Genomic DNA, 57671 nt, shown 5'->3' with positions numbered 1-57671 from the left:
ATTAACAAGGTAGGAAAATTAAATTTAGAGTAACTTTCATTCCAAATGGACATAATCATATTGTTGGGGCTAATTTTTTTGAATGGCCTTTTTGTGATGTCGGAGATTGCGCTAGTGTCCGCTCGTAAAGCCAGACTAGAAAGCATGGCCGAAAAAGGCGATAAAAAGGCAGAAACGGCACTGAACCTGTCCTACTCCCCTGAAATCTTCCTTTCAGCAGCACAAATAGGCATCACCCTGATCGCCATTATTACGGGTGTTTATTCAGGCGAGCGCTTTAGTATCTACCTGCAACCCTTAGTAGAAAAAGTAGATGCATTTAAGCCTTATGCGGAAACCATCGCCACAACATTGGTTGTCATGGTGGTTACTTTCTTGTCTATTGTTTTTGGCGAATTGATCCCAAAGCGAATTGGGCTGACCAGCGCTGAAAAAATTGCGCGTATTATGGCCACGCCCATGCTTGTCTTTTCAAAAATTACACACCCGATTGTTTGGTTGCTGAATATCACAAGCAATTCATTTTTTAAGCTTTTCAATATTAAAAGCTCTAAAGATGATACCGTGACTGAAGATGAAATTAAAGCCATTATCTCAGAAGGTACAGAAGCAGGCACTATTGAAGAAGAAGAAAAAGAAATGATTGAACGGATCTTTCACCTGGGTGATCGCAATATCACATCCCTTATGACACACCGGAGCGATATCGTGTGGTTTGACATTAATGATAATGAAGAGAAGATCAAGGAAAAGATTATGTCAGAGCCTCATTCAGTCTATCCCATTTGTGATGGTGAAATTGATAACATCAAAGGAGTGGTTTCTATAAAGGACTTGTATGTGGCCGACGATATGACCCTGTTCAAAAACTTAATGCATCAAGCCTTGTTTGTGCCAGAAAACAATACAGCCTACCAGGTGATGGAAAAATTCAAGGAATCAAAAATCCATTCTTGTTTTATTGTAGATGAGTATGGCAGCTTGCAGGGAATGATCACATTGAACGATATCCTTGAAGCTATCGTGGGCAACATTCCGCAGACCGAATCTTTAGATTACGAAATTGTAGAACGGGAAGACGGCAGTTTTCTCGTTGATGCGCAAATTCCTTTTTACGACTTTCTTAGCCGCTTTGAAAAACAGGAATGGGTAAATGAAAGTGTTCATGAATACGACACCCTGGCAGGATGCATTTTATATGAACTGGAACGTATACCTCAGCCGGGAGATAAAATGCAATGGAAAGGCTTCACATTTGAGATCATGGACATGGATGGACACCGCATCGATAAGGTGCTGGTAACGGCAAGCCCGGAAATACTTGATGAAATGGAGGAAGAATAAGCATTAATGCACTCCGTCAAGGCACCTACTTTATCAGTGCCTTAAACGGGGTGCAGACAAAATACATTCTTGTTCAATTATCTTATAATAACCAATCGTTTACTGTCTACCTGTTTTCCTTCTACCCATAAAGAATAGATATAAGTACCCGAAGGCAAAGTGCCTGCATCTAATGCTATTTGGCTGGAGTTCTTGCCGTCTAAATCGAACACCATATTCACCATTCCGATCATATTAGTAATGACTATTTTAACAGAGTTAGTATTGGCTGGGACAAAATAACGAATGAGCGTATGATCACTAAAAGGATTTGGAGCATTCTGTTCCAGGTATGCTGAATGCTGCTCAATATCTGTTACACTGTTTTCCGGATCGTTATTTGTATTCATTGTGATCAACCCGGCAGCAGAAGCGGTTGTATTTGGTTTGAGCAATGTTATCTTTCCATTACCTCCATATTCTGATACATAAATATTTCCGTTTCTTACGTCTTCTACCAGGTCCAGCGGGTCAACAAAACCTGTAAAGCCCTGGATCAAAGCTCCTTCATAGAAATTGACAATATTGTTGTTAGTACCGCCAGGAGTCAATACGATAATATCATCATTCTGGCTGTATCGAACTACCAGTAGTTTTCCTTTCAGGGCCCCATTGAATACATTGCTCTTATATTCAATCACACCATTCGGTGATTTATTGGCTTTGAAGTCAAAAGCAAATCCCCTCCAGTTTATATCAGGATTCGTACCCACCGGATACTCATCAATCTGGGCTGGTTCTATGTTGGAAGTGGGGTTCCCACCATTTATCACATACTCGCCCCGCCTGAGATTGGGGTGTCCATAATAACCGCCTTTCTTCACCTTAAAGAGAAAATCTTTCATTGTTTGCGGCACATTTGTTAAGGCTGGTATAGATGGCCCATTGTAGGTAGTACCATCAGGCCGCAGTGTACCATTAACCGATGCAGGCGTATTGCCACCGGCCGCTGAACCATTGGTAGGTACATATAGCTCTCCATTGCTATGCCATACCAAATCATAAGCATTTCTAACGCCTGATGCGTAAATAGTTAAAGGAGCATTGGCTGCATAGGGATTATAAGTACCGCCTCCTTCTGCTGTCTTAACATTCAATGGCAATGTACCCAACTTGGTTTTATCAAGACGCAGTACTGCCGCTGAAAGCAAGTGCTCTTCTCTATTCCCCCAGGTTTGATCAGCTTTACCCATCGCACTGTTAGAGCCTTGGGTGAAATACAAAGCACCATCCGGGCCAAAAGCAATGCTGTTGGTCAGGTGGTCTTTGGTGGAGCGGGGTAGATTAATTAATACATCCTGAACATTCTGTAAGTTACTACCGCTTAGTCTTGTCAATTTATCATCCCAATCAGGAGCGTTTAAAAACACGTATGAACCATGAGTGACCCAAGCGATAAGGTTAGTAGCAGTAGATGCAGGATCAAAGGCTAAACCAATGGCCAATCTGGATTTCCTGGTGCCATATGCATCCTGTAAAGAGTAGATCAGTTGAGGAGTGCCCAACGTACCATTAGCGTTGATGGGGAAGCGCTTAATCACACCATCATCCCTTAATGCATATAACTTTCCATCCGGCCCGATGGTGAGACTGGTATGTCTCCCGGTCGTATTGGTTAGTTGCACCTTATCGAATTTGATACTGAGTTGAGGAGTAGGTGTTGCAGTAGTTGTAAATGTACTTGAGAAAGGTAAAAAAGCAGCACCAGATAAATCCTTAACACCACTGGTCACATTGAATACATAGGCCGTACTTAGTTTTAATGCTGCGGAAGGCACGAGGGTAATGGCATCACCGCCTCCTGTACCATTTACATTTGCCGGCACCGGGTTACCGGTTGCCTTTTCTACCAGGTAAACGTTAGCTGTAGTAATAGTAACATTATTGATGCCGCTATTGGGCAGGTTCAATATATCGGTAGATATTGATGTATAATCACTGATATCTTCTGCTCCATGTACAGGGTTGACTCTTGCCACTGAAGGCCTTAGCGCAGAGGTTTGCTGAATGATTATATAATTGATCTTTGTATTAACACCTCCAATGGCATCAACTGTTAAAAGCCCATCTGTCACTTTTACCGAGACAGTGGCTAAACTAAATCGTGTATTGGTAGTACCCTCAAAACTTAATATTGCCGGCACCCCTTCAACATTGATCGTATGCTTGCCACCTGTATAAGCACCATCACCCACTGAAACAGTAACTTCATAAATGCCATTGACTACCTTGGCCTCCCACCTTCCTTCAATTGGAGTACCGCTAAAACCAATAATATCATCTGCTTGCATATGCATCAATGTAGCCTGCAGAAGATCAGAAGGACTGCTTCTTTTACGTCCATTTTTAGTTAAATCCAGAGGCGTATTATTATCCCTGTTGATCCATCCATAGTAATTGCCTACACCCTGATAAGCTGAAGTGCGTAATCCATAAGCCTGCCCATAATCCCTTAGCCAACCGGCCGGGGGTATGGTGGCAGCATCCTGAAAGTTTATCTTTAAATTCACCAGGTAGTTGGTTTCATTTTCCTCAGCAATTGCAGCATAGGAACTGGCAGAGAGCATGAGCAATAAAGTAACCATTACAACACAAGCGGTCAGGCGCAGCAAATCGTTTCTCATAACAAGAATTTTTAGAAATGATAAAGAGCATTTCTCTTCACAAGGGGATCTTTGTTTGGTTGTAATGAAAGATGTACAATAGATCTCCGCTTCATTGTCATTTCATTTCTTTCCGGAAGGAAAGCGTTGGATCGTTTGTATAAGGGGCTTGTAAATGCAGGTAAACAAAATGCTTTCGCATACGACTTAAGTTGTTACGACAGCTTTCTTAAGGGAAGTGACTGCAACGAAAATCAAAAGGCAGGATGCTGAAAATTATTTCATTCAGCCGTTAGTGTAATATACAGGATTGCAATTACCCGCAGGAAATAAATGATGCAGCAAATACAATGATAAAGGTAATCAAATATCAAAACAAAATATATAAAACGAGAAATATAACTAACTTTCTTACAGGAAAGTAATATACTGTTTGAATGTATCATTACAGTACTTAGATCATCCTGGCAGACTTTCAGTAATTTTAACAGGCTCATTCATTTTACTAAATCCTTGTTTATGAATGGCGTAATTCCTTGCCTCCTGTTTTTATTTTTTGTTTCCTTTTTCCAGGAAGACTATAAGGAAAAAAGAGAAGGTATGGTGAAGTTGCAGATTGAAAAACGAGGCGTGAAAGATGCAGCAGTATTGAATGCCATGCGACAAGTAAAGCGGCATTTGTTTGTTCCTTCCAGCAGCATTCCTGATGCTTACAATGACGGGCCATTACCAATAGGCTACGGGCAAACGATATCACAGCCTTATATCGTTGCTTACATGACCGAAGCCATCAAACCAAAGCCAGAATATAAAGTCCTGGAAATTGGTACAGGTTCCGGGTACCAGGCTGCTGTGCTCTCTCCTATTGTCAAAGAAGTTTACACCATCGAAATTGTTCCCCAACTGGGCACTGCTGCAGCTAACCGGTTGAAAAAGTTAGGATACAAGAACGTTCAGGCAAAAATTGGTGATGGCTATTATGGATGGAAAGAGCATGGCCCCTATGATGCTATTGTTGTTACGGCAGCAACAGAATATGTTCCCCCTCCTTTACTGGAACAATTGAAAGATGGCGGCAGGATGATCATTCCTATTGGTTCTCCTTTTATGACCCAAACGCTGATGCTGGTAGAAAAGAAGGGGAAGAAAGCAACAACCAAGAGCTTGTTGCCGGTTATGTTTGTGCCGTTTACCAGGGAAAAGAAATAGTGACAAGTACAATAAAATATAAATTACTACTATCCATAGGACTGCTTTCGGCAGCTATCATTGCATTCCAACTGGTCTTAATGCAGATCCTGTCCATTGTTCAATGGCATCATTTCGCCTATATGATCATTTCGGTGGCTATGCTCGGATTTGGTGCTGCAGGAACGGTATTATCCCTTTCCAGGACATGGCTATTGAAGCATAGCGAAATCATGGTTCCTGTTCTTATGATGGTATCCGGCCTTTCCATGTCGTTCGTTGTTGGCTGGTCGCAATCATCCTTTACACGCTTCGATTCCTATCTTGTGTTTGCTGATTATCGTCAAGCAGGAAAACTGCTCCTTACCTACCTTCTATTCTTTACACCATTTTTCTTTGGTGCCTTAGCGATCGGGATCCTATTCGTGCAATATGTTGCATCCATTAGTAAAATATATTTCGCAGACCTGTTTGGATCAGGGATGGGAGGTCTCTTTGCCCTTGTACTTACCTGGATATACCTCCCCCAGCAACTCCCAGCCATCATCTCTATATTACCCATCATAGCCGGTATCATTATTTTACCTGGCAGATCCAAATCAAGAGCTCTGATCATAATCCTTTCTTTTCTGGTCATCCTCTGGCAACTAGCGCATCCTCCGCAACTGATCCCTTCGCAGTACAAAGACATTAGTAAAACCCTGCTTCTTCCTGAAGCAAAGGTTACCATACAAAAGTCCAGTCCCTATGGATTCGTACAAACCGTCACTTCTCCTGTACTGCGTTATGCACCGGGATTAAGTCTTACTGCACAAAATACAGCCCGGGTAAAAGCAGCCGCCTTTGTTAATGGTGACTGGTTTGGGCCTATTACAAGCTGGAAAAAAGAAGATAGTTCTTTCATTCTCGACTATACGACCAGTGCACTGCCTTATGTCATGAGGAAAAGAAATAAAGTACTGGTACTGCGCACCAGTACAGGTATCGACGTTGCACATGCTGTTAGCCATGACGTGGAAAGCATCACTACAACAGAGCCCAACTCTGTTGTGCTTTCTTTATTAAAAAAGGAACTGGCACTTGCATCAGATTCCCTCTTGTATCAGCCTAAGGTAATGAGCCAAAGAATGGAGCCGAGAACTTTCCTGATGATGGATACAGCCAGGTATGATCTCATTGTGCTCCCAATGACAGGAACATTTGGAGGTTCATCCGGGTTATATGCATTGCAGGAGCAAGCCATTATGACCCGGGAAGCTTTTCAGGAAATGTGGCTTCGATTAAATGAAAATGGTGTGATCAGCATCACCTCCTGGATGGACTACCCGTTACGAAACCCTTTGAAAGTTTTAGCGACCATGGTGGAAGTACTTTACAACTCAGGAATAAAAAACCCCAGGGCACATCTTGCTGCCATCAGGAGTTGGGGTACCATAACCTTCGTCCTGACCAAATCACCTGTAACGGTAACTGAAGTGGCCAACATCCGGAAGTTTTGCGATGATATGATGTTTGATCCTGCCATACTTCCCGGACTGAAAGCGGAAGAGCGCAGTAGCTACAACCAGTTGCAGGATGAACGTTTCTTTCGATATATAGACCAAATCCTTTCGGAGAACAGAAAAGCATTTTATGATGAATATGATTTCAATATAAAGCCCGCAACTGACAACAAACCCTTCTTTTCACAGTTTCTACGATGGGAAAACCTCAACCGCCTGTCACATTTCTTCGGCACCCGGTCCATACCTTTTTTTGAAGTAGGCTATTTCCTGGTACTGGTTACGCTCGTACAAATTGCAATTGTCTCTTTTGTACTGATCCTGCTTCCCCTTTTCAAGCTGGGGTGGAGTGGAAAGAACAAGTTTAGTATCCTGCTTTACTTCAGTGGCATCGGATTGGGTTATATGTTCGTAGAAATCGTGCTCATCCAGCACTTCATTCTATATTTCGGGAACCCTGTTTATGCTGCTTCAGCAGTCCTTACCTCCTTACTTATTTTTTCAGGCCTAGGCAGCAATGTATCGGCCAGGTTCATTGGCAGTAAAAAGGATTCGTATTTACTCTTTGTGTTGATTGCTCTATTGTTACTGATTGATGCTTTTGTATTGATGCCTCTTTTACAAAACACAATACATGTAAGCCTGCCTATTAAACTGGTCATTGTTTTATTACTGATGGGTCCTTTAGCCTTTTTGATGGGGATGCCTTTTCCCTCCGGTTTGTCGCTTGTTTCAAAATCTAATCCTGAGGCCATACCATGGGCATGGGGCGTGAATGGTTGCATTTCAGTGATCAGCACTGCATTAGCAACCATTCTTTCTATTGAACTGGGATTTAATTGGGTGTTGTTCCTGGCAGCCCTGGCTTATTGTCTTCCTGTTATAGGCTTGTCCTGGTTTTAATATTCTTCATTTTACATTCCTATTCTTTTTATACTGATTGGTAATGATGGTATTACCAATTGCATCTGATTGAATATGCAACCAGTGATCTTCATCTTCCAGGACAATGTAGTAAGTAACTCCGTCCTCTGAGGTATCTTCAGTAACACCATATACTTTTTTGCCAGCAAATTTTCTTTTGATCTTGGACAAGATAAACGGAGGCAAGTGTTCTTCAGTATAATAACGAATGGTTCTATCAATTGTACCGTTGAGCAAAAACCTCATTCTACAGCTCACCTGGTCATTTATAAAAACGACCTCGTACATCAAATCAGTCTTATACCATTTTACCTGCTCGGCTTTGGGAAAAGCATTCCTGAAGTCTTTTTCAATAGTATCACTCATGTCCGGAGTTGCACAATAAAGCACTTCTGTTATCAGCAATGCGAAGGTTAAAAGAATCAGTTTCATAAATAAGATTTTGAGGTTAAAGGCTTTTCGCTGAACCAAAATTAACCATTAGTATGTATGAGCAAATTGAATTATTTTTGTAATAACCATTAGCAATATTCATACATATGGAACTTCGACATCTTAAAATGATCCAGGAAGTTGCCCGCACAAAAAGCCTTACAAAGGCTGCTGAAAACCTTTATCTCTCGCAATCAGCATTAAGTCATCAGTTAAGAGAAATTGAAGATCATTTCCAGGCACAACTATTTATCCGTCAAAACAAGCAAATGCTGCTTACGAAGGAAGGTGAGGTTGTATTGTTATCGAGCCAACGTATACTGGATGAAGTGGAAAGAACCACAAGGCAGATCCGTTTGATGACGGAAAAGGATTGTGGTGATATCCGGCTCAGCACGGAATGTTATACTTCCTATCCCTGGTTATCAGGATTTCTAAGAGCATTTCAAGCTCTTTATCCAAAAGTAGATATACACATAAAGGCAGAAGCGACAAGGCATGCCTTAGCAAATCTTTTAGAAAACAAAATAGATGTTGGCATTTTTGAAGACAACAAAAACAAAAACCTTGTATATACGCCTTTGTTCTCAGATGAACTTTTTGCCATTGTGTCACCAGGACATCCGTGGACAAAGCGTAAATGGATAGAGATAGAAGCTTTTCAACAGGAATCATACATCATGTATAATATTCCCCTTGAGGAAAGTAGAATGTACAACCTTATTTTTCAGAATGGAAAACCTGTCAAGTTATACCAGGTGATGCTGACAGAGGCTATCCTTGAAATGGTGAAAGCAGGAATAGGAGTAACGGTACAACCGCAATGGGTGGCGGCCCGTTATTTAAAGTCTAAAGAGTTGAATGCAGTTAAAATAACCAGGAGGGGCCTTAAGAGAACCTGGTATGCAGGTGTGTTAAAAAATAAAACAATTCCATCCTATATGGCAAGCTTCATCAATCAGCTGTCAAAACATATGAAGCTATCGGAAGAAAATAAAGTGCAGGTTTATCTTGCCAACTAATAAAATCATTAGCATTCCGGGTGCAGCATACTTCTTCAGGTATACTGCACCGGGATGCTGAGTCACATCATTTCTTCACTCCGGAATTTACAATCCTATCTGCCAATTCAAGTTTCAGGTCTTTTATATCAGCCAATACGATCTGCGCCATTTTACGCGCTCCCAATTCATTGAAGTGTGTATTGTCTTCAACACCTTTGGGATAATTGGGATGTTCACCGGGTTTCAATTGGTTGAATAAAAGTCTTGAGCCTTCTACACCAAATGACTGCAATAAGTCCTGGCTTTGCTTGTCCAAATCAATTAAAGGTGTTTTGTATGCTACAGCAACAGAACGTACAAGAGCTGAATATATATCGTGAGTACCCTTGATCTTGCCTGTGGTAGAATCAAATGATCTGCGTGCTGCAGGCGTGATCAAAACAGGAGTTGCTTTTTTGGCTCTTGTTTCATTTATAAACTTCGCCAGGTTGGCCTTGAAAGCATCTTCAGTAGTATAACTTTTCTTTGTAGGCACTTCATCATTATGACCAAACTGGATGAAGACATAATCACCTGCTTGAAGGTTCTCAGTCACAGGCTGCCAGCGGCCTTCCTCAATAAACGTCCTGGTACTGCGGCCGTTTTGCGCACGGTTGTCCACTTCAACAGTTGAATCGAAGAAGTAAACAAACGGCATACCCCAGCCAGTTTCGGGATAGGCTTTCGATTGCTTGATCGACATGGTAGAATCACCAATGAGATATACTTTGATCTTCCTGGGAGCCATTGTGAAAGACAAGAGGAAGAGGACACTGAACAGTCCGAATACTTTAAAAAAACGATGTGACATGATGATTAAATTACTGATTTTGTGATTTCGATATTTAGGAATATCGTCAATTGCTTATTTCTTTTTGAACACCTTATCCAAAAACTGAACAGTATAATTGACTGTAGGTTCAAACCATGGATGAAAGAACCAGAAAGGATGCGGTGTGTCGGGTAAGGTATGCTCTTCATGATAGATCCCATACTTGTCAAGAATCCTGATCATGTCATCCCTACCAGCATGAAAGCGGGGAATGGAGCTGTTGATAAAAATAATGGGCGGCGTATGCTTACCTGTATGATTCAGGGGAGCAGCTTCTTCCCATACCTCCGGCTTTTCCTGGTAAGTGCCACCTAAGAACTCTGAAGCAGCTTTTCCTTCTACCGATTCCGGGTGATGGAAAGCAAGCGTGCCATCAATATTTACAATCGCCTCCACATCACTCGACTGCTTTGCATTGCCACCTGGGCCTTCAAACTTTGCTATGCCATTAGTTGTACCTGCCAAAGCAGCCAACTGTCCGCCTGCGGACATGCCTAAGGTTGCAATTTTACTTTTATCAATATTGTATTGTTTCGCATTCGCCCGGAGCCACCTGATGGCCGCCTTTACATCCTGTACGGCAGCAGGATATTGAGCCTCCTGTGAAAGCCGGTATTCAATGGTCATGGCCACATAACCCTTTGCTGCCAATTGTTGCGCTATGGGAACATTCTGAGATTTATCTCCGGACCTCCATCCTCCTCCAAAGATCATGACCACTGCCGGATACCCTTTCTTTGATTTCTTTGCAGGATAAAACACATCTGCAGACAACTCCCTGTTACCCATAGTACTGTAAATAATGTTCTCTTTGCTCTTTACGCCTTCAGGCATTGCCGGTTGTGCTACCCGGATATAAGGCCGGCCCTTACTTTCTTTGATATAAGTGCCATAAACCGTAAAGGAGGTATCTCTTGGAATACTTTGTGCGGTAACAAGAACAGGTATCATCAATACCCAGGCAACCAGGAATTTCATTTGTTATTTTATTTATTCAAGGTTTGAGGAATAATGCCCATTTCAATCATCCAGGCTTCACATAAGGACGTCCATTGTTCTGTAGAACCAGGATTATTGCGCAATGCAATAGCATGACCACCCTGCGGGAAAATATGCAGGCTGGCTGATACGCCTTTCTCCAGCAAAGCCCCATAGAACAGTAAGCTATTCCGTGCACTCACTGTTTTATCGTTAAAGGCATGTACCAGGAAGGCAGGCGGCGTTGTACTGGTCACTTGTGTTTCCTGGGAGAATTTCTCTATGAGCTCACTGGATGCATCTTCTCCCAACAGGTTCTTGCGGCTGCCTGCATGTGCATAAGGCCCCAGGTTAATCACCGGGGACACCAGGATCATGAAATCAGGTCGAAAAGAAATAGCATTCAATGAATCACCAATAGCAGAAACATCGTTTGTTTGCGTACCCGCCATGGCAGCCAGGTGACCTCCGGCAGAAGAGCCCTGTACGCCAATTTTATCGCCTTTGATGCCCCATTTGGATGCATTGGCACGTACAACACGAATAGCTCTCTGTACATCCTGTAAAGGGCCTAATTCTCTTTGTTTCAGATCCGGGGAGTTGGGCAAACGGTAATTCAGAACAAAAGCACTCATGCCCATGGTATTGAACCATTTGGCCAACTGGGTACCACTGATGACATAAGCCAATCGTTCATAACCACCACCAGGGCAAATGATCACTGCCCCGCCTTTATTTTCCTGGGCGGATGGCAAGAAGGCATACATGCCGGGTGTACCCACACGGTAGACCCTTTCATTGGCAATGCTATCTTTCAGGTTCATGCCCTTTGAGTTCGGCATTTTTCCTTTTGGCCAAAGTGGAATGAACTCCTGTGCCATTGCTTGCAAAAAAGTAAAGCCAACCAATAGTATCAAAAACGTAAAGCGCAACATATTGAAAGGGGTTGAAAAATTAATAGCAAGAATGAGCTACCTACACTCTTGGAATCCATGAAACTTCTAAATTAAAGATCTTTTCCAGGGTATATTTTTTTACCTCCCTGCGGGACAATTGTTTAGACCACTTCGCTCTTTCCTTGATTTTTGCCCCCTCTCCCCTGCTCTTGTATTCTGCATAAAGAACAGTCCTTTCATTTTCCGGGTTGCGCCAGTTGTCCCAGGCAACAGGATGAATATGGCTGCCCATTTCCGTATTGATAAAAACAGTCTTTGCATTCGGTCTCCAGGGCCTTCCGAGTAAAACTTTAGTTGCAGAGGAATCTGCAACCAGCCTACAATCAAAAAAGACATAGCCAAACTTCTGCATCGGAGTAGTAGATGCAGCCGTGATGTAGGAATTGGTCAGGCTTTTGATGGTGCAGTTCCGGAACACAACAGTGGCTTCACCGAAGATAAAGTCTGTCGTACCTTCTATATAACAGTCTTTATAATACTGGCGACTATTGTTGGTTGCCGTATATAAGGTATCCTGGTTGCCGGTGAGTATGCAGTTGACAGCTACGAACCTGTCGCCTTCCACGTGCAGGGCTACAGCCTGTCCTACTCTGCCCGCAGTGTTTTTGATGGACAGGTTTTCTATGCTGCAGTCATCACCCTGTACCAACACTGTGTATGAAGTGTAAGTAGTGAATTTATCTTTTCCAAAAGCATCCTTTCCTCCAGGGTAAGCTTTGCCGGAATAATCGTCATTGCAGATCACCGTACTGTCTTTACTCTGTCCAACCAGTGATATTCTTTTTTTCCAGGAAGGAATCACCAGCTTTTCATTATAGACGCCATTCTTGATATAAATAGTTACCTGCTGTTGGGAAAGATCACGCACTGCATTCACAGCTTCCTGGATGGTCTTGAAGTCGCCGCTCCCATCTTTAGCTACGGTGAACCTGGATGGGTAGTTAACAGTCTGGGCAAAAGTGCAAACAACAAAAAAGGAAAATAAGGTAAGGAACAATAGTTTATACATGAATTGCTTCATTTGAAGGTGAATGGTGAATGGACGATGGTCAATGGTGAATTGGCAATTGGTAATTTATTTGGTTGGTTCCCAATCGCCGAAAATGTTCTTCAGGGTATACAGGTTTGCTTCTGAATCGGTTAACTGGTGCGACCAGGTAGCCCTGTCACCTGCAGCGGCGCCATCGCCAAATGTTTTGTATTCAGCGTAAAAGGCCGTCTTTTCATTAGCAGCATTACTCCAGTTGCTCCAGCCTTCAGCACGCACTATTTTATCCAGCCTGCAATTAATGAAAACGGTTTTAGCATAAGGTCTCCAAGGCCTTCCCAGGAGGAATGAAGCTTCAGGAGCATTGCCTGTCAGATGACAGTTCAGGAACACATACCCAAACTTTTTATTTTCAGGAGTTGAAGCCGCAGTGAAGTAGCCGGATGTTTTACCAAATAAAGTACAACTATCAAAAACGGCAGTAGAAGACCCGAAAATAAAATCTACAGTGCCTTCTATATAACAATTCTTGTAGTATTGCCTGCTCTCGCGGCCGTAGGTATACAAAGTATCCTGGAAACCAAGAAACCTGCAGTTTTTGAACTGCACCCTGTCGCCGGATACAAAAACGGCAACGGCCTGTCCTACTGGCCCGGCTGTATTCTGGAAAGTAATATTTTCCGCCGTGAAATTGTGGCCATAAATGTAAAACCCTGAGGAGCCGGAAGTGCCCTTTTCTTCACCAAAGATGTTTTTCTTCTGAGCGTAATCATCGTAGGTGATGATGGTCTTGTCCAGGCTTTCACCAATAAAGGTGACAAACTGCTTGCTTTCAGCTAATACCAGCTTTTCTTTATAGACACCATTTTTGATCAGGATCCTTGTTTCTTTTTTGCGGAAGTCGGGAACAGCGTTGATGGCTTCCTGGACTGTTTTGAAGTTGCCACTGCCATCTTGTGCTACTATAAAATCATAGACTGCATTAGCGAAAACTGAAGAAGAGACCAACAGCAAGCACAGGATCAACTGGAGACAATATTTCATCATATGGAAGAATGTATTAAGGCTTTTAGATGAACTGTAAAGGCAAGTGTATTTAATTTACCAGAAACAGAAGCTGATAGGCCCATAATTTTTTACGCAAACGTTATCGGGAACGATGCCTTGGAAAAATTTTGGGTTTATTGTGGAAGAGGTAACCAGAAGTAGATTGGAATGCTGATTGTTTTGGTCAAAGGTTGATCTGGCTATGGGGATATTATTATTAGATAACCCCGCGGAGCGGAACAGGTTTTGACAATTTGAAAATGGGGTGAGGGGAATGATATTAGGAGATTGGTGGGGTAAAAGTGGTTTTCTAGGCTTTTCCTAGGCTTAGCTATGGATTCAGTAGGGCTCAGGTAGGGCTGAGGAACGAAAGATGAACCGCGGATTTGCCCGATTAGAAAGGGATGAATAGGATTTTTTAATGGAGGAGTCGGGGTTTTATTGGAGATTGAGAAAGGGAAGAAAAGATGCTTTTTTGAGGTTTAGGAACGAAGGAGGCATACTGTTGTCCTACTCTAGGTATACTGATGGTATGCTTCAGGTATACTTGAGGTACGAAGGATCCCTACTGGAAACCTGAAGGGGAAGCGGACAAAAGCGGTCATTTCCTGCCATTTTATGCCAAATCGGCCAAGAGGTTTTTGGTTGTGGATGGGTAGGAGTAGCTTTAGGGGATAAATGGATGAGCTATATGAATCAGGTCTATATCAATAGTAAAGAAAGGGTGGTGATCAAGGATGGCAAAAAGGTACCTAGACTGCTGTTGGGCATGATCCGGGGCTCGATTGGGAAGTGTTTTGTGGTGAAGCATTACAGGGGCAACAAGAAAAAGAAGTGGAAGAAAAGGATTGTGATCACCAAGTACCCGGACATGAGTGGCATAGTGGCCAGTGAAAAGCAGCGGGTAAGGAGGGATTTGTTTAAGGAGGCAGTGGTCTATGCCCAGTGGATCCTTGCTGATGCTGAAAGGAAGGAGGCATTCAGGAAGACATTACCGAGGAAGAAGCGGAAGCATGTCTACCAGGCAGCCATCCGGTTGTATATGAGGATGCAGGGGGATAAGCAGTGGCTGAGGAAGCAGCTGGCGGTGAGGGGGATGATGAGCACAGGCAGAAGGGAGATGGTGGAGTTTGTGAATGGGCAATTGTCAATGGGGAATGCTGGTGGAGGGAATAGTTGGGAGCAGTTGGGAGGCTGGAAGGTGGTGTGGCAGAAAGAAGAGGCAGTTGAGCTTGAAGTGGAAGAAGGTTGTATGATGAAGGATGGTTGTTTAGCAGTATTGCGGATTTAGCAGCGGGTTTGGAATCAACATTTAATCAGTATTCCCCAAGTATTTAACTTGATCCGAATAAAATTAAAAATTTTTCATGCGGAGGGGGGTATGAGACAGTGAAACATTAAATAGAGAAAACATTGGTTTTAGGAGTATCCCTGAAGTAAGAAAAGTGATAGGGAAGAGATTAAGGATAATTACTTCCTGATAAAGTATGACGTGAAGTGTATTGTAGGTCGTGTAAAAAAAGTTTCAATCCCAAACCTAATTATAAAATTCAACTATCAATTATGGAATAGAATCCTATTGATTATGCTTATTAGATTAATCATAAGTGAAAATTGATAGTAATAAAATCTATCAATAAGTCTCTTTAAAAGGGTACTCCATTTAATATTTATTAATAGCCAAAGGGAAATTTTCCTATTCAGGCAATTCATTAAATTAGACTTTTGACATACCTTAGTGAACAACCACTCCTATGTGGTAGTCACCTAGAGCCAGGTAATGCTGAAAAGACTATTCAGAAAGAGCGAGAAAGAATTCGTGCTGATCTCTGATAACGAGGACTATTACCCGCAGTTTATTCTTCTGACTGAAGATATTAAAGAGATATGGCTGGTAAAGAGAAAACTGGACTGGGAGATGTCACCGCCAAAGCGGTTTGAAATAAAAGTTTGACATATTATATTATATACCAAAACAACACACTATGAGACTATTACTCATTTTATTTTTCTCTCTTGCTGTTTTCGCATCATGTGCTGATTCCCTTTCAAAAGAAGCAGAGCCTTCCAGTTCACCTCTTCCAGAGAAACCAGTTGACAAGGATTATAAGTGCATTACGTATATTGATAGCTTCATTAACGTTAATAGAGAGGCAATCAATAAAAATAAAGCACTAAGGGAACACTATGAAGGATTGGTTACACAAAAGCTACTCCCTTTAATTGATAAAAAAGGCCTTTATGATAGTATCCCATTCAAATTAGTTGCAACAACACTCCACAATGGTGTTGCGTACGGTAATTTTATTTTTGATGATGATGTCCACTATATCAAAGTTCAATGTATTATAAAAAAAGAACAACTTGACAACCTGAAAGAAGACAGCCAGTATTTAATTAAGTTTAAAACTATCAGGTTTGAAGATGGCGTTTCATTTGATAATTCATTTTCAGAAATAGAACTTCCTACAGTCAATGCTTACCTAAAATCGTTTACTCCATATTAAGGTGCAATAGATTCTAATAATATAAACCCAAAACAATACTTATGTATTTGCTTGAAATTGAACCAAATATTTTGGCTGTTATAATCTTTCTTTCGATTATAGTATCACTAGTAATAGGAAAACTCATATTTGGATGGTATGCAGAAATAAGTAAACGCAATGCTTACATGGAAGAAACAAACAATCTGCTGAAAGGTATTCTGGAAATATTACAGAAAAAAGATCAATCCAATAATAAGCTAACAGATTTGAATGATCCAAGAGTGATGGAAATGATAGAGAAGTCTTTCAAAGAAAACAAATAACATCCAAAACAATAATTATGAGAAAGCCAATCTTTACCTTGATTTTATTGGTCCCCTTATTAGCATTTTCACAAAAAAAAGGAAAAGCAAAAGAAGTAGAATCTGACACAACAGTTCAAATTCCCTTTGTCAATGATGCTATTATTTACTCTGAAGTAGTACAAGTTGATAGTACATCTGCGACAGATTTATATCAAAGGGCTAAACGATTTTTCGTGGATGCATATAAAAGCGCCAATGATGTAATTCAAATGGATGACGAGAAAAACGGCGAAGTAACAGGAAAAGGAAACTTTAAAGTATTTTTTGATAGAGGGGCATTAATTAGTGGTGTATCAACTAGTGTTAAGCACACAATTTCCATATATGTAAAGGATGGGAGATATAAATACGAGATCAAAGATTTATCAGTGAATTATTATGAAAGTGGTTCAAGAATTGGCACATCGTACATTTCAGGCCACGAAGTGAATTCTCCTCTGGAAGGATTTGCCAAATCTAAAATGAAGATGCACAAACGGTACATTGAAGCTGTTGACGCAGAAATAAGAGCAACAATCAATCTGTTAAAAGCTGCGATGCTTAAAAAGCCAGAAACAAAAAAATCAGATTGGTAAGCTTAGTACAAACCCAAACTACACTTTTAATACACCAAACCAAAACTAACAAAATGGCCTACAAAAAACCTCCAAACCTAAATACCAAATACGGAAGAAGAAGAGCCAGGCAGGAAGCTTGGGAGAATTATCAGAAAATGACACCGGAACAAAAGGCTGAACATGACCAAATGGGGTGCTTTATAACGTTGGTTATTTTAATAGTTGTAGGCGGCCTTATTTACCTAGTAGCTGGTCCAAAGGCTTTATTAAAATGGCTGTCACATTGATAAAAATCCGAATTCGACTTTTAATAACTAATCCCAAAACTAACCATATGCCTTTATTTATTCCAGAGGAGAGTTTCGAGAAAAAAGTAACCAAAGAAGATATATACAGGGAAGTAGATAAATTTCTTACCCGTCTTTTTAATGGAGATACTGGTGGGCTTTTTGAAATCGAAATTGCAGCTGCCATACCTATCCTTGAAAATAACAGACTCATATCCTATCGTAATCCAGCTAATAGACGAACCTCCATTATTGACATTACCCCTACAGGTATAGATATTGTTGAAGCAGGAGGTATTCAAAAATACTTGGAGACAATTGAGCAGGCAGAAAGAGAGCGGCAGGAATCAGAACGGTTACTGGCACTGTCCACCATGGAGGCTAATGAAGCTCAGAAGAAAGCAGCCAAGGACAATAAAACCTTTGCAGTCATCAACATGATCATGGGGGTTATAAACATTGCATTACTAATATGGCAGTTAATAAAAGCTGCAAAATAAAAATGATCTTATTATAGGCTAATAGCTCTTTTTGGTTCATAAAGCAAAAATAAACCAAAACGTACATCATGTTTTTTAATAAGGAAAAATTTGAGTTCAAGGGTATCAAATACACACCTGAATTTAGTATGCCAAAAGATGATTTTGATTTCTGCATAGAGTTTTATGCTAAAATGAGATCCTTGAATAAAGTCTACACTAAGAAGGACATTAAAACGATCTCAAAAGGGATTGGATTTGATGTTACTGAATATTTTCATTTCCCAGAGCTTAATAATAAATCTATTAAAGATGGGGAGAAAATAAAGCTACCAGAAACAAGTATTGTATATAGGTTTATTTCTCCTATTGAAAATCAGGATGATGAGGCAAAATCAATTGTTTCCAAATACCTGGATGAAGAAAAAGTCTATACTAGGACAGAACTCGAAAAATTATCATTAAAAGCAGGAGTTTCCCTTTTTGCTCGCTGCAAGTGGGCTCAATATATTCTTGTTTCCGAAAATGACATTCAATATATCATGCCTTCAATGCAGAAAACATAAGAAATACAACTATATGGATTTACTGAAATACGAATTCATGAAATCGGCCCAAGGATCCATCAATGACTTGATTGGCCAACTAGTAAGGGGAATGCGCCATATATATTATAATGTCACTATTGACCAATATTCAGCAAGTTTACCTGAACTTCAAGAAATTGAGCAAATACTTCAAAGAGAAGACCAGGAGTTAGGTCGTGAACCGCGTAATTATTTAAAAGAGATTTTGGAAGAGTTAGAAGCTGAATCAAAACTAGAAAGTAAATTATTGGAAGAAATAGAAAGATCCGCAAAAACAATTGTTTCGGCTTTATATGAACCAGATTTTTCACTGGAAGATTTTGGCTATGACTTTAAAAAGAGTGAAGCTACATATTGGCTGGAGTTTTACGGGTATAAAAAGAATAAAGGAGTTGATAGTTCCTTACTAATCGTAAGGGATGTTTTCAAGTCTATTTGCTACAAACACGGGATTATTTTTATTGATAGTACACTGGATGAGGAATAAACAATTTTTGTGGTCCCCACAAGATCAAGAAAGATAGCCTGCAGCCTGGTAAAGATTGCACTGATCGTTGATGCTGAGTGTGGGGAGCTGGTGAAGTGGCATTTTTTAATCTATTCATTAATTATATAACACTAAAACTAAAATTAACAAATGGCAGAACAAACACTTCAACTAGGGGATGTAGTAATCCTAAAATCAGGAAGTCCAAAAATGACAATAGCATCTTCAGTTTTCGCAAACGGAAACGTTCGAGTTTATTTTTACGATACCAATAAACATGAACTTTTAATGAAAGAATTACCATCTGCAATTCTAAAAAAAGATGATACACAGAACATTACTTAACCTGATGCATTATTAGTCTGAATTCATTGAAATAAGTTCTTTCAACTAACTGGGCTGGCACCCTGTTCAATGTGGCTCATTGGACTATATAGGAGGTCGGATCTGGAGTTTGCTATCTCATATCAACTGCTAGCAGAATAACCAAAGACGTTATAAGCTAAGCTTTAAAACTCCTTGTAGTGACAAAACACTACAATTCCGACTCTATGAATCAAAAAAGAAAAACCTCAAGGTTTTCAGACATCCTTGAGGTTCTTACTAAAGCGGTAAGTTTAGCTACTAAACTGAAGTCTCTGATAGATCTGTTTTTATAAAGACAGGCCACCTGATGAGACCGCTATCCGGCGATGCCAGTCGCCGATAGCTTTTGTAAAGATAGTCACAGAATCCTAAACCTAAAAACTAACAGCAGAGCAGCGAGTTTTATAGACCACATTACAGAGTATTTAACTGATGAAAATAGAAGATTATCTACCAAAGCTGCATTCGTCATCTTGGCGTTGTTCATGATTGTTCTTGTAGATAATATTCTAGGATTTTCCTTTCATTACAGAACTGATAAAAAATTAGAAGAATTGCAAAAAGTAGCTGGAATCATAAATGATACATCTGCCGATCGCACAACAAAAGCATATGCAGCTGCTCTTCGATCTGAAATTATGGACCGGCAGAACATTATAGATTATTCACTCTCCTTTTTGCGGAATATCAAATGGGCTAGCTCTAAAAGTGACCATACAAGTAAAACGATAGCGGCTGATAAAACAAAAGATGTTCCTATAAAAAATGATATATTATTTAAGTTTACGGTTTCTGGTCTTTATATAATAGCTGGCCTCATATTCATACCAATAGTGCTTATTTTAGACAAAAAGTCGCCATTGCATGTAAGAATTGCCTCAGGTTTGGCAGCCGGTTTCATTATTGTTATGTTTTCATCACTGTTCAACTGGCTTTTTGGCTTCATTCCTATATTGTCAAAAACCACCTGGGCATGGAACTATGGGTTAAATTTTGTAGTTCAGGCTATTATACTTTTTTCATTTGTAATGCACTCTATGAATGCCAACAAATCTTAAGCAGTTATAAAGCTAAATTAATTAGTAACTCAACAATAAGCAAATTCAAGCTCATCAATAATCCTGCCCAAATTCACCGGTAACAAAACCGGTAATAATGTACTCGTGCTTTCCATGAATACCGAGTTCTTAAAATAATAAAACCTGCTATGGGCCTGCGTTTCAGAAGAGCAAGGAAAGGCCGCATCATTCTCAAAATCTGCTGCTTTTACGGGTGCTCTGGTTCGATTCCTGTCCTGAGCACTTACGGTGTAGATTGGAAGAAACAAACAAATAAATAAACTTTCCAAGTGAGCTTTTGGTGATAGAAATTACGCCTTTCAATACTCACAAATGTTTTATTTTGTGGCCATGAAAACAACCATAACTGCTTTAGCCCTACTACTTTCACTTTCATCCATTGCTCAGAAAATTGAAAAATATTTTGATTATGCTTGGAGACCCACCGACGCCACAACTGCCCGATATTATGCCTTGATTGAAAAGAAAAATTCTCTTTGGCTCAGAAAGGATTACTTTATTCATGAAGGCAGACTGCAAATGGAAGGTCATTACAAGGACAGTGCTTGTAAAAAAGAAGAAGGTAAATTTTCTTATTACCATGCCAATGGAGCATTAGAATCCACAGGAGCTTATACAGATGGAAAGCGTCAGGGCCTTTGGCTGCGTTTTCATGAAAATGGTATGACAAAAGACTCCGTAACCTACGTAAATGATAATGTTATAGGTACAAGACTGTGTTGGCATTCTAATGGATTTCTTTCAGATTCCTCTGTCATGATTGAAGACGGTAGCGGTGTATCAGTAAGTTGGTTTGATAACGGCAATCCGTCTGCTGCAGGTAAGTATGCAGCAGGAAATAAAATGCATGGTAAATGGCAGTTTTTTCATAAAAATGGAAAAACTAGTGCAGTTGAAGTTTATGACAACGGTAGACTTCTGTCCAAACAATACATTGATGAGGAGGGAAACACCCTTTCAGATACGACCAACAGGGATCGGGAAGCTAGCTTTCCCGGTGGGCTAAAAGCCTGGCAGAAATATCTAGTCAAAAACCTTTATTTTCCTTCTCAATGGAAGCTGGCTAATGCAGATATGGCAATTGTGGTCGTGGACGCAGCGATTGATGAAGAAGGAAATGTCACTGATATTAGGCTTACTGCTCCCCTACATCCTGACTTTGATCAAATTGCTTTAAATGTGCTGCGCAAGGCTCCTAAATGGAACGCAGCCGTTTCCCACAATAGAAAAGTAAAATTCTATTTTCGTCAGCCGGTGGTATTTCAGCAATAGCATTTAGAACTTCGGGGCTGCAAACAGAACGCTTATATGAATTAATGCCAATACGCAAACATTGAAATTAGAAATGCTCAGGGACGATGGCAGTTTGACCGGAGCATTTATCCGCCCTACTAAAAGGTAAGTGGCTGAGATGAATTCCGTTGCAAGGAGCTTATGCTTAAAGAGGGTGCCCGCTGGGGCACCCTCTTTAAAACAACTCTATTTATCCTGGATCCTTTCTGTAAAGGACCAATAAACAATTCTTACCACTTTACCTATGTGTGGCATTTAGCAATTTCAAATTGATCAAATAAGCACCCGGTACCTGGACCCGCATCGGTATCCTGACCGCATAATCATAAAGATCATCCTTAAAATACCCGCGGAAATGGCTGTCGGTTGTACCCTTGTAATAATTCCCGGCTGTATTCGAACTCCACGTGGTGGTGCTGTCCATATGTACAAATGCGGTTGGAATACGGTAGTACATATTAAATCCATTTCCCAGCGTGACAATGGGAAATGGCACCAAAGGATATTTAAGAGTTAAAGCCGTGTCCGTTGGCGTAAAAGTGTCCGGTGCATAATCCTGCAAATTCTGCAAAAAGGGAGGATTGGGATTTAAGCCCGAGTTCGGCCGTTTCATGATCTCATTTTTTTTAGGGTTAAACACCACCCCATCCTTGTCGGTTATCTTAATGATCACAGTATTAGGCGTATCGGCAAAACGGGTAATGGTTTCCACTACAAAGGGATTATTATTGCCATTAAACATAACCCCATTGTTAGCTCCTGCCGCCGTATTGGCAATTAACCTGCTGAGGCTATAGGCGCCAGTTTCCGGTGTGGTTTCAATTTGTTTACCATCTTTCAGAATTAAGGTCATCGCTTTTTCGAAAACCTTGGTTCCAACCGAGTTTGACACTTCGATATCAAACGTATAAGAACCTAGGGGAAGGTAAATGGTTCCGGGGTTGACTTCAAAGCTGCCGTTGCTCTCATTAATGGAGACCGCCTGCATATTGACGATTTTTCTTTTGGCCATGATCGCGGAATAAGTCACATCGATCTTGTTATCGTATGCAGCTGTCCATACGGATACAGGATAGGTTTTTGAAAAAAGACTATCAACAATCTTTCCGGAAGCATCATAGGCATGCAGCATTTTCACTTTGATGGGCATGGTGGAACCATCCCCCACCAGGCTGTAAGAATTGGCCACTCTGCCCCGTATTGCCGTAAATTCATTGATACTATAATGCATGGTAGGACTAATAAATCCCTTATCAACTTTGGTGCAGCTACCCACCAGGGCAATAACTGCGGCCATGCATAAACCATATAATATTTTCATCTTGATAATTTTTGTTTGTTTTTAATAAAATGAATGAAGGTTTTCATCCCCGGCAATTTTCTGTTTGCTACTGTCTGAAAAACAGGGAATGTCCCGAAGAGAGTACATGCACCACGCCGTTTTTGGTAAGAATGCCTGAAGTGGTGCAAAGGATATCAGTTGTATTTGGGGTATTGCCCACTTTATAGGGATGTGAATAATAAACCACCCGTATAGGCGACGAGAAATTATTATTATAGCCAAGACCGGACGTAACGGTTTTGTAGGAAACCACCGCTGTATCATTTGCCAGGCCGGTGGGGTATTTCACGCCAGCTTCCGTAAGCTTATCAAAGGTCAATGGTTGTGCAATCAAATACATTTGCAGGGAATCCCTGGTCCCCTTGATATTGTTGGATAGGTAATACAACATGGAATCCAGTCCCCATTTGGAATTTTGATTAATCGTGTTTTGAACGATCAGTGTACGGGCCGACAAATAATTGTAAATCGTCCAGTCGGTTGGCGGGAAAAAGCTGGCTCCCTGTGCATTGATTTTGTCTTTCAATCCTGCCGCATCGATCATTTGTACCAGTGTATCAAAGGAAGAATGGGATTTCAAGAATTCATAGGTTGTTTTGTCCTTATAAATATTTACATCCTGCACATCCCCTGTAATATCATCTTTTTTACAAGCAGTGAATGCCAGTGTAAGCAGTAAACAACCAGAAAATAATTTTAAAAGCATATTGTTCATAAAGTGAATTGTATTGTTAAAAGAATTCCAGGTCTTTATTTATGTTTCATCCACCATGGATTTTGAGTCAATAAATTATCATATGGAAAGAGCGTGTTCATATCCAGTGGCCAGTAATAGCCTTTATTGGCAGGCGTCACGCGGTCGGTCGGGTAGCCAACGGCAGGAAGCCATCCCTGCGCCTCGTTTGTTCTGACCAGATCATAAAACCAGCATCCTTCGCCCATCAATTCCCTTCCCCTTTCTACTATGATCTCGTCCAACATGTCGTACGCTGTAGCAGGATTGGCATAGCTGTTAATACCAGCACGTATTTGTGTCTGTTTAAGCAAGTTGCGGGCTCCCTCCACATTACCGGTTGAGGCTAATGCCTCAGCATCCAATAACAAAATATCGGATAAGCGAAGCAACACCAGGTTATTGTTAGCATAAAGACCAGTTTTATCCTGCGGATTCTTGTATTGGATATTACTGTACTTTAATAACATATACCCAGCTTCATCTCCGTTAGTAGCCGCAACGGGTTGCAAGAGTTTGGTAAACCTGGCGTCATTGTGATCGGAAAACAAATAATTCGTGGTTCCACCATTGGGAATCACCCAGCAATTTTGCTTTGTATTATTGAGAACTTCGCCTTTCAGAAAGACACTAAAAAAGCCCCCATCTGTTTCTGATGTAAGCGAGCTATTGGTTGCGACCATCGGCAATTCGAAAATACTTTCTGCCGATTTCTGGCCTGCCCAGATATTGCTATATGTATTCATGGGTTCAAGGCTGTACCCACCTTCGTTAATTACTTTCGAGCAATATACATGAGCGCTGTCGTATTGGTGCTTCCAGGCAAAGATGTGCCCCATCAATGCATAGGCCGATCCTTTGTTGGCTCGTATGGATTTGGAGCGATCTCCATTAGCATAGTTCAGGTAGCCCGAGGCAACCCTTAAATCTTTCAGGCAACTATCCAACACCTGGTTTTCCGGACTGCGCGGTACCGGTGGAATATTACCGTAATCCACGTCGTTGTAGGTTTTAGTGACATGCACAGGATCGCCCCAAACCCTTATCATATAAAAATAGGCGTAGGCCCTTATAAACAAAGCCTCACTCACGTAACTGTCTTTAACCGCCTTCGAAGAAAAAAGGCCATCTGCCATTGCAGGCACATTTTGCAACACCAGGTTGCATTGAGCAATCAACCTGTAAAAACGACTCCAGTCTTGTAAGTCGCCCTCTCTGTATGGAACGTAGGAATAATTGAACGCTGGACTATTACTGGATTTTACCGCATTCAGTGTCCAGTTAGCGTTATAGGAGCAATGAAATAAGTCGGTTGTCAAGTCCCCGAAAACAAAATGGGATGAACCGGTTCTCAAGCAGCTTCGCAGCTGAACATACATGGCCAGTGAGGCCTGCTCCACCGATTGCTCAGAGGTCCAGAATTTAGCGCCGTAAGTAGACGTGATAGGTGCCTCGTAAATATATTTTTTACAGGAGCTGCCTGCAAGGATCAGAACCGATAAGAACAAAAAAATCACAGGGTTCAAACCAGTTTTTTTGTATGTATACTTTATCATAATCTTTTTTTTAGAAGGTAATATCAAGCCCAATGGTTAGTTTTTTAGAAACGGGATATAGTCCACCGGTATAGACGCCCAGTTGATCCACCAGCTCCGGATTCGGCATGCTTGAATTTTTAAGTGTGAGCACATTGTCGAGCATTGAATACACCCTTGCTTTTTTCAGTTTTATCTTTTTTAGAAGAGTTGGAGGCATCTCGTATCCCAATGAAATGGTCTTTACTTTAAAATAGCTGCCATCGGTAACAAACATGTCCGAAATAGCAATATATTGGTAATAGCTGCCGAGCGCAGGATTAATTGTCGGGAAGCTGGCCTGGTAACCTCCCTTGGCTGCAGCTTTGGCCGGTGTCCAATAATCAATGCCTGTTAAATCAGGTAACCTGTTTTCCGCAAATTTGCTCATGCTCGAAGAATATCCCCCGGTAATATTGGCTATTTGAGACTGGAAATAGGTGTTGTACACATCTCTTTTCAAGGTAAACACGCTGACAATACTCAGCGACAGATTTTTATACGAAAAATCGTTTACCCAGCCGCCTGTAAATTTGGGATTAGGGTTTCCTGTCGGCATTCTGTCTCCATATTGATCGCCGTTGTCTTCGCCACTCCATACATCAAAATCCTTATTCAGGTCGAGCCATTTGGGATCACCCGGCACCACTACGTGATTGCCTTTGAAATACGTAACTTTTTTACCCGTCAGAGGATTGAAGGGAATTTCACTTTCATAGTTGTACACGCCCAGGTATTTTATCTGGAACATTTCATAAACCGGTTGTCCTACGGAATAGATCCTGCTGATGTCGCCCGCATCGGTAATAACGAACGTACGGTTGTTATTGGGAAGTTTGGCAATCAGGTTTTGATTATGCGATAAAGTCAATTGCGTGCCCCAATGAAGCTTTCTATTTTCGGGAAGTATATTGGCGCCGAGGGTGATATCTACACCCCGGTTGCTCACCCAAAGATCATGGGCATTAAACTGTACATCGCTATAACCGGTAAAAAACGGGAGGGCAAATTGGTAATAATCATCTTTCGATAACTTATCATACACATCTACCATAATATTCAGCCGGCTTTTCAGCAGGAAAAGATCCATACCCAGGTTTTTCTGAATGGTTTTTGTCCAGGTCAGATCATTCTTGGTTAAACCGTTGCTATAACTTGGCTGGACGGACTGCACGCCATTATAATAACCGCCGAGCTCATAGGAATTATAAGGGGCATAAAAATCACCGGAATTGGTACCGGCCACCCCATAGCTGGCACGCAATTTCAGGTAGTCGATCACCCCGGAGAACCTGCTCATGAACTTTTCATCCGACACGACCCAGCCCAAACCGGTGGCCGGGAAATATCCCCATTTGGAATTCGCGCCAAAACGGGAAGAAGCGTCACCACGGTATGAAAGATAGAGCATGTACTTTTTATCCAAATCATATTGTACCTGCCCCAGCACTGAAAGCAATCCCGAAGCGGCATACGAAGAACCTCCAGCCATATCGGCCTGTGCCACACCACTCACCACCTGGATATCGTTGGAGGGAATATTATACCCGGATACCCAGTTACTGTTGGTTATATCTCTTGAAAATTGCTGGCTGGCCGTGGCCACCAAACTATGTTGATGTGCATTTGTTGCCAGGGTTTTTGTATAGTTAAGTCCTTGCTGAAAAAATAAAGTGTTATAGGACCCTTTATTGGATTCGGCATAAGAAGCACTTCCTGCTGGTCTTACCGAAGCAATTTTATCATTCCGTGAAGGCTGGAAATAATCCCTGTAGGAACTGGATATATTGGCAGATCCCTGGATATTGTATTTTAAGGAAGGCAGGATGTCGTAATTAAAGTTTAAGGACGCTGAAAGCTGGTCATTTATATTTTGATTTCTTAACTGGGATGATACACCCAGGAAAAGAGATGAATCCCCGGCGTTTAACCCATAAAAGGAAGAAGGAACGGAACTACCGGATACGGGTGTGTTATTATCGCTGTTATTGTATTTCATACCTCGTAGCCTCTCGCCTCTCGATAATCCAATTACAAGTTGTGTATTTAGTTTTGGACTAATCCTGAAATCAAAATTACCTCTCAGGCTATAGCGTTTAAAGCCAAAGCTTTGGATGATACCCTGTTCATCATAATAGTTAAAACTGACACGGTAATTCAAATTTGAAGTGGCGGCCGAAACAGAACCATCTATGTTCTTGATCATACCTGTTCTGTAAAATAAGCCCTGCCAGTCGGTAGCATGATTATAAGAAGGGTTTAAACTATCAGTCAGTATTTGAGGAACAATGGAGGCAATTTGGGTAGGTGTAAGATAGCTATTAAGAATGTTCATTTTCTCTCTTCTCTCCTCCGCCCCTGTAAGCGTTTTCAGGAGTTGAGGGCGTTGGGTAACGCCCACGTAGCTATTCAATCTGAATTCGGGAGTACCGCTGCGTCCTTTTTTGGTTGTAATATAAATAACACCATTTGCCCCCCGGGAGCCCCAGGCTGCCGTGGCCGTGGCATCTTTTTGAACCACAACTTCTGCTATATCATTGATATTGATACCCGCTAAATAATTGGTCCCTGTGGTACCAATCGCATTATCAATATCACTGGTGTTGGTAGGCACACCGTCAATCACATAAAGCGGACTGCTTAAGGCGCGGGACTGGGCTACATCTGAGTTACCAATATCGGTACTTACCTTTGAGTTTCCACGCACAACAATGGTAGGCGTAACCCCCGGCTCACCGCTGGTGATCTGTACATTCATACCGGCTACACGCCCTTGCAGTAATCCATCGACACTGGGTGCTGGCATGTTTTCAATGGCTTTCCCGGTTACGGTCGAAATCGCTGAAGTAGTGCTTCGTTTTGACTGACGCTGCACACCCACCACTACGATTTCATCCATTACCTTATTGGTTGATCGCAGCACTATGGCCAATTCACGCTGGCCGACGATCTTTATTTTTTCTGTTGCAAACCCTACATAGCTCACTTCCAAAACGGTCTGGCCAGCGGGCATATTAATGCTGAACCGTCCTTCTTCGTCTGATAAAGTGCCGGTTTTAGTTTGAACTACTTTAACCGAAGCTCCCGAAATTGGTTTTCCGGATTCATCTTTAATTAACCCGGAAATAACAGTTGTCTGGCTGTATGCACTAAAACTGATTAAAAGCATCAGCGCGAATAAAATGTAGCTGGCATGGCAGAAAAGCTTCAACTCTACTTGTAAAAAGTTGAACAGGCTTTTCGCACTCTTGTGTTGCGCACAATCTACATGAGTGTTTCTTTGCATTTTTAAGTGTATTAGGTGTAAGAAAAATGACATGAAATAGAAATGACTATAGGTATCGGGTCGCAAAAGCCCAATCTCCGCTTATCGTATAACTGTGTCCGTTATAAAGCAAGCCTTTTATAAGTATCCAGCTTTACAAAACAGTATTATACTGCGGTATTTCTGTATGATCTGTCAGAGATGATATGACGATCTTGGGCCTATGGCATAGCCCGGATCTAGTAAGGAACTTTACAGCATATTATAGCAATCGTTTAGAATGAATTTATTTTTCACAGGGGACCAAACGATTACTGAAGTCATCGTTCAATCAGACCTGTTTGTTACCTGTTTTTCTCTTCCCGCGTAAGCGATCAGCAATGACTCACGTTTTCTTTTGGTGCACCTGAAGTTTCTTCTCGAGCGCCCCAAAAAAATCGTTTCATCATCAAAACTTGATCGTATCTAAAACGCCAAAGTGAAGTTAAAGGATATCATAATCACAAATACCAATGCAGGATGTGCAAACGATTGTTCATTTTTTATTCGAGACCTTCAACAATGTTTTCGCATATTGATTACAGTTGGTATATTTTACCAGCCGGTGGCCGGGCATTTCCGAAGAACTACATGCGATGTTTTTTCCACTTATATCATTTAACTTGAAAAACTAAATCTATCAACTAACGTTCAAAATCAATAAAACATTTAAGGTTATCAAATATGGAAGGAAAACAATTTACAGGTTAGAGCAAAAATGAGTCGAGGAGAAGAGACAAAACAATAGAGCTATTTACAATTATTCTCCATTTAAAAATCTATTAATGAACAAGGAAAAAACAATCGGATTCTTATTGATTGCAGGTGCAATTGGTGTATTTATTCCATACACTATTCTGACAATTACCTTTGAATATCCAGATATATTGCGGCAAAATACAGGAATTGTATTGACCAAATTTCATGAAGGAGGGAGTTCACTAATTTTAACATGGTGGGCATTTGCAATGCTTGGCTTGCCCTTACTGATCGCTTATATCCTCATTGGTCGAAAATTCGAAAATAAACTGGACTTCATTAAATGGGTTACCACATTTGGTGTGATCTCCGGCATTGTTCAAATCATTGCATTGTTGCGGTGGGTATTTGTTGTACCTATAATAGCCAATAATTATGTATCAGCTGGTGATGCTGCTACAAAAGCCGCCGTCATAGTTTCTTTTCAAACAATCCACCAGTTTGGAGGCGTTTTATTAGGTGAACATATAGGTCAGTTATTTACCATCATCTGGACGGTTATGATATCGTATGCTTTCATCAAATTGAATGTATTTCCAAAATGGGTTAGTTGGTTTGGAATAACAGCTTCCTTTATCTACCTGATGGCACAGGCTGAACTGTTTGCTACAGTCATTCCCAACTTTCCGGTTTGGGATATGGCTGGCTTTATTGGCAGTACGCTTTGGTTGATTTGGCTAATAATCATTGGCATTAAATTTCTAAAAATGGAAAACAAGTAAGATGATAATGTTGCTGATGTTTTTCTCGATCTGTTTTATTCTTAATTATTGCTTTAAAATTCCACTTTGTAATTGAGTATTGGAATCAACCCTGTCTGGTAACTGGTAACCACCTTTCCTTTTTCGGAATCATACCAGTCGCCGTAAACATTAAGGCGGTTCGTAACGTTCTGGATATCGAGCGATAGGGTGCTGGTCAGTCGCGAGCGGTTCCAACGCAGACTTAGCCTAAGGTCAGTCCGGAAATAGGGGTCATTTTGCTGCGTATAGGCCTCTTTTTCGTAGTAAATGCCATAGCCGGCCTGGCGCGAGGCATCCAGGTTGATGGGAGTAGTGCGCAGGCCACCAGCGTACAGGGTGCGAATGTTGATGCCAAAGGTGCGCAGACCGTTAGCCGACAAAAATTCTTTTCCGCCAATGAGATTAACAATGTAGCCCCCGTTAAAGCGAGTATTGCGCTCTACCCCGTCAGCTGCAGTGTACTTGCTTTGGTACAATGAGGTACTGAGGGTATAATAGAGCCGGTGGGCCAGGTATTTTTCGAGCGACAGCTCCAGGCCATAGTTGCGACCGGTACCGCTATTGACCAGCGGATCAGTGATGTATTCACTCTGCACATTCAGCATGGAAAAGGTGCTGGTATCAGAAGTAGCTATGGGCACATCATAGAGGTGCTGATAATAGGCTTCGGCTTTCAGGGCCAAGTTGCTTCCCAGCCAGCGGTGATAAGAAACCACTCCGTGATGGGCACGGGTCAGATCCAGGTCCCGGTTGGGATGGATCAAACTGCCATCGGGCTGTTGCACCTGGGCAAAGTATACACCCATGGCCTGTATTTGGCTATGGCCACCATAGCCAAATGAAAGCGTGTTCTTTTTATCTATCTCCCATTTGAGGGAAGCGCGCGGCTCCAGTGCCATAGTATTATTGTAAAGTAGTTGCAAGTAGTGCAGCCCACCATTAAGCGTCACGCCCTCCAATATTTTATACTGCCACTGGGCAAAGCCCTGTACGGTTTGGGTGGTGCCCTTTGAGTTGATTACGACCTTCAACGGTGCTGTCTCATTTTCCTTGGACTTCTGGTAATAATCGGACCCGATAAAAGTGACAATAGCTCCACCCCTTATTACACTATGCGAGGAGAACTTATGATTGAGCGTTGAGGTCAGCGTGGTTTTGCGCGTAGTAAAGCGGTCGATGTAGGCGTCCGACAACGAGTAATTATCCTCGATGTACTGGTAGTCGTCACCTATCTTGCTATAGGACGTGGCCAGCGCCGATCGCAGGTTAGTTCGCTGCCCCAGGGAAATGCTGTGCGTCAGCCCTGTGGCGGCCGTGTTGGACACAAATCGTGAGATGTAGCGGTCGCCCTTATCCTCCCATTTAGAAGAATCCTTATCGCCGCTGATGTCTTGCGAACTGAGGCCGCCAAAGCCAAAGAGTGAAAAGGTACCCGCCCGTTTCGTGGGTACATATACGTGGTAGGACAAGTCCTGGAAGTCGGTAGAGCCAGCTTCCAGGGCAACGCCCATTTTACCCAACAAGGACAAGGTAGAGTAGCGGTAGTTGGCCAGGTAGGAAGCCCCACCCTTCCCACTAATGGGACCTTCTGCGGCAGCGTTGAGGCCCAGGAAACCAGCCTGCAGGGCATACTCACGCTTTTCGTTGTTGCCCCGGCGCAGCTTCAAGTCAAAAACCCCACTAAGCGCGTTGCCATACTCGGCGGCAAAGGCCCCCGTAATAAAGTCGGAGTTGGAGAGCAACTGTGTACTCAATATGGAGATACCACCCCCACTGCTGCCTGTACTGGCAAAATGGTTGGGATTGGGTATATCTATCCCTTCCATACGCCAGAGCAGCCCTGTTGGCGAGTTGCCCCTAATGATAATGTTGTTATTGCCATCATCGGAAGCCATCACACCAGGAAAGGCGGTGGCCATGCGCGAGGGATCGTTTACTGCCGCGGCGTATTTCTGGGTTTCCTCCACGGTAAAGGCACGGGCTGATACAGTGCTCATGTCATTGAGCGGACGGTTTCGTTTGCTTTTGGCCTGTACCACTACTTCTTCAGCCATCTTAAAGCGGCTTTCCACAGCAATACTGAGCACGTTTTCCTTGCCGGAGATGACATTGATATTATCGAGCAAGACTTCTTTGTAGGAAACATGGGTAATAGCCAGCTGCTGTACACCAATGGGCACAGCCGAAAAGCGAAAGGCTCCGCTGGCATCGGTCATGGTGGTAAGGCCCAGCGCCGGCAGGCTGACAGTAGCACCCTGAATGGGAGTTTGCAACACGTTGTCCACTACCACTCCGCGCAGTTGCTGGGTAAGAAGAACAGTCGTTTTTCTGGATTCTACCGTTTGAGCATATCCGCTGAGGTTGATGCCTGGCAAAAAAGCCATGAGTGCCAACAAGCAGGCTACAGTTTTATGTTGACGATGCCTGGTTGAAAAGGCAGCAGCGGTTGGTGTTTTTCCTGGGAATAGCCGTAAATTTTGGCTCTTTTGGGTTTTGTCCATCCTGGTTGGTTTTAAAATATAACAACCAGGCAAATCTTTACCCCTATGCACCCATTAAAAAATTTGATCTCTGCGTCCCACCCTAGCCACCCTTTAACGCTTCCTACTTATCAAATGTGTTGACACGGCACAGCATCCAAAACGCACATTTTAGTCAATAGCTATTACCTATTCAATAAAACTTTTTTGGTTAAGACTTCTCCATTAACAAACATACTTACCAGGTATATGCCATTGGTGAGCTGATCTCTTTCTACTCTAAGCTGTTTATTTTCTCCGGCATTTACTTCTGCTGAAAAAATATCTTTTATCAACTGTCCTTGTAAATTATATAATACTATTGATGTTCTTCCGCGTTTTGCCAACGCAAAATTTATGATCAGATCATTTTGAATTGGGTTTGATATGACTTGTAAAATATTCTCTTTAAGCTGTGGCTCCATAGGTGTACTTAGCGACAGGTTGGTACTAATATCAGGTCGGGCAACGATAATTTCCATTGTGTTGCTGATTGGAGTTCCCTGGAATGCTCCTATATGAAATGTGGTCTTGCCAACAAGGCTTGTACCCCAATAATCCCTGGTACCCACATTAATACTAAACAGATTTTTTAGGTCCAAGCCTTTATTAAGGAGACTTGATGTGGATTTCAGTTTATATCTTTTAAGGGTGGTCAATTTTGTAGCGTCGTTGAAAGTAACACCTAAAGTTGTATCAGCAAACTGGGCATCTGCTTGTAAACCTTTCGCAATTCCGTTAAGATATTCCTGTTTGTTACCTGTCCCAGTTCTCCAGGCAGCCAAAGAAGAATAAGTAGTAGCGCCCCAGATGATTTTGAATGTACCGCCTGAGGGCCAGTAACTGTTTCCCTGAAACAGGCAGGCAGATGTATTATAAGGAACATATACAAGAGGAACACCTCCGGTTGTTTGGAATATGTTGTTCCTCAATTTTATGTCTGACATCGGTCCGCTCCTGATATAAAATCCTTTAACTGAAGCGGTAGAACTAGGTTTAGTGAATATGGTATTATTATAAATTTTAACCGTCTGAATTCCAGTACTGGTACTTGAAGCCCAAATATGAATTGATCCTTGATCACCTTTACGACCATCATTTTCACTGATGTTATACCTGATGATGATATTTTTCATTACAGGTACTCCGTTATACTGGGCGAGAAGATATCCAGCTCCGTAGTTATCGTGCGAATAGTTATACTGCATGAATGAATTGGTACAGCCTCCGTCCAAATCAAATCCTCCTCCGTCCTTACTGGAACCTGTTTTGTTATGATGCGACTCATTGAACTGAAAGGTTACGCTATCTGATTCGTGGGCCCAAATTCCAACAGGGCCACCAATATTAGGAGCTTTATGCAGCCATCCATTGTTGTAGGATGTGCAATATTCTACAACTGCTACATCCACACCTCCTAATGAAATACCGCTTCCAGTAAGTTCTGTCGTTAGTTCTGCTATACCCGAATTATTATACACCTTATTATATCGTAGAGAAACGTTTCTGTGCGTATAAGGTTGCATGGCATAAAATTCAATACCAGCTTTACCATTATCATGGCAGTTACTATTAGTAATAGATACATCTTTAAAACCGCCTGCTGTGGCCCAACTGCCAATAGTAATACCTGCATTCCTGTATCCATACGCTTCTACATTCTGTATGCTCAGGTATGACAACTTTGTATTGGCTTTGTCCATATAAATAATTATGCCTGACTTTGTATTAGTAAGACGACCCGCTCCGGTAAAAACCAGGTTTTTAATAACAAAGCCCGCAGCGTTATAAATATATAATCCTGACAGTTTATCACTATTTATTGTTGCTTTACCAGTACCATAAGAACCAATTATAATTGGTTTAGTACTGGTACCAATGTCATTGTTTGTAAAGTTCAAACTTCCATAAAATGTTTTTCCTCCCTGAAACAAGATGGTATCTCTATTAAAATTTTTGGAGTTAACCTTAGAGATTGTTTTCCAGGGACTACTGGTTGAAGTTCCTGTGTTGGCGTCATTGCCAGAGGGACTTATGTAAAAAGTAATACTATAAGAATCAGAAGATAATAAACAGTAGGCTACAATTAGGCTAATGGAAAGGTGTTTCATAAAATACTAAATTGATGTTCAAATAAATAATGATACAATTGCATCTAAAGGGTTTGTCTGAATATAAAAGACCTGCTACTGGAGCAGGTCTTGCATTTTTATTTGGATAACAAAAAGTCACAAAATGCACCAGGAGTGTCGGTTTTGGAACAGTAAAAACATTTAATTCACGGGCAACAACAATCACTCCGAACTAGTGATGACAGCGTTGCGCACCTGTTTTTTTACTGCACACCTGAGATGGCCTTATAAGGCCATTGCTGTCAATAAACTTATAAGATGGAATGTATATATATGATATGAATCAATCAATTATAGCTGGACTATTTTTAGGGTTAAAAGAATTCCACACCCATGTTTAAAGTCTCATTATTTATTATGAAAATCGAAAATGTACTGAAATTGCAAAACAGTTACTAATTGAAGGGACAGTTAAACTGGGTAATTCTATGCCTATTTATTCTACAAATCTGGCAATAACCATAAGGGTCTAATATTACTTAACAAAGTAACCTACCTTCTGACTTCACTGCGGGCTTACTTTCGTAATAACGTTTAAACTATCCTTTCGCGGATTGTTTTCCTCCGCAACTACAAACGTAATCGGCTGTGTTTTATATGCAGTTACTATATGACCATTTTGCTTAGCAGGCACCCATTTAGGACCCTTTTCAATTAATCGTATGACCTCCTCTTCCATGCCGTATCCTTTTTTAGTTAGCGGTTCTATAGCTGATATACTGCCAGATTGATCAACAATAAACCTTACCAATACAGTATAGGTACCCGCAGGAGCTCCATTTGTTACAGGGACAGTAGCATTACAATTCTTTTGCAAATAACGCGCCCATGCCTCTATACCCCCAGGAAATTGAGGCATTTCTTCTGCTTTTTCAAAAACTATATTACCCGCATTGCTAAGTAAAGGATTGGCATCTGACTTCACCTGTGGGTTGGCTTTTATAATAACGCCTGAACTATCCTTTGGCAGATTGCCTTTATCCTCTATTACAAATGAAATTGGTTGAGTATAATAGGTTGCCACGTTGTGGCCATTTTGTACAGCAGGAATCCAGTTTGGTAAAAGTCTTATGACCCTAAGCGCTTCCTCCTCCATTCCATAGCCGTAGCGAGTCAGAGCTGTGAAATCGGAAAGCTTGCCATTTTCATTTATAATGAACCTGCACATCACATTATAGGTTCCCTTCGGAGCCTTATTGGCAACTGGAACGGAAGATTTCAGGTTCTTTTTGAGAAATTCTACTAAAGCATTTTCTCCTCCTGGAAATTGCGCAGGCTGTTCTACCTTTAAGAATACCTTATTTTTATTGGGTATTGTATCTGACACCGATTCCTGCACCATTTCACTATTAATCTGTCCGGCATAGCGTTCAATGGCGTTTAAAATAGCTTGAGCTACTGCCTTTTGATTGGCTTCTCTTTTTATAAATGCCATGTCCGTTTTATTTGTCATATAACCACATTCAACCAACACAGCAGGACAGGTATTTTTGTCCAGGACGTAGACACCAATCTTTTCCCTTTTTATTATTTCAGGAAAAGTTTTGTGTACAAGTTTTAATTGATCGATCAAAGCTGAACCTAAGAGTTCACTTCTTTGCTGAATAGCAAGGTTATTTCCGGAAATAAATACTTCCATACCATCTGATCTTTTTGCTTTTGGCGGGTTGGAAGAAGGTAGAGCAGCTACATGCAGAGAGATAAAGAGATCTGCCCTGTGTTCTGCTGCAATTCTTACCCGCTCTTCAAGATTCACAATGTTTTTGTCTGTCCTGGTCAGAATGATATGTAAGTTCTTGTTGGAATTTTCCTCCTTTATTCTCTTGGCGATCTCCAATACCAAATCGTCTTCGTAAATACCGTCAACTCTGGCACCATCAGGTTTGTTGCCCTCCCTATAACCATGCCCCGCATCAATGACAACCGTTATGGGCTCTTTGGCGTTCACAGCATTTGCAACCACTTCTTTTGTTTTCAGGGTAAAGGCAAGTCCAACAACGGCTAATACAGGCAGGGCCATTAACCGGGCGATATAGCTAAACCGCGGATTGTGATTTTTTGTAAGCATAGCAAGGCGTCGTTTTATTGAGGATTTAAAAAATGGATTCGTTAACTGGTGAAAAGCTCCGGGACAGGCAGCCTGTAGAATCATGGCAGCCAAAGCTGTGGCACCGGAAGAGCCTACTGATTTTCGGTCGGCTATAAATTCGTGGATCATGCTTAGCTCTTTTCTGATCAACCAAAAAACCGGGTTGCACCAAAAAAGGATCAGTATCAATTTCATGAGCAATTTATCCAGCGAATGTTTTTGTTGCACATGAATCATTTCATGCTGCAGGATCTGGCGGCCAGTCTCGCTCTGAAGATCAATATCAGGATTCCAGAAAATGTACCTGAAAAAAGAAAAGGGAGTACCTGGAGCATCCGTTTCAATAAGATTTACATTGCCACTCGTCTGAACAACATGGCTACGTATGAGCTTTTGCATGTTGAGCAGGGCACGGACAAACAGAAAGGCAAATACGATGGAAATAAGTATATAAACCAACTCGCCCAATTGTTCTCCAGACAACGTTGTATGCTGGTTAGCTACTGAAATCTCATCTACGTATTGATCAGCAGAAGCCACCACCTGCACAATTTGAATCGGGCCTTGTGGTGCCTGGGCTCTGTGCTCCATAATTGGGAACTCAAGACATGGTATAACCAAAGAAAGTACTGTAATGATGAGCAGATAAAACCGGTTCCACTGGTGAAATTCTTTACCCTGCAGGGCAATCTTGTAATAAAGAAACAGGACTGCAGAACAGATAAATACTTTCAGCAAGTAATAGGCAAAAGCAATCATTTCTTTGATTTTTTTAGTTGTTTTAAAAGGGCTTCCAGGTCCTCCAGGCTCAGGCTCTTTTCCTTCACCATAAAGGATACCGCATCACTGAACGACCCATCAAAATAGCCTTTCACCAGGCTCTTCATCGAAGCCTTGGAATAAGCATCTTTACTGATCAGGGGATAATACTGGTGTTGGCGGCCAAATGTTTTGATGCCTGCAAATTCCTTTTCGACCAGTATTTTCAGCATAGTGGCTACTGTATTCTGGTGTGGTTTAGGCTCAGGCACGGCATCCATCACATCCCGGATAAAACCTTCACCTATCTTCCAGAGTACCTGCATGATCTGCTCTTCGGCTTTGGTCAATGTTTTCATTTGTAATGATTTCGAAACGAAGCTAAAACTAAAAATTTAGTCATACAACTAAATTTTTAGTTTTAAGAAAAGAAATTTTCAAAACTCGTAAATCAATTACCTTATTGCCCAAAAGCTTGTTTAATCAATATTTAAGATTGGCTAGTTCTTAATTGGAAAATTGTTTACAGAGAAGGGCTAGAAATATTATATGAAAGAAGAAACAATGACAATATTCGAAAGATAAATTACTTATTAAAAGACTTAGAATAATTGACTAAAAAAAACAGAATAAGTGCCTCCGGCCAGGTTTTTCATTTAATCGCTACTTGAACTATCACAATCAGAGGAACTATCGGAAGAACTATCAGAATCATAGCTATCCCAACCGCCTGAATTATTATCATCCCAATCACCCGTAGCACCGCCTCCACCACGAGGATTTGGCATTACGTAATGGCAGGATTGTAGTAAAGATTTAGTTGTAATGGAATTAAACCTGGGCAGCTATTTGTTCCAATCTCAGTATTTTATTCTTCAATGCAGCAACACGCGGATCATCCGTAATACCTTTCATTACTGGATGTTCAAACATATAATTGATCGGGCCCATCTTTTTTTCGAGGCATTGGTTTAAGTAATAAAAAACTTTATCCTTATCCCCTAACGCCCACCACACCATTAGAAGATCACCGTCAATTACCGTATCAGGTTCCTGTCTTTGCCTTTCTTCCATCTTAGCAATAATATCAAGGGCCTTTTCTCTTTGACCTAGTTTGGCGTATGCAAATCCAATCGGCGCTAAACCTTTATAGGTATGCCGGTGCACCCGTTGTACATCTTTGAAATACTCAAGCGCTTTTTCCCAATCGCCCTTCATTCCCACACACCATCCCTTAGTTTCTTTAACAATCCTCAATTGCGGGTTTATTTCTAATATTTGGTCTGAAATTCTGATGGCATCGTCATAACGTTCATTAAAAAGATAAGCCTCAGCAAGATGATGATTCGTTATGGGTGAAAGTGGATCAATTTCTATAGCATGCTCCATCGTCTCCAGCGCCTCTTCTTTTTTACCCACTATTAAATAATAAAGCATTAATACCTGATAAGCTCCCATTGAAGCAGGGTTCAAATGAATGGCTTTTTGAAGAGACTGATAGGCTGCATCCCATTTCCTGTCGAAAAACAAAAATGCACTGGCCTTTGCTATATGGCTTTCAGGAATGCTGTCATCAAGTTGCATGGCTTTTTCACTAAACCTGTGCACAATATCAAAAGCTTTTTCAGATTTCAACTGTCCGGTAGCACCGAGATAAGAATAGGCAGCAGCAATCATGGCGTAAGCCTGGGCATATTCCGGCTCAAGTTTGATCGCCTGCTCAAAACATTCGATTGCCTTGTAGGCATCCGCCGGAGTTATCTTGTTCCAATAATGAAGTCCTTTGAAATAAAGTATATAAGCTGTAGGATTTTGAGTTGAAGTCTTTACGAGATGTTCTTTTTGGGAGGCCAAGGATAAGTTTTCCCGCAGCCGGTTGGCAATAATGCTGCTGATTTCGTCCTGTATCTGGAAAATATCATTAAGATCTCGATCATAGTTTTCACTCCAAATATGATAACCATCCGATACATTGATCAATTGAGCGGTAATCCTTACCCTATTACCAGCCTTTCGCACACTACCTTCAAGTATCTTGTCAACATTAAGCTTAATTCCTATTTCCCGAATATCATCATGTTTGCCTTTGAAAGCAAATGAAGAAGTACGGGAAATAACCTGTAGCCCATCAACTTTTGTAAGCGCATTCAGTAATTCTTCTGTAATGCCATCACTGAAATATTCATTTTCCGGATCGGGACTTATATTTACAAATGGTAAAACGGCAAGGCGGTTGGATGGCGGTTTTAGTTTTCCTTTTAATTCACTACGCACAGGGACTGTAAGCCCAGGGTTCGAAATCGCAAATATCCTTACTGGATTCTTTACATTCTTTAACTCGAAATAGCCCAGTTCATGTGTTGAAATGTCATGTTGGTTTTTCAAATCATCGATTACCTTTTCCGTAATAAACACACTCCCCGGTACGGCAAGTGATTCAATTCGTGAGGCAAGATTGACCCCATCACCATAAACCAGATCCTCTTCAATGGAAATATCGCCAGTATGAATGCCAATTCTCAAATCCACTTTGGGTGCTTGCTGCAATTGCCTTTGAATTTCTATTGCACAGTTTACCCCGTCAATCGCACTGCCGAATATGCTTAGTGAACCATCACCATAATATTGCAGAATTTTCCCGTTGAAGTCCCGTACAGATCCTTCCAGCACTTCTTTCAGTCGTTGCCGGTTGTTTTTTGCCAGTTCTTCGTTCTCCTGCATCAATGCAGTGTAACCCACCATATCTGCAAACATTATAGCTGCAAGCTGACGCATAAGTAAAATTAAGAAGATTAGAAAAGTAATGTTTAACGAACCTGCTCCTTCAACTTAATGCAATATTACTTCCACCCTCCGCCCAAAGAACGGTATAAATTTACCATTGCACCCAATTGCTGGCGCTGAATGGATGCCAGGTTCAACTCAGCCAGTATTGAACTTCTCTGTGCTATGATTACTTCCAGGTAATTAGCCATATCACTCTTGAACAAGAGGTGAGCATTAGACACAGCATATTTCAAAGTATCTACCTGGCTTTTTGCAATCTGTTGCTCTTGTTTTAATTGCTCCACTTGCACTAATGCATCTGTCACTTCTCCTGTCGCTAACAGAACGGATTGTCTGAATTGAATGACAGCCTGCTCTCTTTGCAGTTTCGCTATTTCGTATGCCGTTTTTAGTGCTCTCCTTGCAAATATTGGTTGCGAAATAGTACCTGCCGCCAAACCAAATAAAGAACTAGGAATCTGGAACCAATTATTGGATTGGAAGGACTCTAATCCCCCGCCCGCTGTGATGTTCAGAGCAGGGTACATATTTGCCTGCGCCACACCAACTTTCGCATTAGCTGCTATTAACGCCATTTCCTGTGACCGGACGTCGGGCCTTCTACTCACCATAGAAACCGGCAATCCGGCAGAAAGATGATCTGCCATTGAAACTTGCTGTAATGATGTTCTACGTAAAGGTGTACCAGGAAGTTGCCCTGTTAAAATATGAAGAGCATTTTCTTGCAGGGCGATATCCTGTTCAAGCAGAGGAATTAACAATGCTGTAGTTTGCCTTTGTGATTCTGCTTGCTGGACAGCTAATGAATTGCCAATGCCTGCATCCTTTAGCAACCGGGTAGCCTGTACAAATGTATCATTTAAAGCAAGGTTCTTGTGGGTTATTTCCAATTGCTTATCAAGCATAAGCAGGTTGAAATAACCTTGTGCAATATTTGCTACGAGCTGAGTCTGCACCGCCTTCGCGGCCTCATAAGTTTGAACGTACTCTGCAAGAGCTGCTTCTTTTTGCCGGCGTATTTTTCCCCAGACATCAATTTCCCAGGACATACTGACAATAGCCAGATAATTTTCAAGATGACTTTTACCCAAAAAGCTCTTTGTACTGATTCCTGTTAAACTGTTCTTTGAGGGATAATTATATTGACCTGTTACTTCGAAGTTGAATTCGGGCAGTTGCAAAACTTTTGATTGTTTTAGCTGTTGCTGCGCAATATCAATTCTTTTTATGGCAAGTAACATGTCGTGATTATAAGTAATTCCTCTCCCTATTAAATCTTGTAAAATAGTATCGGCAAAAAACTTTTTCCATTCTATATCAGCTATACTGCTGGTATCAGAAAAACTTACCGGATTGAACTGCTTTGGTAATTCTAATTCCGGTTGTTGATATTCTTTTCCTACCCTGCATGATGAAACGAAAATAATCAGTAGAAAAAGACCGAAATATAATTTATAGTTGATGCTATGTATCATATACTACGTAGTTGATTTCATTGAAAATATTATTCTACTCAATGATTCATAGTGGAAACATCTCTATGATTTGGCCTACCTACAACTTTCTCTTGCAGGTATTGAAAAATAACAAACAATACAGGAGCGATCAATACTCCGAGAATAACGCCGGAAAGCATACCGCCTATAGCGCTTATACCGATAGAATGATTTCCGAGGGCAGAAGCGCCGGTAGTCAATGTCAATGGTATCAATCCTACGATAAATGCAAGAGAAGTCATCAAAATGGGACGCAGCCTGAGTCTTGATCCTTCCAGGGCAGATTCAACAAGCCCCATACCGGATCTTCTGCGCTGTACAGCATATTGAACAATCAGGATCGCATTTTTCGCCAGCAAACCTACGAGCATGATCATGCCTATCTGGACGTATATATTGTTATCAATGCCAAAAAAGCGAATAAATGAAAACACGCCTAATATCCCTGTGGGAACCGTTAAAATAACAGCGAGCGGCAGAATGTAACTTTCATACTGGGCACACAGCAGGAAGTATACAAATATGACACTGAGCAAAAAGATAAAAGCTGTTTGGCTACCTGTTTTGACTTCTTCTTTTGTTACACCTGTCCATTCAAAGGCATATCCTCTGGGCAATACCTGTTTCGCAGTTTCTTTAATAGCTTTAATGGCATCACCTGTACTATATCCCGGTTTGGGTAAACCGTTGATGGCAACTGCATTAAACAGGTTGTTACGTGTTACTGTTTCCGGACCAAACACACGTTTGAATGACACTAATGTTTTAGCCGGCACCATTTCACCAAGGTTGTTCTTAACATAGATGCCTTCCAGTGAATTGGCGTCGGCACGATAGGGAATATCAGCCTGCGCCATAACGCGGTAATATTTTCCAAACCGGTTAAAATCTGAAACAAAGCTGCTCCCATAATAAATCTGCATGGTTTGCATCAGCTCGCTGATAGATACGCCTAGTTGCTTTGCCTTTATATTATCCACTTCAACCATATACTGAGGGTTGCCTGAGGCAAAGGTTGTAAAAGCATATGCGATTTCTTTCCTTTGCATCAGGGCGCCGATAAAAGCATAAGCCGTATTGCCCAAACGGTCTAAGGGACCATTCGTCCTGTCCTGCAGCATAAATTCAAAACCGCTCACATTACCAAAACCCTGCACCGTGGGAAAGTTAAAGAAGAAGGTGTTGGCGCCTTTTACCTGGCTTACCTTCTGAGTTAGCATACCGGCAATCTGCTCTGGATTTTTCAAGGCCCCTCTTTTATCATAGTCTTTCAGCCTGATAAACCCGGCGGCGTAAGAAGAGGCATTGGAAAAGCTGATAAAATTCAGCCCATCAATAGTATATAGGTGATCCGTCATTGCCTCCTTTTGGATAATAGTGTCAATAGCTTCTGTAGACTGGCGGGTTCTGTCCAACGAACTGCCGGGAGGAGTAGTAACGGCATACAAAACAAAACCCTGATCTTCTGTAGGAATAAACCCGGTCGGAGCTTTATTTGCCAACCAGAAGCTGGTAGCTGCTACAACCGCCAAACCCGTTAGAGCGATCCATTTGTGACGGATCAAAAATTGCAGGCTCTGTATATACCGGTTTGTTATGGCGCTAAAACCAGCATTAAAACCGTCGAAGAAACGCCCTGCAAATCCTTTGTTCGTCTTATGCACATTTCCTTCCTCATCACTATGCAGGTTTTTCAAAAACAACGCACACAAAGCAGGACTAAGCGTTAATGCATTTACAGCAGAAATTAAAATGGCGATAGCAAGTGTAAATGCAAACTGCTTGTAAAACACACCTGCAGGACCCTGCATAAAACCAACTGGCACAAACACCGCCGCCATTACCAGCGTGATGGATATGATGGCGCCTGAAATTTCATTCATGGATTGTATCGTAGCTTCCTTTGCAGGCAGTTTCGTTCGCTCCATTTTGGTATGTACAGCTTCCACTACTACAATGGCGTCATCCACCACAATACCAATTGCCAATACCAATGCAAATAAAGTAAGCAGGTTAAGTGTAAAACCAAACAACTGCAAAAAGAAAAAGGTACCAATAATGGCAACAGGTACGGCAATAGCCGGGATCAAGGTAGAACGGAAATTCTGAAGGAATAAAAATACCATGATAAATACCAGCCCGAATGCGATAAGCAAAGTTTCACGCACCTGGTAAATTGACGAATCCAAAAACTCTTTGGAGTTATACATAGTGGTGGTCTTTACACCTTTGGGAAGACTGGTAGAAAAATCATTCAGCAATTTCTCCACCTCTGTCAGGATATCGTTGGCGTTGGATCCGGCTGTTTGAAAAACGGCAAAACCAGACACCGGCTTTCCATCCATCCGGCTGTTCGAAGAATAGGTATAAGACCCAAATTCTACACGGGCCACATCCTTCAAACGGAGCATTGAACCGTCAGGATTTGCCTTAATGACAAAATTTTCGTAGTCTTCATTTTGGCTTAGCTTACCCTTATACTTAAGTACGTATTCAAATGTTTCAGGGCTGCTTTGGCCCACGCGTCCAGGAGCTGCCTCCAGGTTTTGATCCCTGATGGCATTCAACACATCCTGCGGAGAAAGGTTGTTTGCGCTCAGCCGGTCGGGCTTCAGCCAGATACGCATGGAATAATCTTTGGTACCAAATACCAAAGCCTGTCCCACACCGGGCACACGTTGTACCTGGGGAATAAGATTTATTTTTATATAATTTTCCAGGAAAAGTTCATTATACTGCTTAGGGTCGTCACTTGATAGTGCCACAAACATGATGATACTGTTCTGTACTTTTTGCGTGGAAATACCCGACTGGATTACTTCCTGCGGTATTTGACTAACGGCTTTGGATACACGGTTTTGCACATTGACAGATGCAATATCGGGGTCAGTGCCTTGTTTGAAGTAAACGGTCAACGTCATGCTTCCATCGTTACTGGAGTTGGAAGTCATATAGGTCATGTTTTCCACGCCATTGATGGCTTCTTCTATAGGAGTAGCTACTGAACGTGCCACCACTTCGGCATTGGCGCCCGGGTAAAATGCCGTTACCTGTACACTCGGCGGCGCAATATCGGGAAACAAGGTAACCGGTAATGAGAATAGTGATAACCCGCCCAACAAAAGCAGAATGATAGATATAACCGTTGATAAAACGGGCCTCTCAATGAATCTTTTAAGCATGAGCTTCCATTTTTGTCTTTTGATAAATAATTATTCTAAGGACGTCAGGAAATTGACAGACTTTTAGGCTTCCGGACTTATAGAGGTTTTACCTTAAACAAGCTATCTGTTGATATCGGCTGCGGCACAATCACCATTCCATCTTTCAGGTTGCCAATGCCGGCAAAAACAATTTTTTCATCGGCCTTCACACCGCTTTCAACAAAATAGTAAGCTTCCGTTTTACCTGAGATCATCAAAGGTTTGCTCGCAACTTTATTACTATCGCCTACAGCAAAAACATATACTTTATCCTGTATTTCGAAAGTAGCTTCCTGAGGTACTACCAGCGCAGTCTTCAGCTCTTTTGCTATACGCACTTTGCCAGTATTACCGGAACGCAATAACCTGTCCGTGTTAGGAAAAGCAGCCCGGAAAGTGATTGCTCCAATCGTGTTGTTGAACTGCCCGGCTACAATCTGTACTTTACCTTTCTGCGGATAAAGGCTGCCGTCAGGTAATACCAGTTCGACAGGCGGCATCTTTTTTATCTTTTCCTCAATCGTATTGCCTTCATTCCGATTTTTGAATTGAATAAAATCATTTTCGCTCAATGAAAAATAAGCATACACTTCTTTTATGTCTGAAATAACAGTCAATGCTTGCGGCGTATTCATGAGTACAAGACTTCCTGTTTTGAAAGGAATTCTCCCGATATAACCATCTACCGGTGCTTTGATCGATGTATATCCAAGATCGATCTGCGCACTGGCCACCATAGCTTGAGCCTGTGCTACATTGGCAACTGCAGCATCATATGCTGTTTTGGCCGTTTTGAGCTGCACATCCGATACAACATTATTCTGAACCAGAGGTGTCAGTTTAGAAACATTGATTTCTGCATTCGACAAGTTGGCCTTAGCAGCAGCCAAACTTGCTCGTGCATTATTCAATTTCTCGCGGTATGGCCTTACGTTGATCTGAAATAAAGGTTGTCCCCTTCTTACATAAGCGCCTTCGTCAACATAAATCCTTTCCAGGTAACCTTCCACCTGCGGACGTATTTCTATATCCTTTATTCCTTCCAGCGAGGCTGAATATTCCTGGTAAGTAGTGGCAGGCATATTGATGACTGTTACCACCGGTAATGATGGTGGTGGCTGAGTCATATTTTCATTTCCGGATGATGGATTGCATGCATAGTAAATTATGATTGTACCTATGCTACAAAAAAACTGTTTTGTTTGCTTATTGGTTATAGACTTGAACATGGTTGTAAGGATTTGAAAAGCATGCTGCTTTCCAGTTAAGAAATGAATAACAAGATGTTTAAACATGCTGCACCTGTTGACCATAATAACAGGTATAGAGAGTAGCTATTGTGACATTCATGAGTACGGTACCAGGGTATTTGAAATTTGGTACACATAATCGTTGGTTTCGATGAAAAAATTATCTAAAAAGAGAAGTATAAAAATACTAAATTTTTTAGTACTAAAAAATTATTAAAATAAAAGCTTAACCCAGATTTTTTATAAACCCTGCAATGGCATCTTCCATTACCATTTTGTTTAGTTCATTGGAGACCCCTGTATTTTCCATCATCTTTATGGAGTTCAACCCGTGCAATATGGACCAAAATGTATAATATTTCAGACAAGGGTTAATATCCGGGTTTTTACTTTTTTCAATAAGCTCAGAAATTGGTTCCATTATCAATTTCCTGAAATTGGCTCTTTCAGGTATACATTTTTCCAATTCACAACCAGGCATCCCCAGGCCAAACATCAACTGATAATATTCTTTATTTGTTGATGCAAAATTCCAGTACGCATTTGCTATATTTTTCAACTGCTCAGCAGGATCATTGGACTTTTCTTTTGCCTTCAGAATCTTTTTGGCTAGCAAGCCAAACCCTTCTTTACCAAACTCCAGCAGGATAGCTTCTTTACTACCAAAATGCTCATAAATAACCGAAACGCTATACTCAATGGCATCAGCGATCTTCCGGATCGACAGAGACTGCCAACCCTCCTCTTTTACCAACTGCCAGGCAGTGATTAATATCCTGGCCTTTAGCTCTTCTTTTTGTTTCAATTTGCGTTCGGCTATCCCCATACTGTTATTTTGTAGAACACTGTTCGTAAATATAGCGATGTTCTATGACTTTTAAAAATTATTCTTTTAGGCTGCTGTCTCTTCTGTTGTCATACTATGACAATATATTCAACTTCTGCCATTGGCATTTCTATTGCATATAGTAATTGTGAAGGGATTGCTATAGAAGATACTTATATTATTAAAACTCATAACCCTTATGAACAGGCAAATCATCATCAGTTGTCTAGCAGCAGTACTGCTCTTTAACAATTGCGCCAGGAACCCTGTAACAGGCAAGCGCGAGGTGGTACTGATGTCTGAACAACAGGAATTGGCGATGGGAAAAGAAGCAGACCCGCAGATCATTGCGCAGTACGGCTTGTTAGACAATAAAGACTTGCAGAACTTTATCACTGAAAAAGGGAAGGCAATGGCAGCCATCTCCCACCGCCCCAATATCAATTATGAATTCAGGATACTTGATTCCGACGTACTGAACGCCTTTGCTATACCAGGAGGATATGTTTACTTTACCAGGGGCATCATGGCCTATTTGAATAATGAAGCACAGTTTGCAGGCGTATTAGGCCATGAAATAGGACATATTGCAGCACGCCATTCTGTGGAGCAACAACGAAATGCTATGCTGGGACAAATAGGATTGATGGCAGGCATTGTGCTAGCACCAGGTCTGTCACAGTTTGCAGAAACAGCCTCACAAGGGCTTTCTTTATTGTTACTCAAGTTCGGACGTGATGCTGAAAGGGAAGCCGACAGATTGGGTGTTGAATATTCTTCAAAAATTGCCTATGATGCCAAAGAAATGGCAGGTTTCTTTACTACCCTGGAAAGAGAGCAACAGAAAGGCGATGGCGAAGAATTGCCTGAATTTTTATCAACACACCCTAACCCGGGAGATAGGCATACAACTGTAGCAAAATTAGCTACTGAATGGAAACAAAAGCTAAACCTTACCAATGCGAAAATTAACCGTGATGAATACCTGAAAAGGATAGAAGGCATCGTGTATGGAGAAGACCCCAGGCAAGGTTATTTGGAAAACAGTGTATTTTATCACCCTCAATTAAAATTTCAGTTTCCTGTGCCACAGGGCTGGTCTTACCAGAATACGCCCCAGGCTGTACAAGTTGCACCCAAAGATGGTAAGGCTATGATGATGCTGACGCTTGCCCAAGGTGCTAATCCCAAAGAAGCAGCCAATGCAGTATTACAACAATACAAGTTGCAAGTGGTAGAATCAAAGGAATTAACAGTAAACGGCCTCCCTGCTTTTGCCATGATAGCCGACCAACAACCGCAGCAACAGCAACAGGCTGCAGTCAGAACATTGTCTTACATTATCAGGTATAACGACATCAACTATGTATTGCTTGGCGTGTCCGGCCTGTCAGACTTCAACAACTACGCGCCCACTTTTCAAAATACGATGCAGAACTTCAGGCAGTTAACGGATACGTCCAAGTTGAATAAAAAGCCGCAACGGGTTCGCATCAAAACCGTTGCTCAGTCCGGAACGCTGGATCAAGCATTACGCAACCTGAATATGCCAGCCAACAAGTTGGAAGAACTCGCTATTTTGAATGGCATGCAACTGAATGACGGTGTAACCAAGGGAATGTTGATAAAGGTGATTGGAGAATAAACACTCCCAGTCCGCCGCAATCATGCTATTTACGTTCGACGATTTAGCTTTCGGATTTTTGGAAAGGCTTCTTTATTCTATCGAGAAGACTCGGGTTTTCTTCTCTTCTCTTTTCCCTTTCCTTCCGCTTTTTTTCCCTGGCTTTTATTCTTTGCTTTTTTTCCCGTTCTTTCTTCTTTTGCGTTTTCTTGTCCCAGGTAAATTTATTTTCTATAGGAAAGTAGTATCGAAGGGTAACGTATAATGTATTCGCCTTCAGATCTTTATCTCCAGCCAGGAAATTAACGCCATTCACCAGGTGAAAACCCAGTAACCTGAAACCAACAGACGGCCCCGCTCCATACCTGCTTTTTCCATTAAAATCTGTAAAATAAACCAGGTTGCCGCCATAGGTCAGATTAACACGCCCCCGTTTCATCCACATGCCAGCCTTATAGCCGATTACATGGTCTCTGAAGTCATATTCAATATTGGCTGTTGCTCCCGTGATGTGCGGTTTCAGCAGGCTTAATTTACGCCAATGCGCCTCTCCCCCAAACTCAAACGAAGTTGCCTTGCCCTTTTGAATACCAATGATCGCTCCATAGTTGCGCTGGTACAACTTTGCATAGGGCGGTCTTTCAGGAATCAATACCTGGTCATTTTGGAAATAAGTTGGATTATTATCTGTGAAACTTGCAAATGAATATTGGGCGTGCAGTGAAAAACCTGGCAAAAGAAATAGAAGAAAACACAGATTTATTTTCATAAAATATTGATCCTACCGCACAAAAAGCAGGCTGATGATGAAAAAATTGATTACCAGCATAGATAACGATTTACCGGCAGATTTATTTCAATTTATTCATGATCAGTCTGCTTTTCATATTGAGAATGCTCCCGGACCTTAGTTTACAGTTACTGCTTTTCTGCTCACTGTATGCGCACTAAAGTAACCAAGGGCCCCTCCTTTGATATTGGTTTCCGGGTTTGCAGGAGAAGCTGAATCCTCCTCTCCTGTTGCCCCCTGGTATAAACTAAACCAGTATTTATAAACGTTATTATCAATACATAACATATCAACCCCCACACTATCTCCCTTTTTCAAATCATTGTCATGTTGAAAGAGCGTAGTCGTATTGAGCCTTCCATTTGAAAGCACATCATTCTGAACAAAGATGTCAGTTGATTTTTTCCCATTCAGGTATTGGATAAAACGGTAAGCATTTCCTTTTTCAGCAGGGTCCCGGAAGACAATATTGGGCATTAATGTCTTATCTCCCATCATATCCATTGAGGAAATATACAAGCTGTCAATAGCAACAGGATTCGGCATAGTGGACTGCGCAGTAAATTTATTTCCTGATATATGAACCTCCATTGTATATGTTGTTCCGGGCTTACCGGCGAGGTTATTTCTATAGATACCGGGAGCACTTTCTAAAAGCGTTGAGACGACACCTTTATCATCTGTAATGGTAACCTGGGCACCACTTACTCCATTAAAAGTATTATCATCATCCAGGTTCAGGGTTTGCGAAATTTTCACTTCGCATTTCCCGGTTTCATTGGTCAGAACGCCTTCGACCACATATTTCTTTTCTGCTCCTTTCACCTTTACATCAACTACTTTTTCACAGGAGGCCAGGAAGAACAAAAACAACAACGGTACTATATAATTTGATACTTTTTTCATGATTAAAATTTAAAACTGTAAGCAATAGATGGTACATACTTGAACAGTGCATATTGCACGGCTTCCGTCTTCTGTGGATTGTCTTCCTTTTCACGGAAGTTAACCGTGAAAGGATTCTCTCTTCCATATGCATTGTACAGGCTGAAAGAAAGCTCGGAACTAAAACGGCCTTTTTGCTTCAGTTGCCGGGTAGCACCCAGGTCAAGGCGGTGATAACTGGGAAGCCTGTAGCCATTTCGCTCGGTGTAGTAAAAAACAGGGCGGCCATCTAAAATGTATTTTCCGGCAGGATAAGTAACTGCATTACCGGTAGAGAACACCCAGTTGGCAGAAACTGTCCATTTTTTATTAAGCTGGTATGAACCTACTACAGCAATATCGTGCGTGCGGTCCTGTCGGGCATTATACCACTGGTTGTTGTTAATGCCATCAATAAGGCGCTCGGTTTTAGATAGAGTATAACTCAGCCAACCAGTAAATCTTCCTTCGCGCTTTTTCAACAGCCATTCAGCTCCATAGGCACGCCCTTTTCCAAACAGCAGTTGAGATTCAATGGCATCGTTTGTATATATATCAGCTCCATTACGGTAATCAATCTGGTTTTGCATGTCTTTATAATATGCTTCCAGGGTAAACTCATATTTGTTATCGGCAAAATCGCGATAGTAGCCAACAGATACCTGGTCAGAGATCTCAGGCTTTATGATATTGGAACTGGCCACCCATTTGTCGCTTGGATTAGAAGTAGTGGAATTGGAGATCAGGTGCAGGTTTTGCACGTTCCGCACATATGATGCCTTAATTGAAGAACGATCGTTCAACTTGTAACTGGCAGCGACCCTTGGTTCAGGATTGATATACGTCTTCACAAATGCTCCTCTTTGATAATGCGTGGTATCTGTAACATTCCCATCTTCATCAACCGAATAATAATCACCTGCTCCCAATACGCTGAATGAAGTCAGGCGAACACCATAAGTGAAATTGAGTTTTTCACTTGCCTTCCATGAATGTGAAAAGAAGGCGGCATTTTCCCAGGAATATCTTTTCTGCAGGTAAAAATCGGCAATACTTGAAGCGTCACTGGCCCTTACTTCCCCGGGACGGATCGCATGATAAATAGAATTGAAGCCAAACCGGAAAGAGCTCCTGTTGCTCAAATACCATTGGTAATCCTGCTTGATGTTCCAGTCGCGGATCTGAGAGAAAATGGTAAAATCATCCGCTTCATTCCTTACTTTGATGTTGTAATTGTAGTTACTGAAGATCAGAGAGGTATTGGCAAAGAGCTTACTGCTAAAGATATGGTTCCACCTCAAAGTACCGGTCCCATTGCCCCAATCGATGCCAAATTTGTTTTGAACGCCTAATACATCACGACCGAAATAGCCTGACAGGTAGAGGTGATCCCTTTTACTTAACTTATAATTGATCTTTGCGTTCAAATCATAGAAATACAATTTATTCCTGTTGATGGAAGAATCCGGAGATAGTTTTAAAAACATATCTGCATAAGTTCTTCTACCGGATAGCAGGAAGGAGCTTTTACCTTGCTGTACGGGTCCTTCCACATTCACTTTCGAAGAGATCAGTCCTATACCTCCACTAACTGCATAATCCTGGTTGTTGCCTTCATTCATTTTAATATCAAGAACCGAAGAAAGCCTTCCTCCATATTGTGCAGGCATGCCACCCTTGTAAACTGTAACATCCTTGATAGCGTCAGAATTGAAAGTAGAAAAGAAACCCATCAGGTGCGAAGCATTGTATACAGGAGCCTCATCCAGCAATATCAGGTTCTGGTCAGCAGCACCGCCCCGCACATAAAAACCACTTCCACCTTCTGCTGCAGGCTTGATGCCCGGCAAGAGTTGAATGGTCTTCAGTACATCACGCTCGCCAAACAACACAGGAATATTCTTGATTTCAGCAATCTGCAATCGTTCTACACCCATCTGTGGGCTACTGATATTTCGTCCCCCTCTCCTGGCCATTACCACCACATCCTGCAGTTGTTTCTCTTCGCTTTGCATGCTGATATCCTGTACTGTATTCCGTTGAAGATTGATATCAAGGGAAAAGGTCTTACTACCAACAGCACTAAATTCAATATGATGTTTTCCTGCTGGTAGTGAAAGCGCATAAAAGCCATACTCATTAGAAGCAGTTGCAATAGAAGTACCTGCAACTCTAATGCTGACAGCCATTAACTTTTCTCCTGTCCGGCCAGACGTGATGGTACCACTAATGGTAAAACGTCCTTGCGCAAATCCATGCTGACTAAAAAGCATGACAGCAAAAAATACAACTGCCCATGCTTTTATTACTTTTAAACAATGTGACATATCGGTTTCCATTTTTAAGCACCGCAAAGCTAACTGCCTTGCGCAGCCTAATATTTACATAATATTTGAAAATAGTTATAAGATTCGGGCGCAAAATTGATATGCAGTTGATATGTGACAGTGTTAAACTTTTTGAATGGACAATTGGAAGGATGAATAATAAAAAAGCCGGCACTTGGAATACCGGCTAAATAAGTCGCTTATTATGAACCCGATTTACTGTTTCTAAGAGGCTGCCATCTCAATTACCTTCCTCACTTCATTGCTATCAAACGCTGCTTCAATCACGCGCATCACCAGCAAACCTTCTTCAGCAGTCACTGGCAAACGTTTGTTATTGACCAATGCTTCATAAATGCCATTGAAATAATCTAGATAATTGCCCTGCAAGGTTGGTACATGCATACGAACGTCTTGTCCACCTTTCACCACATGAAGCAGACCTTCTGCCAATGTTGGTTCTTTACCCCAATCGTTATTACCAGGCTTCATGCCAGCCTGCAACTCTGTTTCCTGCACATCAGCCCGCTGCTTCAAAAACGAACCATTGCGGCCATGAAGAATAAATCCTGGCAGAGGCTCTTTTACAAAATAGCCACCTTTAAGGCGTACACGAAGGTTCGGATAGTACAGCAGGATATCCATATTATCAATGATCTGTGATGAAGGTCTAAGAGAGCGCAAATCAGCAAAAAGAGCTTCCGGCTCACCAAAGAGTTGTAAAGCCTGGTCAATAATATGGGGTCCTAGGTCATGCAAAATTCCGGTTCCTGGTCCAGGCACTTCTTTATGTTGTTTTGGACTCAGTATGGGATTAAAACGGTCGAAATGTATTTCAGCTTCAACAATCTCTCCCAGCAGTCCTTCATTGATCACCTTCTTCACCGTTTTAAAGTCACTGTCCCATCGGCGGTTTTGATAAACGGACAGGTATCTGCCTTCTTGCCCGGCCAGGGAAACCAGCTCTTCTGCTTCTTTCACTGTAGACGTAAAAGGCTTTTCAACGATCACATGCTTGCCTGCCAGCAAAGCAGCCTTTGCATATTCAAAATGAGTATAATTAGGTGTATTGACAATTACTAATTCAACAGAATCATCAGCCAAAAGTTCCTCTAAAGTTTTATACGATTTAGCTTCAGGATAGTACTCCCTGATCACATTTTTACTACGCTCCCACGCGCCTGCTAAAGTAAATCCAGGATGCAATTGCAAAAAAGGTGCATGAAACACCCTTCCTGACATGCCAAAAGAAAGAAGTGCCGTATTGATTGATCTCATGATTAGGTTGTTTAAAGAATAAAGATATTCTTCCACGTATAATTCGCAGCCTCTTTGCCTGTTAATTGTTTGCACCCATGAATCATAATTTCATGGAAGGTATGTAAGGAATTTGTCCATTTTGCCCACTCCCCAACATTTTCTCCCTGGCAATATCCGCCAAGCTTTTGCATTTTCCCTTCCTACAAACCCCGGTTTTATATTTTACATTTTCTATGCTACATTTTACATTTCCTCCCCAACCTTATAGAGACCTTACAGAGACCTTATAGAGATGTTATAGAGACCTTATAGAGACCATACTCCTAGGTTACTCCATAGGTACTCCTATTGAACTCCGTATTGACGCCCCCCAACCCGCTCCCTCAGCCACCTAAACTACCATTCCCCCTCAATCACCAATAATCAATTATTAATTACCAATTATTTATCATCACTTCTCTCATCTGTCATCCATATGCCCCCATTCGTCATTCAAATCATTTGTCATTCCTTCCGTTCCCTACATTCCCATCTCCCCCAGTTGACTCGTTCTCATTTTTGAATTATCTTCATAAGTAATAGTTGCATAACTAACTAATTCACTATGACCAAACGAATCATCAGGAAAGTAGCTGTTTTAGGCAGCGGCGTTATGGGTTCCAGGATAGCTTGTCATTTTGCAGGAATAGGCCTCCAGGTTTTACTGCTGGATATTGTTCCGGAAGACGCAAAGGAATCGGCAAACAAGCCTGCCCGTAATAAATTAGTCAACGATGCCCTCCAGGCAGCCATCAAAAGCAACCCCTCCCCTCTATATTACCCGGATGCCGCAAAAAGGATAACGACCGGCAACTTTGATGATAACCTGAAAGATATTTCCACCTGCGACTGGGTCATTGAAGTCGTCGTGGAGCGTCTTGACATCAAGCAGGCTTTATATGAAAAAGTGGAACAATACCGGAAGCCCGGCACGCTGATTACCTCCAACACATCGGGCATTCCCATACACTTGTTGAGTAAAGGCAGGAGTGATGACTTCAAAAAGCATTTCTGTGGCACCCACTTCTTCAACCCTCCACGCTACTTACGGTTGTTAGAGATCATTCCCACAAAAGATACCGACCCCGAAGTCGTTTCCTTTTTAATGCACTATGGCGACCTGTTTTTGGGCAAAACCACCGTACTGGCTAAAGACACGCCTGCGTTTATTGCCAACCGTATAGGTGTCTATGGCATCATGGCTATCTTTGGACTTATTGAGAAAATGGGACTAACCATCGACGAAGTAGACGCACTTACCGGGCCTATCATTGGCCGCCCGAAGTCCGCCACTTTCCGCACAGCAGATGTTGTAGGTATCGACACACTGGTTAAAGTGGCAAAAGGGGTTTATGAAAGCTGTCCCACCGATGAAGCCAGGGAAACATTCCAAATCCCAACCTGGCTGGACAAGGTTGTAGAAAATAAATGGCTCGGAGATAAAACAGGCCAGGGCTTCTTCGCTAAGAAAAAAGGAGAAAAGGGAGAAAGAGAGATCTACACCCTTGACCTGCAAACATTTGAATATAAGCCACAGCAAAAGCCAAAGTTCGCATCAGTTGAAACCGCCAAGCCGGTTGATGACTTAAACCAACGTTTGAAGATGCTGATGGCTGGCCAGGATAAAGCCGGGGAGTTTTATCGCCATTTCCACTTTGGGCTATTCTCATATGTTTCACACCGCATTCCCGAGATCAGCGATGAAGTGTACCGTATCGATGATGCAATGATGGCGGGCTTTGGTTGGGAGATCGGAGCTTTCGAAACCTGGGATGTGCTGGGTGTTGCATCTACTGTTACCAAAATGAAGGAAGCCGGTTATTCAGTAGCACCTTGGGTAGAAGAAATGTTGGCAGGTGGGCACCAATCGTTTTACAGAATTGAGAACGGCAAAAAACTATCCTACGACCCGCAAAGCAAAAGCTATAAACACATACCTGGCAGCAATGAATTCATTATACTAAGCAATTACAAAGACAAGCTGGTTTGGAACAACAACAGTTGTAAGGTCTATGACATTGGTGAGGAGGTGCTCGGTATACAATGGAGTACCAAGATGAACACGATGGGAAGCGATGTATTGGCCGGCGTGACTAAGGCAATTGAACTGGCAGAAAAGAACTTTAAAGGTCTTGTAATTGCCAATGAAGGCGCAAACTTTAGCGCCGGTGCCAACGTAGGCATGATCTTCATGTTTGCCGTAGAACAGGACTGGGATGAACTGGATATGGCCGTACGCATGTTCCAGAATACAATGATGCGCTGCCGCTACTCGTCTATACCGGTGGTAGTGGCTCCTCATGGTTTGGCCTTAGGGGGTGCCTGCGAAATAAGCTTACACAGTGATAAAGTTTGTGCAGCGGCTGAAACCTATACAGGGCTGGTAGAATTAGGCGTTGGATTGATCCCCGGCGGTGGCGGCACCAAAGAGTTTGTAGTACGCGCTTCTGATGAAATGCACCACGACGAGCCGGAGACCATTACCCTCAAAAACCGTTTTCTCACCATTGCCACAGCCAAAGTTGCGACCTCAGCATTTGAAGCTTTCAACCTGGGCATTTACAGGAAAGGCCTGGATGAAATCTCTGTGAACCAATCACGCCGGATAACAGAAGCCAAAAAATCAGTACTTGAACTATTTGATAGCGGTTATGTACAACCTATCCAGAGAAAAGACATCAAAGTACTCGGCCAAAGTGCATTAGGAGCCTTATATGCTGGTATACATGGCATGAACCGTGCAAACTATGCAACCGACCACGATGCATTGGTAGCCCGGAAACTGGCTTATGTAATGTGTGGCGGCGACCTGAGCGAGCCTACATTGGTCTCCGAACAATACCTGCTCGACCTGGAGCGGGAGGCTTTTCTTTCACTCTGTGGAGAGAAGAAAACCCTGGAGAGGATCCAAAGTGTGTTAAAGCGCGGAAAGCCAATTCGGAATTAAAAAAGATTTAAGCACAACATTTGCATAAGTAGCAGTGAGCCAAATGTGAAATGTCAAACCTGAAATAAGTTCTCCTTTTGATGTTTGGCGTTTCATATTTAATTGTTAAAATGTCTATGCCCAGAAACTTTTTTTATTACCGCCTGCGCACCCTAATTGTCATTTCATTGATCTGGATTGTTTTCGGGATCGTATTTTATGAGAACTTGATCAGAAGGGCTTACGACCTGGGAGTGCAAGTTTCCATGCCGGAATTTTCTTTCACTTTCGGCATCATCGGTTTTGTCATTACAGGGGTTCTGATCTTCTTCCTGAAAAAGGCTTTTAACCACTTCCCTGTCTGGCTGGCCAGTATTTTTAAGCTCCTGATCACGGTCTT

Annotated in this window: 46 protein-coding genes (2 of these 46 running past the window's edge); 21 read left to right on the top strand and 25 right to left on the bottom strand. The window is 41.7% G+C overall.

Going from position 1 to position 57671, the window contains the following annotated elements:
* On the top strand, positions 1-33 hold the 3' portion of the coding sequence (locus OCK74_RS01710) for a phosphatase PAP2 family protein (protein ID WP_279295251.1). 624 nt of this gene lie to the left of the window's left edge; the window shows 33 of its 657 coding nt (coding positions 625-657); its start codon lies off the left edge, out of view; its stop codon occupies positions 31-33.
* Positions 34-45: 12 nt separating this feature from the next.
* Positions 46-1344: a hemolysin family protein gene (locus tag OCK74_RS01705; protein ID WP_279295250.1), complete on the top strand. Its 1299-nt coding sequence runs from the start codon at positions 46-48 to the stop codon at positions 1342-1344.
* 77 nt (positions 1345-1421) lie between these two features.
* Here the strand turns inward: OCK74_RS01705 and OCK74_RS01700 are convergent, their stop codons facing one another.
* Positions 1422-4007 carry an Ig-like domain-containing protein gene (locus tag OCK74_RS01700; protein ID WP_279295249.1) on the bottom strand — a complete coding sequence of 862 codons (2586 nt, stop codon included), beginning with the start codon at positions 4005-4007 and terminating at the stop codon, positions 1422-1424.
* A 498-nt stretch (positions 4008-4505) separates the two neighbouring features.
* Here OCK74_RS01700 and OCK74_RS01695 point away from each other — a divergent pair, with 498 nt between their 5' ends.
* Positions 4506-5195, top strand: a complete 690-nt coding sequence (locus tag OCK74_RS01695; RefSeq protein ID WP_279295248.1) for a protein-L-isoaspartate(D-aspartate) O-methyltransferase — start codon at positions 4506-4508, stop codon at positions 5193-5195.
* 80 nt (positions 5196-5275) lie between these two features.
* Positions 5276-7579, top strand: a complete 2304-nt coding sequence (locus OCK74_RS01690; RefSeq protein WP_279295247.1) for a hypothetical protein — start codon at positions 5276-5278, stop codon at positions 7577-7579.
* 6 nt (positions 7580-7585) lie between these two features.
* On the opposite strand, the gene OCK74_RS01685 is transcribed toward OCK74_RS01690, so the two are convergent.
* The gene (locus tag OCK74_RS01685) at positions 7586-8032 is read right to left on the bottom strand and encodes a hypothetical protein (protein ID WP_279295246.1); all 447 of its coding nucleotides are present in this window, start codon (positions 8030-8032) and stop codon (positions 7586-7588) included.
* A gap of 107 nt (positions 8033-8139) precedes the next feature.
* Between OCK74_RS01685 and OCK74_RS01680 the strand changes: the two genes are divergently transcribed.
* Positions 8140-9054 (top strand): LysR family transcriptional regulator, encoded by a 915-nt coding sequence (locus OCK74_RS01680; protein ID WP_279295245.1) that lies wholly within the window; start codon positions 8140-8142, stop codon positions 9052-9054.
* Between the two features lie 67 nt (positions 9055-9121).
* Here the strand turns inward: OCK74_RS01680 and OCK74_RS01675 are convergent, their stop codons facing one another.
* From OCK74_RS01675 to OCK74_RS01655, 5 genes are all read right to left on the bottom strand, one after another.
* Positions 9122-9886: a rhamnogalacturonan acetylesterase gene (locus OCK74_RS01675; protein ID WP_279295244.1), complete on the bottom strand. Its 765-nt coding sequence runs from the start codon at positions 9884-9886 to the stop codon at positions 9122-9124.
* A 54-nt stretch (positions 9887-9940) separates the two neighbouring features.
* The gene (locus OCK74_RS01670; RefSeq protein WP_279295243.1) at positions 9941-10885 is read right to left on the bottom strand and encodes an alpha/beta hydrolase fold domain-containing protein; all 945 of its coding nucleotides are present in this window, start codon (positions 10883-10885) and stop codon (positions 9941-9943) included.
* Between the two features lie 8 nt (positions 10886-10893).
* Complete coding sequence (locus OCK74_RS01665; RefSeq protein ID WP_279295242.1) at positions 10894-11820, bottom strand: alpha/beta hydrolase; 927 nt, start codon at positions 11818-11820, stop codon at positions 10894-10896.
* A gap of 40 nt (positions 11821-11860) precedes the next feature.
* Entirely contained in the window at positions 11861-12850 is a 990-nt protein-coding gene (locus OCK74_RS01660) for a pectinesterase family protein (protein ID WP_279295241.1), read from the bottom strand.
* Positions 12851-12916: 66 nt separating this feature from the next.
* Entirely contained in the window at positions 12917-13876 is a 960-nt protein-coding gene (locus OCK74_RS01655; protein ID WP_279295240.1) for a pectinesterase family protein, read from the bottom strand.
* A 691-nt stretch (positions 13877-14567) separates the two neighbouring features.
* Between OCK74_RS01655 and OCK74_RS01650 the strand changes: the two genes are divergently transcribed.
* The 12 genes from OCK74_RS01650 (at position 14568) to OCK74_RS01595 (ending at position 21844) form a co-directional block, all read left to right on the top strand.
* The gene (locus OCK74_RS01650; RefSeq protein WP_279295239.1) at positions 14568-15167 is read left to right on the top strand and encodes a hypothetical protein; all 600 of its coding nucleotides are present in this window, start codon (positions 14568-14570) and stop codon (positions 15165-15167) included.
* Positions 15168-15656: 489 nt separating this feature from the next.
* Positions 15657-15830 (top strand): hypothetical protein, encoded by a 174-nt coding sequence (locus tag OCK74_RS01645; protein ID WP_279295238.1) that lies wholly within the window; start codon positions 15657-15659, stop codon positions 15828-15830.
* 31 nt (positions 15831-15861) lie between these two features.
* Positions 15862-16383, top strand: coding sequence for a hypothetical protein (locus tag OCK74_RS01640; RefSeq protein ID WP_279295237.1), 522 nt, complete (start codon positions 15862-15864; stop codon positions 16381-16383).
* A gap of 41 nt (positions 16384-16424) precedes the next feature.
* Positions 16425-16688 (top strand): hypothetical protein, encoded by a 264-nt coding sequence (locus tag OCK74_RS01635; RefSeq protein ID WP_279295236.1) that lies wholly within the window; start codon positions 16425-16427, stop codon positions 16686-16688.
* A gap of 17 nt (positions 16689-16705) precedes the next feature.
* On the top strand, positions 16706-17305 hold the full coding sequence (locus OCK74_RS01630; RefSeq protein ID WP_279295235.1) for a DUF4468 domain-containing protein: 600 nt from the start codon (positions 16706-16708) through the stop codon (positions 17303-17305).
* A gap of 53 nt (positions 17306-17358) precedes the next feature.
* A complete protein-coding gene (locus OCK74_RS01625; RefSeq protein ID WP_279295234.1) occupies positions 17359-17574 on the top strand; it encodes a hypothetical protein in 216 nt (71 codons plus the stop codon).
* Between the two features lie 47 nt (positions 17575-17621).
* Positions 17622-18074, top strand: a complete 453-nt coding sequence (locus OCK74_RS01620; RefSeq protein WP_279295233.1) for a hypothetical protein — start codon at positions 17622-17624, stop codon at positions 18072-18074.
* A gap of 68 nt (positions 18075-18142) precedes the next feature.
* Positions 18143-18619 carry a hypothetical protein gene (locus tag OCK74_RS01615; RefSeq protein ID WP_279295232.1) on the top strand — a complete coding sequence of 159 codons (477 nt, stop codon included), beginning with the start codon at positions 18143-18145 and terminating at the stop codon, positions 18617-18619.
* A gap of 13 nt (positions 18620-18632) precedes the next feature.
* Positions 18633-19127, top strand: coding sequence for a hypothetical protein (locus tag OCK74_RS01610; RefSeq protein ID WP_279295231.1), 495 nt, complete (start codon positions 18633-18635; stop codon positions 19125-19127).
* 150 nt (positions 19128-19277) lie between these two features.
* On the top strand, positions 19278-19472 hold the full coding sequence (locus OCK74_RS01605; protein ID WP_279295230.1) for a DUF2158 domain-containing protein: 195 nt from the start codon (positions 19278-19280) through the stop codon (positions 19470-19472).
* Positions 19473-19819: 347 nt separating this feature from the next.
* Entirely contained in the window at positions 19820-20551 is a 732-nt protein-coding gene (locus tag OCK74_RS01600; RefSeq protein WP_279295229.1) for a hypothetical protein, read from the top strand.
* Positions 20552-20902: 351 nt separating this feature from the next.
* On the top strand, positions 20903-21844 hold the full coding sequence (locus OCK74_RS01595; RefSeq protein WP_279295228.1) for an energy transducer TonB: 942 nt from the start codon (positions 20903-20905) through the stop codon (positions 21842-21844).
* 259 nt (positions 21845-22103) lie between these two features.
* Here OCK74_RS01595 and OCK74_RS01590 read toward each other — a convergent pair whose 3' ends face one another.
* The 4 genes from OCK74_RS01590 to OCK74_RS01575 all read right to left on the bottom strand — a co-directional run bounded on the left by OCK74_RS01590 (position 22104) and on the right by OCK74_RS01575 (position 28800).
* Complete coding sequence (locus OCK74_RS01590) at positions 22104-23186, bottom strand: DUF5007 domain-containing protein (RefSeq protein WP_279295227.1); 1083 nt, start codon at positions 23184-23186, stop codon at positions 22104-22106.
* A gap of 67 nt (positions 23187-23253) precedes the next feature.
* Positions 23254-23922, bottom strand: coding sequence for a hypothetical protein (locus OCK74_RS01585; RefSeq protein ID WP_279295226.1), 669 nt, complete (start codon positions 23920-23922; stop codon positions 23254-23256).
* A gap of 35 nt (positions 23923-23957) precedes the next feature.
* Positions 23958-25496, bottom strand: a complete 1539-nt coding sequence (locus tag OCK74_RS01580) for a RagB/SusD family nutrient uptake outer membrane protein (RefSeq protein WP_279295225.1) — start codon at positions 25494-25496, stop codon at positions 23958-23960.
* A gap of 10 nt (positions 25497-25506) precedes the next feature.
* Complete coding sequence (locus OCK74_RS01575; protein ID WP_279295224.1) at positions 25507-28800, bottom strand: SusC/RagA family TonB-linked outer membrane protein; 3294 nt, start codon at positions 28798-28800, stop codon at positions 25507-25509.
* An 803-nt stretch (positions 28801-29603) separates the two neighbouring features.
* Here OCK74_RS01575 and OCK74_RS01570 point away from each other — a divergent pair.
* Complete coding sequence (locus tag OCK74_RS01570) at positions 29604-30299, top strand: DUF4386 domain-containing protein (protein WP_279295223.1); 696 nt, start codon at positions 29604-29606, stop codon at positions 30297-30299.
* A 53-nt stretch (positions 30300-30352) separates the two neighbouring features.
* Here OCK74_RS01570 and OCK74_RS01565 read toward each other — a convergent pair whose 3' ends face one another.
* From OCK74_RS01565 to OCK74_RS01520, 10 genes are all read right to left on the bottom strand, one after another.
* Positions 30353-32821, bottom strand: coding sequence for a TonB-dependent receptor (locus OCK74_RS01565; protein WP_279295222.1), 2469 nt, complete (start codon positions 32819-32821; stop codon positions 30353-30355).
* A gap of 164 nt (positions 32822-32985) precedes the next feature.
* Positions 32986-34950, bottom strand: a complete 1965-nt coding sequence (locus OCK74_RS01560) for a T9SS type A sorting domain-containing protein (protein WP_279295221.1) — start codon at positions 34948-34950, stop codon at positions 32986-32988.
* Positions 34951-35476: 526 nt separating this feature from the next.
* Positions 35477-37819, bottom strand: coding sequence for an N-acetylmuramoyl-L-alanine amidase (locus tag OCK74_RS01555; RefSeq protein WP_279295220.1), 2343 nt, complete (start codon positions 37817-37819; stop codon positions 35477-35479).
* Positions 37816-38178, bottom strand: coding sequence for a BlaI/MecI/CopY family transcriptional regulator (locus OCK74_RS01550; protein WP_279295219.1), 363 nt, complete (start codon positions 38176-38178; stop codon positions 37816-37818). Before OCK74_RS01550 ends, OCK74_RS01555 begins: the two co-directional genes overlap by 4 nt.
* A 297-nt stretch (positions 38179-38475) precedes the next feature.
* Positions 38476-38607, bottom strand: coding sequence for a hypothetical protein (locus OCK74_RS01545; RefSeq protein WP_279295218.1), 132 nt, complete (start codon positions 38605-38607; stop codon positions 38476-38478).
* Positions 38608-38650: 43 nt separating this feature from the next.
* Complete coding sequence (locus OCK74_RS01540; RefSeq protein ID WP_279295217.1) at positions 38651-40594, bottom strand: adenylate/guanylate cyclase domain-containing protein; 1944 nt, start codon at positions 40592-40594, stop codon at positions 38651-38653.
* Positions 40595-40659: 65 nt separating this feature from the next.
* Positions 40660-42081, bottom strand: a complete 1422-nt coding sequence (locus tag OCK74_RS01535) for an efflux transporter outer membrane subunit (protein WP_279295216.1) — start codon at positions 42079-42081, stop codon at positions 40660-40662.
* Positions 42082-42119: 38 nt separating this feature from the next.
* Positions 42120-45284 carry an efflux RND transporter permease subunit gene (locus OCK74_RS01530; RefSeq protein WP_279295215.1) on the bottom strand — a complete coding sequence of 1055 codons (3165 nt, stop codon included), beginning with the start codon at positions 45282-45284 and terminating at the stop codon, positions 42120-42122.
* 77 nt (positions 45285-45361) lie between these two features.
* A complete protein-coding gene (locus OCK74_RS01525; RefSeq protein WP_279295214.1) occupies positions 45362-46432 on the bottom strand; it encodes an efflux RND transporter periplasmic adaptor subunit in 1071 nt (356 codons plus the stop codon).
* Positions 46433-46781: 349 nt separating this feature from the next.
* Positions 46782-47381 carry a TetR/AcrR family transcriptional regulator gene (locus OCK74_RS01520; RefSeq protein WP_279295213.1) on the bottom strand — a complete coding sequence of 200 codons (600 nt, stop codon included), beginning with the start codon at positions 47379-47381 and terminating at the stop codon, positions 46782-46784.
* A gap of 199 nt (positions 47382-47580) precedes the next feature.
* Here OCK74_RS01520 and OCK74_RS01515 point away from each other — a divergent pair, with 199 nt between their 5' ends.
* Positions 47581-49026 (top strand): M48 family metalloprotease, encoded by a 1446-nt coding sequence (locus OCK74_RS01515; protein ID WP_279295212.1) that lies wholly within the window; start codon positions 47581-47583, stop codon positions 49024-49026.
* 43 nt (positions 49027-49069) lie between these two features.
* Here OCK74_RS01515 and OCK74_RS01510 read toward each other — a convergent pair whose 3' ends face one another.
* From OCK74_RS01510 to OCK74_RS01495, 4 genes are all read right to left on the bottom strand, one after another.
* Positions 49070-49774, bottom strand: coding sequence for a hypothetical protein (locus tag OCK74_RS01510; protein ID WP_279295211.1), 705 nt, complete (start codon positions 49772-49774; stop codon positions 49070-49072).
* A gap of 138 nt (positions 49775-49912) precedes the next feature.
* Positions 49913-50701 carry a DUF4249 domain-containing protein gene (locus tag OCK74_RS01505; RefSeq protein ID WP_279295210.1) on the bottom strand — a complete coding sequence of 263 codons (789 nt, stop codon included), beginning with the start codon at positions 50699-50701 and terminating at the stop codon, positions 49913-49915.
* Between the two features lie 2 nt (positions 50702-50703).
* Positions 50704-53046 carry a TonB-dependent receptor gene (locus OCK74_RS01500; RefSeq protein ID WP_279295209.1) on the bottom strand — a complete coding sequence of 781 codons (2343 nt, stop codon included), beginning with the start codon at positions 53044-53046 and terminating at the stop codon, positions 50704-50706.
* 225 nt (positions 53047-53271) lie between these two features.
* Positions 53272-54324 carry a Gfo/Idh/MocA family oxidoreductase gene (locus tag OCK74_RS01495; RefSeq protein WP_279295208.1) on the bottom strand — a complete coding sequence of 351 codons (1053 nt, stop codon included), beginning with the start codon at positions 54322-54324 and terminating at the stop codon, positions 53272-53274.
* 586 nt (positions 54325-54910) lie between these two features.
* Here OCK74_RS01495 and OCK74_RS01490 point away from each other — a divergent pair.
* Positions 54911-57292, top strand: a complete 2382-nt coding sequence (locus OCK74_RS01490) for a 3-hydroxyacyl-CoA dehydrogenase/enoyl-CoA hydratase family protein (protein WP_279295207.1) — start codon at positions 54911-54913, stop codon at positions 57290-57292.
* Between the two features lie 116 nt (positions 57293-57408).
* On the top strand, positions 57409-57671 hold the start of the coding sequence (locus tag OCK74_RS01485) for an adenylate/guanylate cyclase domain-containing protein (RefSeq protein ID WP_279295206.1). Its footprint extends 799 nt past the window's final position; 263 of the gene's 1062 nt are visible here — the first part of the coding sequence; its start codon is at positions 57409-57411; the stop codon falls past the right edge of the window.

This window comes from Paraflavisolibacter caeni (genome assembly GCF_025628885.1).
Taxonomy (GTDB): domain Bacteria; phylum Bacteroidota; class Bacteroidia; order Chitinophagales; family Chitinophagaceae; genus Flavisolibacter; species Flavisolibacter caeni.
This window is presented reverse-complemented; position numbering and strand designations above follow the sequence as displayed.

Bases quoted from the DNA above. Each gene is read 5' to 3' on its own strand.
- OCK74_RS01705 (WP_279295250.1), top strand. From the start codon at position 46: ATGGACATAATCATATTGTTGGGGCTAATTTTTTTGAATGGCCTTTTT.
- OCK74_RS01700 (WP_279295249.1), bottom strand. From the start codon at position 4,007: ATGAGAAACGATTTGCTGCGCCTGACCGCTTGTGTTGTAATGGTTACT.
- OCK74_RS01695 (WP_279295248.1), top strand. From the start codon at position 4,506: ATGAATGGCGTAATTCCTTGCCTCCTGTTTTTATTTTTTGTTTCCTTT.
- OCK74_RS01690 (WP_279295247.1), top strand. From the start codon at position 5,276: ATGCAGATCCTGTCCATTGTTCAATGGCATCATTTCGCCTATATGATC.
- OCK74_RS01685 (WP_279295246.1), bottom strand. From the start codon at position 8,032: ATGAAACTGATTCTTTTAACCTTCGCATTGCTGATAACAGAAGTGCTT.
- OCK74_RS01680 (WP_279295245.1), top strand. From the start codon at position 8,140: ATGGAACTTCGACATCTTAAAATGATCCAGGAAGTTGCCCGCACAAAA.
- OCK74_RS01675 (WP_279295244.1), bottom strand. From the start codon at position 9,886: ATGTCACATCGTTTTTTTAAAGTATTCGGACTGTTCAGTGTCCTCTTC.
- OCK74_RS01670 (WP_279295243.1), bottom strand. From the start codon at position 10,885: ATGAAATTCCTGGTTGCCTGGGTATTGATGATACCTGTTCTTGTTACC.
- OCK74_RS01665 (WP_279295242.1), bottom strand. From the start codon at position 11,820: ATGTTGCGCTTTACGTTTTTGATACTATTGGTTGGCTTTACTTTTTTG.
- OCK74_RS01660 (WP_279295241.1), bottom strand. From the start codon at position 12,850: ATGTATAAACTATTGTTCCTTACCTTATTTTCCTTTTTTGTTGTTTGC.
- OCK74_RS01655 (WP_279295240.1), bottom strand. From the start codon at position 13,876: ATGATGAAATATTGTCTCCAGTTGATCCTGTGCTTGCTGTTGGTCTCT.
- OCK74_RS01650 (WP_279295239.1), top strand. From the start codon at position 14,568: ATGAATCAGGTCTATATCAATAGTAAAGAAAGGGTGGTGATCAAGGAT.
- OCK74_RS01645 (WP_279295238.1), top strand. From the start codon at position 15,657: ATGCTGAAAAGACTATTCAGAAAGAGCGAGAAAGAATTCGTGCTGATC.
- OCK74_RS01640 (WP_279295237.1), top strand. From the start codon at position 15,862: ATGAGACTATTACTCATTTTATTTTTCTCTCTTGCTGTTTTCGCATCA.
- OCK74_RS01635 (WP_279295236.1), top strand. From the start codon at position 16,425: ATGTATTTGCTTGAAATTGAACCAAATATTTTGGCTGTTATAATCTTT.
- OCK74_RS01630 (WP_279295235.1), top strand. From the start codon at position 16,706: ATGAGAAAGCCAATCTTTACCTTGATTTTATTGGTCCCCTTATTAGCA.
- OCK74_RS01625 (WP_279295234.1), top strand. From the start codon at position 17,359: ATGGCCTACAAAAAACCTCCAAACCTAAATACCAAATACGGAAGAAGA.
- OCK74_RS01620 (WP_279295233.1), top strand. From the start codon at position 17,622: ATGCCTTTATTTATTCCAGAGGAGAGTTTCGAGAAAAAAGTAACCAAA.
- OCK74_RS01615 (WP_279295232.1), top strand. From the start codon at position 18,143: ATGTTTTTTAATAAGGAAAAATTTGAGTTCAAGGGTATCAAATACACA.
- OCK74_RS01610 (WP_279295231.1), top strand. From the start codon at position 18,633: ATGGATTTACTGAAATACGAATTCATGAAATCGGCCCAAGGATCCATC.
- OCK74_RS01605 (WP_279295230.1), top strand. From the start codon at position 19,278: ATGGCAGAACAAACACTTCAACTAGGGGATGTAGTAATCCTAAAATCA.
- OCK74_RS01600 (WP_279295229.1), top strand. From the start codon at position 19,820: ATGCCAGTCGCCGATAGCTTTTGTAAAGATAGTCACAGAATCCTAAAC.
- OCK74_RS01595 (WP_279295228.1), top strand. From the start codon at position 20,903: ATGAAAACAACCATAACTGCTTTAGCCCTACTACTTTCACTTTCATCC.
- OCK74_RS01590 (WP_279295227.1), bottom strand. From the start codon at position 23,186: ATGAAAATATTATATGGTTTATGCATGGCCGCAGTTATTGCCCTGGTG.
- OCK74_RS01585 (WP_279295226.1), bottom strand. From the start codon at position 23,922: ATGAACAATATGCTTTTAAAATTATTTTCTGGTTGTTTACTGCTTACA.
- OCK74_RS01580 (WP_279295225.1), bottom strand. From the start codon at position 25,496: ATGATAAAGTATACATACAAAAAAACTGGTTTGAACCCTGTGATTTTT.
- OCK74_RS01575 (WP_279295224.1), bottom strand. From the start codon at position 28,800: ATGCAAAGAAACACTCATGTAGATTGTGCGCAACACAAGAGTGCGAAA.
- OCK74_RS01570 (WP_279295223.1), top strand. From the start codon at position 29,604: ATGAACAAGGAAAAAACAATCGGATTCTTATTGATTGCAGGTGCAATT.
- OCK74_RS01565 (WP_279295222.1), bottom strand. From the start codon at position 32,821: ATGGACAAAACCCAAAAGAGCCAAAATTTACGGCTATTCCCAGGAAAA.
- OCK74_RS01560 (WP_279295221.1), bottom strand. From the start codon at position 34,950: ATGAAACACCTTTCCATTAGCCTAATTGTAGCCTACTGTTTATTATCT.
- OCK74_RS01555 (WP_279295220.1), bottom strand. From the start codon at position 37,819: ATGATTGCTTTTGCCTATTACTTGCTGAAAGTATTTATCTGTTCTGCA.
- OCK74_RS01550 (WP_279295219.1), bottom strand. From the start codon at position 38,178: ATGAAAACATTGACCAAAGCCGAAGAGCAGATCATGCAGGTACTCTGG.
- OCK74_RS01545 (WP_279295218.1), bottom strand. From the start codon at position 38,607: ATGCCAAATCCTCGTGGTGGAGGCGGTGCTACGGGTGATTGGGATGAT.
- OCK74_RS01540 (WP_279295217.1), bottom strand. From the start codon at position 40,594: ATGCGTCAGCTTGCAGCTATAATGTTTGCAGATATGGTGGGTTACACT.
- OCK74_RS01535 (WP_279295216.1), bottom strand. From the start codon at position 42,081: ATGATACATAGCATCAACTATAAATTATATTTCGGTCTTTTTCTACTG.
- OCK74_RS01530 (WP_279295215.1), bottom strand. From the start codon at position 45,284: ATGCTTAAAAGATTCATTGAGAGGCCCGTTTTATCAACGGTTATATCT.
- OCK74_RS01525 (WP_279295214.1), bottom strand. From the start codon at position 46,432: ATGACTCAGCCACCACCATCATTACCGGTGGTAACAGTCATCAATATG.
- OCK74_RS01520 (WP_279295213.1), bottom strand. From the start codon at position 47,381: ATGGGGATAGCCGAACGCAAATTGAAACAAAAAGAAGAGCTAAAGGCC.
- OCK74_RS01515 (WP_279295212.1), top strand. From the start codon at position 47,581: ATGAACAGGCAAATCATCATCAGTTGTCTAGCAGCAGTACTGCTCTTT.
- OCK74_RS01510 (WP_279295211.1), bottom strand. From the start codon at position 49,774: ATGAAAATAAATCTGTGTTTTCTTCTATTTCTTTTGCCAGGTTTTTCA.
- OCK74_RS01505 (WP_279295210.1), bottom strand. From the start codon at position 50,701: ATGAAAAAAGTATCAAATTATATAGTACCGTTGTTGTTTTTGTTCTTC.
- OCK74_RS01500 (WP_279295209.1), bottom strand. From the start codon at position 53,046: ATGTCACATTGTTTAAAAGTAATAAAAGCATGGGCAGTTGTATTTTTT.
- OCK74_RS01495 (WP_279295208.1), bottom strand. From the start codon at position 54,324: ATGAGATCAATCAATACGGCACTTCTTTCTTTTGGCATGTCAGGAAGG.
- OCK74_RS01490 (WP_279295207.1), top strand. From the start codon at position 54,911: ATGACCAAACGAATCATCAGGAAAGTAGCTGTTTTAGGCAGCGGCGTT.